The sequence below is a fragment of the Chlamydiota bacterium genome, from assembly GCA_012729785.1.
In the GTDB taxonomy this organism is placed as follows: domain Bacteria; phylum Auribacterota; class Tritonobacteria; order UBA1439; family UBA1439; genus UBA1439.
Genome location: JAAYCL010000004.1, coordinates 1 through 44,278, shown reverse-complemented (window position 1 = coordinate 44,278; position 44,278 = coordinate 1). Strand labels below are relative to the sequence as shown.

At 66.3% G+C, this 44,278-nt stretch carries 28 protein-coding genes, 3 pseudogenes and 1 riboswitch; of the genes and pseudogenes, 18 read left to right on the top strand and 13 right to left on the bottom strand.

What is annotated here, in order from left to right; all coding sequences use genetic code 11:
* Positions 1 to 230: 230 nt before the first annotated feature.
* The 9 genes and pseudogenes from GXY35_00975 to GXY35_00935 form a co-directional block, all read right to left on the bottom strand.
* Positions 231 to 416, bottom strand: a pseudogene (locus GXY35_00975) (hypothetical protein).
* A 2,058-nt stretch (positions 417 to 2,474) separates the two neighbouring features.
* Positions 2,475 to 4,100, bottom strand: coding sequence for a VCBS repeat-containing protein (locus tag GXY35_00970; protein NLW93172.1), 1,626 nt, complete (start codon positions 4,098 to 4,100; stop codon positions 2,475 to 2,477).
* Positions 4,101 to 4,318: 218 nt separating this feature from the next.
* On the bottom strand, positions 4,319 to 6,067 hold the full coding sequence (locus GXY35_00965; GenBank protein ID NLW93171.1) for a hypothetical protein: 1,749 nt from the start codon (positions 6,065 to 6,067) through the stop codon (positions 4,319 to 4,321).
* Positions 6,068 to 6,361: 294 nt separating this feature from the next.
* Positions 6,362 to 6,589 carry a hypothetical protein gene (locus GXY35_00960; protein NLW93170.1) on the bottom strand — a complete coding sequence of 76 codons (228 nt, stop codon included), beginning with the start codon at positions 6,587 to 6,589 and terminating at the stop codon, positions 6,362 to 6,364.
* 239 nt (positions 6,590 to 6,828) lie between these two features.
* A pseudogene (locus GXY35_00955) lies at positions 6,829 to 7,102 on the bottom strand (hypothetical protein).
* Between the two features lie 468 nt (positions 7,103 to 7,570).
* Positions 7,571 to 7,900 (bottom strand): annotated as a pseudogene (locus GXY35_00950) (hypothetical protein).
* A 1,699-nt stretch (positions 7,901 to 9,599) separates the two neighbouring features.
* Entirely contained in the window at positions 9,600 to 12,350 is a 2,751-nt protein-coding gene (locus tag GXY35_00945) for a sigma 54-interacting transcriptional regulator (protein ID NLW93169.1), read from the bottom strand.
* Positions 12,351 to 12,352: 2 nt separating this feature from the next.
* The gene (locus GXY35_00940; protein NLW93168.1) at positions 12,353 to 13,222 is read right to left on the bottom strand and encodes a FecR domain-containing protein; all 870 of its coding nucleotides are present in this window, start codon (positions 13,220 to 13,222) and stop codon (positions 12,353 to 12,355) included.
* 73 nt (positions 13,223 to 13,295) lie between these two features.
* Entirely contained in the window at positions 13,296 to 14,831 is a 1,536-nt protein-coding gene (locus GXY35_00935) for a tetratricopeptide repeat protein (protein ID NLW93167.1), read from the bottom strand.
* Positions 14,832 to 15,573: 742 nt separating this feature from the next.
* Between GXY35_00935 and GXY35_00930 the strand changes: the two genes are divergently transcribed.
* The 3 genes from GXY35_00930 (at position 15,574) to GXY35_00920 (ending at position 18,203) form a co-directional block, all read left to right on the top strand.
* Positions 15,574 to 15,864: a hypothetical protein gene (locus GXY35_00930; protein NLW93166.1), complete on the top strand. Its 291-nt coding sequence runs from the start codon at positions 15,574 to 15,576 to the stop codon at positions 15,862 to 15,864.
* A gap of 165 nt (positions 15,865 to 16,029) precedes the next feature.
* Complete coding sequence (locus GXY35_00925) at positions 16,030 to 16,545, top strand: cob(I)yrinic acid a,c-diamide adenosyltransferase (GenBank protein ID NLW93165.1); 516 nt, start codon at positions 16,030 to 16,032, stop codon at positions 16,543 to 16,545.
* Between the two features lie 245 nt (positions 16,546 to 16,790).
* The gene (locus GXY35_00920) at positions 16,791 to 18,203 is read left to right on the top strand and encodes a hypothetical protein (protein NLW93164.1); all 1,413 of its coding nucleotides are present in this window, start codon (positions 16,791 to 16,793) and stop codon (positions 18,201 to 18,203) included.
* A 223-nt stretch (positions 18,204 to 18,426) separates the two neighbouring features.
* Here GXY35_00920 and GXY35_00915 read toward each other — a convergent pair whose 3' ends face one another.
* Entirely contained in the window at positions 18,427 to 20,310 is a 1,884-nt protein-coding gene (locus GXY35_00915) for a phosphoenolpyruvate carboxykinase (GTP) (protein ID NLW93163.1), read from the bottom strand.
* A gap of 1,218 nt (positions 20,311 to 21,528) precedes the next feature.
* Here GXY35_00915 and GXY35_00910 point away from each other — a divergent pair.
* The 15 genes from GXY35_00910 (at position 21,529) to GXY35_00840 (ending at position 40,466) form a co-directional block, all read left to right on the top strand.
* The gene (locus GXY35_00910; GenBank protein ID NLW93162.1) at positions 21,529 to 22,134 is read left to right on the top strand and encodes a PAS domain S-box protein; all 606 of its coding nucleotides are present in this window, start codon (positions 21,529 to 21,531) and stop codon (positions 22,132 to 22,134) included.
* Between the two features lie 42 nt (positions 22,135 to 22,176).
* On the top strand, positions 22,177 to 23,787 hold the full coding sequence (locus GXY35_00905; protein ID NLW93161.1) for a PAS domain S-box protein: 1,611 nt from the start codon (positions 22,177 to 22,179) through the stop codon (positions 23,785 to 23,787).
* Positions 23,774 to 24,763 (top strand): diguanylate cyclase, encoded by a 990-nt coding sequence (locus GXY35_00900; GenBank protein ID NLW93160.1) that lies wholly within the window; start codon positions 23,774 to 23,776, stop codon positions 24,761 to 24,763. Before GXY35_00905 ends, GXY35_00900 begins: the two co-directional genes overlap by 14 nt.
* Positions 24,736 to 26,487, top strand: a complete 1,752-nt coding sequence (locus tag GXY35_00895) for a sigma-54-dependent Fis family transcriptional regulator (protein NLW93159.1) — start codon at positions 24,736 to 24,738, stop codon at positions 26,485 to 26,487. Before GXY35_00900 ends, GXY35_00895 begins: the two co-directional genes overlap by 28 nt.
* 226 nt (positions 26,488 to 26,713) lie before the next feature.
* Positions 26,714 to 27,049 carry a PilZ domain-containing protein gene (locus tag GXY35_00890; GenBank protein NLW93158.1) on the top strand — a complete coding sequence of 112 codons (336 nt, stop codon included), beginning with the start codon at positions 26,714 to 26,716 and terminating at the stop codon, positions 27,047 to 27,049.
* A 417-nt stretch (positions 27,050 to 27,466) separates the two neighbouring features.
* On the top strand, positions 27,467 to 29,434 hold the full coding sequence (locus GXY35_00885; GenBank protein ID NLW93157.1) for a type II/IV secretion system protein: 1,968 nt from the start codon (positions 27,467 to 27,469) through the stop codon (positions 29,432 to 29,434).
* Between the two features lie 45 nt (positions 29,435 to 29,479).
* A complete protein-coding gene (locus GXY35_00880) occupies positions 29,480 to 31,612 on the top strand; it encodes a DUF11 domain-containing protein (protein NLW93156.1) in 2,133 nt (710 codons plus the stop codon).
* Between the two features lie 573 nt (positions 31,613 to 32,185).
* Positions 32,186 to 32,317: riboswitch (cyclic di-GMP riboswitch) on the top strand.
* Between the two features lie 15 nt (positions 32,318 to 32,332).
* A complete protein-coding gene (locus tag GXY35_00875) occupies positions 32,333 to 34,093 on the top strand; it encodes a S8 family serine peptidase (GenBank protein NLW93155.1) in 1,761 nt (586 codons plus the stop codon).
* Positions 34,094 to 34,222: 129 nt separating this feature from the next.
* Entirely contained in the window at positions 34,223 to 35,440 is a 1,218-nt protein-coding gene (locus GXY35_00870; protein ID NLW93154.1) for a 2,3-bisphosphoglycerate-independent phosphoglycerate mutase, read from the top strand.
* Positions 35,441 to 35,445: 5 nt separating this feature from the next.
* The gene (locus GXY35_00865; protein ID NLW93153.1) at positions 35,446 to 36,300 is read left to right on the top strand and encodes a ribonuclease HII; all 855 of its coding nucleotides are present in this window, start codon (positions 35,446 to 35,448) and stop codon (positions 36,298 to 36,300) included.
* 199 nt (positions 36,301 to 36,499) lie between these two features.
* Entirely contained in the window at positions 36,500 to 36,931 is a 432-nt protein-coding gene (locus GXY35_00860) for an archease (GenBank protein ID NLW93152.1), read from the top strand.
* A gap of 122 nt (positions 36,932 to 37,053) precedes the next feature.
* Positions 37,054 to 37,500 carry a hypothetical protein gene (locus GXY35_00855; GenBank protein NLW93151.1) on the top strand — a complete coding sequence of 149 codons (447 nt, stop codon included), beginning with the start codon at positions 37,054 to 37,056 and terminating at the stop codon, positions 37,498 to 37,500.
* Positions 37,493 to 38,953: an RtcB family protein gene (locus GXY35_00850; GenBank protein ID NLW93150.1), complete on the top strand. Its 1,461-nt coding sequence runs from the start codon at positions 37,493 to 37,495 to the stop codon at positions 38,951 to 38,953. The genes GXY35_00855 and GXY35_00850 overlap by 8 nt, the downstream gene beginning before the upstream one ends.
* A gap of 57 nt (positions 38,954 to 39,010) precedes the next feature.
* Positions 39,011 to 40,024 (top strand): AmmeMemoRadiSam system radical SAM enzyme, encoded by a 1,014-nt coding sequence (amrS, locus tag GXY35_00845; GenBank protein NLW93149.1) that lies wholly within the window; start codon positions 39,011 to 39,013, stop codon positions 40,022 to 40,024.
* Positions 40,025 to 40,124: 100 nt separating this feature from the next.
* On the top strand, positions 40,125 to 40,466 hold the full coding sequence (locus GXY35_00840; protein NLW93148.1) for a hypothetical protein: 342 nt from the start codon (positions 40,125 to 40,127) through the stop codon (positions 40,464 to 40,466).
* An 80-nt stretch (positions 40,467 to 40,546) separates the two neighbouring features.
* Here the strand turns inward: GXY35_00840 and GXY35_00835 are convergent, their stop codons facing one another.
* From GXY35_00835 to GXY35_00825, 3 genes are all read right to left on the bottom strand, one after another.
* The gene (locus GXY35_00835) at positions 40,547 to 41,068 is read right to left on the bottom strand and encodes a cysteine hydrolase (GenBank protein ID NLW93147.1); all 522 of its coding nucleotides are present in this window, start codon (positions 41,066 to 41,068) and stop codon (positions 40,547 to 40,549) included.
* Positions 41,069 to 41,275: 207 nt separating this feature from the next.
* Complete coding sequence (locus GXY35_00830; GenBank protein NLW93146.1) at positions 41,276 to 42,439, bottom strand: nicotinate phosphoribosyltransferase; 1,164 nt, start codon at positions 42,437 to 42,439, stop codon at positions 41,276 to 41,278.
* Positions 42,440 to 42,574: 135 nt separating this feature from the next.
* Complete coding sequence (locus GXY35_00825) at positions 42,575 to 44,137, bottom strand: PQQ-like beta-propeller repeat protein (protein ID NLW93145.1); 1,563 nt, start codon at positions 44,135 to 44,137, stop codon at positions 42,575 to 42,577.
* Positions 44,138 to 44,278: the final 141 nt, after the last annotated feature.

Below are 44,278 nucleotides of genomic sequence, written 5' to 3'. Positions count from 1 at the left end.
TGGATGGCGAAGTCCTCGGAGTCCCGCCCCACCCACACCCCCACCGCCTGCGCCGGCGTATAGCTGCCTCCGTCCGTGAAGCCATTGCCGTTGTCGTTCACGATGCCGAGGGGGTTCTCGTAGATGTCCTCCGCCAGCCCGAAGTAGAAGAACCACCCGCCGTCCATGCTCGACCTCGTCGTGGCGATCTCCATATCGCTGATGTCACCGACCATCAACGAGGTATTGCATGGCGTCTCCGTGGGCGTCGGGGTGATCGTGGGCGTCTCGGTGGGCGTCTCCATCGGCGTGGGGGTGATCGTCGGCGTCTCGGTAGGCGTCTCCGTGGGCGTCGGGGTGATCGTCGGCGTCTCGTTGGGCGTCTCCGTGGGCGTGGGGGTGATCGTCGGCGTCTCGGTGGGCGTCTCCGTGGGCGTCGACAAACCGTAGCGCGCAACATAGGCACTTTGCCCGCTAATTGCGAACGTCCCATCCGAAAAGATGCTGATGCTATTCCCCGTGAAAGCGGACATAGCTTGCGCCCATTCACACGTGCCGTTGGAAGTGTATTTTGCTATATAGCCGGGGCAGTAGACGACGAGCACACTGCTCCCGTCGTTGTGTACGCAGATGTCGGACCCAGTGTCATCCCCCGTATATCCAGAGCCCCTCGCCCATACCAAGGCACCGTCCGCGCCATATCTCGCAACGAAGCTCTCGTCACTGTCATAGTTCCCTGCCTTGACGAGCTCTGTCTCGTTCGGCTCACCCGCGCCGAATACGGCGGTGCCAGTGAACCACCCCGTCACCGAGATTGTCTTGTCGGGATGCTCGCATAGAGCGAGTCCCTGGTCGTTCCCCGCACCCCCCGCACTCTTCGCCCAAAGGAAGTCTCCGTTGTCCGCATACTTTGCCACGAATATATCGAGATCACCGTTACAGGACAGTATCTGCTGGTTGCCCGGCTCGCCGAACACCGCCGCGCCGGTAAAATACCCCGTCACCGCGACCCCCCCGTTCGAGGTTGCGCAAATGCCCTCCCCCCCATTAATGTATGTCGATCCAGCGCTCCTTGCCCAGAGAAAAGAGCCGCTTTTGTCATATTTGGCCACGAATATGTTATTGTTCCCTATGGACACGAGCGTCGTCTCGTTCGGCTCGCCCGCCCCGAATACAGCAGTGCCGCTGAAACACCCCGTCACCGCGACCCCTTCGTCAGGGAGCGCGCAAATACCCTTCCCCTCCAAACCCCCAAACGAAACGGACGCAACGCTCACGACCCACTCCAGGTCTCCCGTGGCGCTATACTCGGCTACAAATAGGGAGTTAGCTAACGAGGTCAACGTTTCCCCCGGGCCGAACTCTACCGTGTCGCCGAAGCAACCCGTCACCGCGAATCCGCCGCCCGGGAGCGCGCAGATATCATTTCCGACGTCCGCTTTCACACCTCCTACGCTTTTTGCCCAGAGTAGGGTTCCGTCTGTTGTATACCTCGCTAAAAAGATATCGGAACCACCTGCGGAGGTGAGCACCGGCCCTCCATTGAACGTCATCGTATTGTTGAAATACCCGGTTATTGTGCAGTCCCCGTTGTCGTGCGTGCAAATGCCCGTTGCCACTCCCCCGTGCTCGAATTTCTCCCACATCAGATCGTACTCATTCGCGAACACGATGGATGATATGAATCCGCCAATACACCACAGAACCAGCGCCTTCTTCATCTCCTTCTCCCCTTTCTTCCCGAACACCCTTCCGCTCCTGAAATTGGCTCCTGTCCCTCCCGTGAATCGGTTCTTCCGCGCGGCCTCCGAGCGCTTATGTGACGGTTCACGGAACGATTACATTATGGAAGCAACAAGGATGCCAACGCGCACGCCAGAGAACGATTGAACGGAATAGACGTATCACATTCGAGCGGTAGCGATTAGGAGCTATTACCCGGGGCTTTTCGACATCCGATGCGATGGGCGAGAAGCTATTGGGGAAGTTTTCCTCGGCGGATCGGGTCTAGATTCCCCCGCCGGAGACCATTCGGAGGTCGAAAATAGCCGCTATTTCCACAGATGCGCTTGGGCAAATGCCCTGTAGTAGTAATCACTTTCATTTATCTTCGCCCCTTGCCTGTCTCCTTCCTCCCTGAAGGGGAGGCATACGGTGGGGGGAGATCTGAAGGATCGCTTTGAGCATCTTCGGCCGGAGAGACATATGCGTCATTGCCGCAGGAGCGCATGTCTCCCCTCTCACACGAGGAACGGGAAAGGGCGGCGATTTCCAGATGTAATGGAAGAGAACCTTAGAAAAAGATCGGCCGGGCGCCTGAGCGCCGAGACGAGGGGACAATAACCAACGGACACCACCCGCCCCGATTTACGCTGCCAAGCAGGATCTCAACCCGGTGATCCCGCTCAACGCGCCAGAGATGAGCGCATACGGATCCCTATGCGTTCGGGGACGGCCAGAGGCGACCGCTCATCTTCCCGGTCGGTGGTTCTCTATCAGCGGGTTGAAGTCGCCCCCCCAGGCGTCGGCTTCGCGATGGGAGCGCCCTTCGGCGGCCGCACGAACATCGATTCCCGGCTCCACTCCGAGCTCCGGTACCCCCCGTCCACCGCCTGCACCGCCCAGTAGTACTGTTTCGGAGCGATATTCCCGGCTGGCACCTTGAGCTTGGCGAACGTTCCATTCTGTACATTGCCGAGGAGCGTGTTATTCGTCGGGTGCGACGAGTCGGCGTCCGCCGAAACCACGTCGCACGCCCCCGGGCTCGTCCCCACCCGCAGGTTGTACGTCATCGCCGCCGCGGGCGTCTCGTCCGTGGTCACCGGGTTCCACTGCAGCGTCACCGTCCCCGAGAACTGCGTTCCGTACTGCGTGGCGAGCGTAGGCGCGGCTGGCCGCTTGTTGAAGAACGCCGGTTGCATGGGATCGCCTATGTTTCGATAGAGCGTGTTGAACGCCCCCGGTCCCGCTTCCAGCCCGGAGTATGAGAGATCAAGCCGTCCGTCATTATCGTAATCCACCCAGCACAAAAATGGTTTGTCGTCAAACTCACACGGCTTCAACGGATACGGAAGCCCGGTAAAGATATCATGCCCTTGATTCTGATACACGATCGGCTGTCCGGGATTGTGGTAATTCCCGATTACTGCGATATCAAGCTTGCCGTCGTTGTTGTAATCCCCGAAAGCAAGCCAACCAAGAATATATTGCACGAGATTCGCGCCGATATCGGTGAATGTGCCGTTCTGGTTGTTCCGGAGAATACCTGTGTATGGATATTCGTCTACCGTTGCTCCAAGCATGGCGATGTCGAGGTATCCGTCACCATCGTAATCTCCCACCGATATGCTCGGTGTCCAGCCCAAGTCGGGCAACCCAGTGTTGTTCATTTGCGTGAATGTGCCGTTCGTATTATTCCTGTAGAGACGGGTGTGGCCTCCGGCGTGGGCATCCCATCCACTGACAACGAGATCAAGGTACCCGTCATTGTCCATGTCGAACCAGGCCGCGTCTCCATCCTCAATATCTATTGAAGGCGAGTTTAAAGCCGTCATGACACCGTTGCCGTCGTTTCTGAATATTCTGGTCGACCAGTTGTGGAGCGAGACCAGATAAGAAACGACCGCGTCGGGATCGCCGTCGTTATCGTAATCTCCCCATGAGATGAAACTGATTAAGGTGGGGAAGGCGTTGCTGCTTTTGGTAAATACACCGTTGCCGTTGTTCAGATATGTATACTTGCGCGCTACGATGTCCAGGTTCCCGTCCCTGTTGTCATCCACCCACAGATTATCCGTCGCGTATGGAAAGTTAACCGAAAAGGCGGAGGTACCGCCCACGGGAAATGGAACTTCGAGGAAATGTTCATTACCCTCATTACGGTACAGAGTTTGGTAATGCTGCCATGGACCCAAAGGAGGCACAAGACTCCCATGTTCAAGGATATCCAAGAGGCCGTCATTGTCGAAATCACCCCAGGCTTGGTACACCCAGGAATTTGGATTTAAGCCGGTGCCTTGCGCCTGAATGAAGTCAGCCGAGCAATATGAGGCGGAGAAGAAGATCGCGCCCGCCATCCAAATTAACGCAGAGGTCTTCATGCTCGTCCCCGCTGTTTCCATCTTTTCCTCCTTCTGTCGCCGCCCCCGCGCCGTGTGTAGCCGCAAATTCCATCCATCAGCGGGTTGAAGTCGCCCCCCCAGGCGTCGGCTTCGCGATGGGAGCGCCCTTCGGCGGCCGCACGAACATCGATTCCCGGCCCCACTCCGAGCTCCGGCCGCTACTCCCCGCGTATCGTGTCGATCTTTAGAGAGAGGCCCCTGCCTCAATCCCGCACCCTTTAGCGGAGACCGACTTTGCCCTTTGCCTGCGTAGGAGTCGGCGTCTTGTAGGGGGGAGAAGTCGGCCTTGGCGTTGGCGTTCTCGTCTGCGTGGGAGTCGGGGACGGGGTCGGCGTCGAGGTCCGCTTCGATCCAACCGTCCCCACGGCAACCGTCGGCCAGGGGGTGCGCGTCGGCGTCGGGGTCGGCGTCGGGGTCCGCTTCGATGCAACCGTCCCCACGACAACCGCCGGCCAGGGAGTGGGCGTCGACGGCCCTCCGTACTTCGCAACAAATATATCATCGTAACCAGCCGAGATGAGCGTCGTCTCGTTCGGCTCGCCGGAGCCGAATACGGCGGTACCTTCGATATATCCCGTCACAACGCTTGTACCGTCGGGAAAGGAACTGATGTCCCAGCCATGATCCCACTTCGTCCCACCGGCGCGCGTCGCCCAGGCAAGCGTCCCATCGGCGTTGTACTTAACGATGAAGATGTCCATCGAACCAGCCGAAACGAGCGTCGTCTCGTTCAGCTCCCCCGCGCCGAATATGACGAGGCCCCTGAAAGGCCCCGTCACAACGCTTGTCCCATCGAAAAAGGCACTAATGCTCCAGCCCTGATCCCAACCCTTCCCTCCGGCGCGTTTCGCCCAAGCAAGCGTCCCGTCAGAGTTGTACTTCGCGATGAAGATGTCACTCTTAATCGCGACGAGCGTCGTCTCGTTCGGCTCACCCGCGCCAAATACGGCAGTGTCCCTGAAATCCCCCGTCACGACGCTTGTACCGTCGGCAAAGGTACTGATGCCTCTGCCGAGATCATGGTACGCCCCACCAACGCGCGTCGCCCAGTCAAGCGTCCCATCAGTGTTGTACCTCGCGACAAATATGTCGCCCGCTCCTGCCGAAACGAGCGTCGTCTCATTCAGCTCCCCCGCGCCGAATACAACAGTATCAGCGAACCACCCCGTCACGACGCTTGTCCCGTCGGGAAAGGAACTGATGCCAAGGCCTTCCTCTTGCGTCCCGCTGGCGCGCGTCGCCCAATCAAGCGTCCCGTCAGAGTTGTATCTCGCGATCAATATGTCGTAGTCGTAATAACCAGCCGCGACAAGCGTCGTTTCATTCGGCTCACCCACACCGAACACGGCGGTGCCTTTGAACCTCCCCGTTACGACGCTTGTCCCGTTAGGAAAGGCACTGATGCCGTAGCCTTGATCGGTATCCGTCCCGCCGGCGCGCGTCGCCCAGGCAAGCGTCCCATTCGCGTTGTATCTCGCAACAAATATGTCGCAAGAACCAGCCGAGACGAGCGTCGTCTCGTCCGGCTCACCCGCGCCGAATACGGCGGTGCCGTTGAAATACCCTGTCACGACGCTTGAACCATCTGATAAGGTACTGATGCCGGTGCCGTAATCTTGACCCGTCCCGCCGGCGCGCTTCGCCCAGTCAAGCGTCCCATTCGCGTTGTATCTCGCACTAAATATGTCGATAGAACCAGCCGAGATGAGCGTCGTCTCGTTTGCCTCACCCGCCCCGAATACAGCGGTGCCAATGATAGATCCCGTCACGACGCTTGAACCGTCTGAAAAAGAACTGATGCCATAGCATCGATCCCCACTCGTCCCGCCGGCGCGCTTTGCCCAAACCAACTCACCGTCAGCGGCGGATGCGTTTCCAGTGGACAGTATGAGCAGCGCAATGATCGCTATGCCCCCGAGCAGGTGCGCGAAACAGCTCCGCGTTCTCCGTCCTGATCCGGTTGTCATCGTGCCGGCCTCCCTTTCATGCATCACTGTCCGTTGCCACCTCTCGGAGCACGCGGCTCCGCCCCCATGAAACACAGAAACACTCATGCCTTGTGAGCCCACTACGCTCCTCGCGTATCGTGTCGATCTTTCGCGAGAGGCTCCTGCCTCAATCCCGCATCCTTCGGCGAAGACCAGCGTCCGTCTCCTCTCGCACCGCCGCGGATGCGGGAGGAGGGCGCCTCTACATTCCCTCGCCCGCCGACCATTGTCTTTGAGCTTCTTTCGGCCGACGCTGATCTCCCCCGTCCTGACCTACTTCAGCGAAGCGCCTATTGCACGCACGACCGCTCTCTTCGCGGCCGGAGTGGGCGTCACCGAGAAATGGACGCGATGGACCACCGCGAGGGGCTTGCCGACATGGTCCTTGCCCGGCCAGGGATCGCCGCTCACGCATACCAGGTCGAGATAGTACGACTTTTTGTTGCCGGGCCGGAAGCGTACGTACACGGACCCCGGCGTGCTCGGAAGCGTCCCGGCCACCTTTATGAATCCGCTGAGGCACGACCCGGTAACCGGCGATCCGGGGAACGCGGTCCACGGTCCGCTGGAGGAAGGCGAATATTCGACGATGAATTTGCAGGCCGCCGTATCGTACGGCAATGCCTTCGCGAACAGTCGGAACGTAATGGAACTCCCCGAGGCAACCGGGTCGGTGATCAGGATGGCCCCTTTTTCGAGGAGGACGCTGCATGAGCCGTCGGACGCGTACGCATGGGTCAAGACACAGTGGGACTCCGCCCATCCCGACGGCGGGAAGCCCGTTTCGAAGCTTTCGCACGTGCACAAAACCGGCGTGGGGGTCGGCGTCGGCGTCCGGGTGGGTGTCGGGGTTATCGTGGGCGTTTGAGTCGGCGTTTCCGTGGGCGTCGGGGTTATCGTGGGCGTTTCTGTAGGTGTCTCCGTAGGCGTCGGGGTTATCGTGGGCGTTTGAGTCGGCGTTTCCGTGGGTGTGGGCGTGATGGTGGGCGTTTGAGTCGGCGTCTCCGTGGGCGTCGCGGTGGAGGAACTGCTCGCGCTGTTGTTCGGATACGGAACGATCTGCGTGAAGTCGTTTAGATTGTCGTCCGTATCCACGCCGTCCGTCGTCCGCGCCCATGCCTTGCCGCTCCCGAGGGTGCCGAGGATTGTCCCCTCGTAGAGTGACGCGGACGCCCATCCCACCGTGTCCATCGTCGTCCCGGATGCGTCCAGAAGCTGTACGTAGCTGGACGCGCCGTTGTCGGTGATATTGATGCCGCAGAGGGCGTCCGGGGTAACACCGGCGACAGGATCGCTATCGGCTATCAGGAAGTACCCTTGCGCCTGGATCACGTCGGAAACGCCGAACGTATAATCGTTCGTATACACGTTAAGCGTCCAGCCGTCGAGGTTCACCGCCGTGCCCCCGTTGTTGTAGAGTTCCACGTACTCGCCCTGCGAGGAGAACGGACATACCTGATTGATGACCACCCCCGCGCCTCCCGGAGCGGGTGTTCCGGTGGGCGTCGGCGTGATCGTCGGCGTCGGCGTGATCGTCGGCGTGAGGGTGATGGTGGGCGTGGACGTGAATGCCTGGACACAGGTCACCATCAGATCGTCCAGGTAGTATGTTTTGCTGTCGGCCCGGGAAAATTTGACGAAGCAGTCGGGATAGCCGGAGAGGTTGAACGTCTCCTGCGCGAAGGCGCCGAAATAATTGGTCGTCGTCGGGGAACCGGGCAGCGGGATCCACGACCCGGACAATCCGGTCTTGGAGTACTCCACATTGAAGTTGGTGAGCCCGGCAGCCGAGCGGATCCAGTAGACCAGCATGCCCGGATCGTCGAGATACGGGGTGATCAGGAACTCGGTGTTCCCGTTGATCAGGACGCTGCGCGAACCGCTATGGGAGATGGAGGAGCTCAACGTGGTATTTCCCGCCTGCCATCCTCCGCTGGGCGGCCAGGCGCCTTCGAACTGCTCCTCGGCCAGCACCGTGCAGGGCGCCGGCGAGGGTGTGGGAGTGGGAACCGGGGGGCAGCCGCCGAAGTCGTCGTCCACGGGATAGGGGCCGTCCTGTACCTGGAATGTATTGGGCCCCTCGTTCGTGAACAGATACGAGCAGCCCGGATTAGACACCGTGATCTTGAGGCTGCCCTGCAGCGTCGGATCCGTGTCGTGCCCGGCGCCCACGACAGTGACGTTCGAGGCGGTCCCGGCGCCCGGATCGCCATCCTCGAGGGCGTAGATCTTCGTCATCGGGGCGTACGGGGGCCAGAAGACCCCCAGCCCGCTGTTCGTCAGTCCGTTCAGACGATTGATCGCGTACTGGTGGGGGTGCCCGTATTTGTTGTTGTTCCCGCAGGAGATCACCCCGAATTCGGGAAGGATCCGCGCCAGGAAGTCGTGGCTGGAACAGGTGTTGGCACCGTGGTGACTCACGTGCAGGATATCTATCCCCCATCCCTGGGCGGCGAGATACTCGCCGAGCAGATCCTCCCATTCGGAAGGCAGATCCCCCAGCGAGAGGTAGTCGAATCCCCCGTAGCTGATCAGCACACCGATGGATCTTGCGTTCGCGTCAGTGCCGGGATCCAGGTAATCGCCGCCCTCGATCTGGCCGTCGACGGTCACGAAACGCATCGTGCATCCACCGCCCAGGTTTATGAACGACCCCGCGGCAGGGGTACTCCTCAACGCGCCGAATACGTTGTCGTACGTCGTTCCGCCGCCGCTGTCTCCCAGATCGTACACCGCGATGGTCGGCATGTACTGATTCGAGTTGTGCGTGGCGATGTTGTCGAGCCCCTGAGAGTGATCCATGTCCCAGTGCGTGGCGACCATGTAGTCCAGACCGCCCAGGCTGATCCGATTGAACAAGGCGAGCACCGAGTCCGATCCCCCGCTCCCCCCCAGTCCTCCGTCGATGAGGACGCGTTTCCCGGCCGGCGATATCACCAGCGTCGAATCCCCCTGGTGCCAGGTACCGCTGACGTCGAGGCCCACTGCGACGCAGTAGATCTCGAGATTTTGGGCCTCGGAGATTCCGAAGGACATCGCGGCGCATACCGCGCACGCCGCCACGACGACAGAGATCCGTATCCGACCCATCGACTCCTCCCTTGCGGCTGCATGCGCCACGACGATCCTTTTCGGCATCCGCCAAAAGAGCGCCGTCCATGCCGCGTTCGCTTCTTCAGCCCGTCCGTTCAGATCGTGCTGCGGTCTCGTGAAAGAGGGATTCTCTTTTCGGGCCACGGGTAGACACATGCAATTCGGATGCCATAAGGAACAGTCTCCGCAAAGAAAAGGAAATACTCGCCTTACACATTCAAGTGCAGCAGGTTGCGCTGACCGCCTTGAGTGACTTCCAGCGACACGCAGATGACAAAATGGCGCCGGCGGGTAATTTTTCCCGGAAAGGGCGGGGAATATCTCCGCACAAAGACTGGGACGGGATACCCGGAGACGGGACGAGCAGACAACGATAGGGGACGAAAACGCCGGAAGGACCCGGCGCGGAGAGAAGGCGCTACAGGCCGAGCCGCTCGATCATGGCGTTGAGCGTCTTGCGGTCCATTCCGAGCTCCTCGGCGGCCTTCGTCTTGTTGCCGCCGTGCTTCTTCAAGGCGTGCGCGATCCACTCCCGCTGCACCGCGGCGACCGCCTGGTCGAAGCGCATCTGCTCCGGCGAGAACGCCGGCGCGGCGCCCGCGGGGCGCGCGGCGGAGAACTTCTCGGAGAGCGCGTCCGTGTCGATCATCCCCCCCTCGGGGATGAGAAGCACGCCCTTCTCGATCTCGTTCTCGAGCTCCCGCACGTTGCCGGGGAACGGGTACGCCGCGAGCCGCTCCATCGCCTCCCGGCTTATCCCGGCGACCTTCTTGCCGAGCCGCGCGGTCGCCTGCGCGATGAAGTGCGCCACGAGGGCGGGGATGTCGTCCGCGCGCTCCCGCAGCGGGGGGGCGTGGATGGTGAAGGCGTTGAGGCGGTAGTAGAGGTCCTCGCGGAACCGGCCCTCCTTAACCTCCGCGGCGAGGTCCTTGTTCGTTGCGGAGACGACCCGCAGGTCGACCCGTCTCTCCCCCACCCCCCCGACCGGCCGGATGACCCCCTCCTGGAGCACCCGCAGGAGCTTGACCTGCAGCTCCGCGGGCATGTCGCCCACCTCGTCGAGGAAGATTGTCCCCCCGTCGGCGGCCTCGAAGAGCCCCTTCTTGTCCCGCACGGCGCCGGTGAACGCGCCCTTGACGTGGCCGAAGAGCTCGCTCTCGAGGAGCGACGCGGGGAGCGCGCCGCAGTTCTGCGCGACGAAGATCGCGTCCTTGCGCGCGCCGGTGAAGTGGATCGCGCGCGCGATCAGCTCCTTGCCGGTCCCGGTCTCCCCCTGGATGAGGACCGAGATGGACGACTCGGCGGCCTTGTGGATCAGCGCGTAGACCCGGCGTATCGAGGCGCTGTTGCCGATCATATAGGCCGGGCGCGGCGCGGCCTCGATCTCCTTCCTGAGGTACAGGTTCTCACGCCGCAGCGTCTCCTCCTCCTCCCGAAGCCGCGCGTACAGGGCGGCATTCTCCAGCGCGATGGCGGCCTGATTGGCGAAGGTGGCGAGCACGCCCGCGTCGAACCCGAACGGCGGCGGCGACGAAACGCCGTCGAGGTACACCGCGCCGCGCGGGCTCCCCTTGCCCGCGAGCGGCACGCAGACGCTCCAGCGGACACCGCCGCGGGGGCTCGTCTCGATCGAAATCGGCCCGTCCCGGAGGGCCCGCGCGATCGCCTTCCGCGCCTCCCCGAACCCGTCCCCCTCCCAGATCCGGCGATCGATCCCCCGCGCGGCCTCCACGGCGTGCCCGTCCCCCGACGGCGCCGCGAGCAGCCCCCGGGACGCCCCCGTGATCTCGACGAACGCCGCCACGATCTTGTCCGGGAGTCCCCGTGGGTCTCCCATCCGGTTCAACACCTCGCTCAGGTCCAGGGCCGTCCTCCTCTGGAGCTCGTGCCACCGCTCCCTCGCGCGGGACAGGTAGCGCCCCGCCGCGAGCGAAGCGGAGAGGATCGAGGCGAGGGGGTAGAAGGTGGAGAGGTTTCGATGGAGACGGACGAAGCAGAGGTAGTCGCACGCGAGGTAGGCGCCCAGCAGCAACGACGCCGCGCAGGCCTCCTGCCACGGTTTCCGCGCGAACGGCACCGCGATGCCCGCGAGGAGGGTGAAGGCCACGAGGACCGCCGCGGTGAGCGACGGGCCGAATATCCTCTGGCCGATGAAACGCCCCGTCAGGGCGTTGTCCACGATCGTGGCCTGGATGTCGATGCTCGCGGTGACCGGGTTGAACGGGCTCACCCTGAGCTCGAAGCTCCCGGGGGCGGTTCCGCCCACGAGGGCGATCTTCCCCTCGAGCTCCTCCGGCTCGAACTCCCCTGCCAGGATCCTCCAGGCGGGGATCACGGGAAAACCTTTCCGCGCGGTGTAGTAGTTCACGAGGTAGAGCCCCTGCTCGTCGCAGGGGATGCGGACCGGCCCCACCTTGAGCTCGCGCACGGCGGGACCGTCCATGACGAGCTGCGTGACCCCCTCCCCGACGGCCGCCTTGAGGACGGCGACCGCGAAGCTCTGGTAGTAGTCGCCCTGCGCGCGGATCACGAGCGGGATCTGCCGGATGGAGCCGTCGGCGTGCGCGAGCGCGTTGTAGAACCCGCTCCTCCCCGCGGCCGCCTGGAATTCCGGCCCGCTTGCCTCCGCCCCGTAGGCCTGCAGGACGAACGACTGGTCCGTCGGGATTCCCGTCTGCAGGACGCTTTCGATCCTCCCGCTCCGAATCGTCTCCAGCACCGATTCGAAGTCGCGCTGCGGCTGGAACCCCCCCTCCTCGCGGGACAAGGCGAAGTGCGTGGAGAGCACCACCCCGCCCGGCCGCCCGAGCGCGTCGACGAGCTCCCGATCCTCCGACGGGTCGCGCGGGCTGCCGCCCGGCGGGTTCCCCGCGAAGATGATGTCGAGCCCGACCGCCCGCGGGGTACAGCGAAAGATCTCCCGGACGAGGCGCGCGAGAACCGTGCGGGGCCAGGGCCACCTCCCGACCCTCGCGAGGCTCTCGCTGTCGACGACCACGAGCACGACGCCGCCGCCGGAGGGCGACGTGCCGCGGAGGCGGAACTTGATGTCGAGAAGGCGCAGATTGAGCTGTTCGAGGAAGGGGGTCCGCACCGCGAGGAGCGCGATGAACACGGCGGAGACGGCGAGGGCGATCGTGACGCAGCGGAACGCAAGCGCCCGTCTCATCGCTAGAACGGGAGCCCTTCCGGCCGTTCCGGCGGCACGGACGGCCCCGGCGGCCCCGGCGGAGCGGGCGGGCGCGGAACGGGGGGCGCCTGGCCCGGCACGGCGGGCACCGAAAGATTCTTCGGATTGATCGGCTGGTTCCCGACGACGTTCACCTGCGGGTTCTGCGCGATTCCCGCGGGCGGCGCCGCCAAGGAGCCGGGCGCCGCCGACGCCGCAAGGGCCTTCGCGCGGGCGCCCCCGGAGAGCGCCCCGCTCCGCGGCGCCTCGCGCAGCGTCACCTGCTTCTGGGCCTGCAGGCCCGGGGAAATCGGTTTCGCCGTGATCGCGCCGCCGGCCCCCTCCACGCGCCCCATCTCGCCCGCCGAAAGGATGCGCCGGTCGCCGGAGGAGCAGACGAGCTCGACCTCGCCCTCGAAGACGTAGCAGGCGCTGAACGTCCCCTCCTCGGCCTCGACGGAGAAATCGGTCCCCTTCACGCCGGCGATGGTGTTCCAGGTGGCGATCTGGAACGACGACTCGGGTCCGAGTCCCGGCCCGATCTGCGTACGGATGATCCCCCTCACGAGCCGGATGAGCGTCTCGAGCACCCCCTTCTCATCCGCGAAGTAGTATCTCGAGAGCTCCATCCTCGTGCCCCCGCCGATGCTCAGCAGCGCCCGGTCGAAGACGAGCTTCACCGCCGCGCCGGGTCCCGTCTCGACGACCGTCCCCTCCTGTACGGTGTCGCCGATCCTAAGGAACGTCCCGGGCGGCGTCGCCAGAACCTCCCCGCTGATCGCCACCACCGTGCCGCACCCGCCCTCGGCGGCATGCGCCCGCGCGGCGCAGGCCACCGCCAGGATGCACACCACCCTCGCCATCGTGCGCATACGGGTCTTCTCCGGGCTATCGGTACCGTCTCTCCGCATTGTACCACAGGCGGCCCCCGCGCGACGCGCGGGATCAGAACCGCGTCTCCAATATCAGCGAGTAGATGTTCCGGCTGAACTGGTACAGCGACACGTTCGACATGTTCCGGATAAAGGCGTAGCTGAAGACAAGATCGGTGTCCCCGAAAAGGTTCTTCCGGAGGTCGGCGTTCAGATCGAGCCGCTGGTCGGCCCGGTTGTCCGCGTTCCGCGTGTAGTCGTACACGAGGTACCCGGCCTCGAGATCCGCCGCGAAGCCGCGCCCGAGCGGGACGTAGAGCTCCCCGGCGAGCGCCCCGCCGTGGTAGTAGAAGTTGTCGCCGCGGGCGTTGTTGTGGTCGTAGCGGAGCGCCGTCCGCCAGAACGCCTTCCGCTCCCTCCCCAGGAAAAGGTACTGCTCGAGGGAGACGGCGTTGGCCGGCTCGGTGTCCCAGTCGTCCTCGGAGGGGCCGTACGGGAGCATGTAGTCGTCAAGACTGCAGGTGTACGTCAGGCGGTAGAAGGCGCGCGAGGCAACGGGGATGTCGAGTCCCCCGAACAGGCGGTTGCCGCGGAGATAGCTCTGCCTGCAGTCGTCGAGGAGGTAGTAGGCGTACTCGTAGCCCAGGAACGGCGTGGCCCGGGACCCGCGGTACCTGACCCACGCGTCCCCGACGTGGCCATGGAGGTTGAAGTCGCCGAGCCGGTTGTGCACCGACTGGACGAACGCGTAACGGGTGTCGAGCTCGAACGGACCCCGGGCGAGCGCGGGGGCGTCGAGTTCGAACGTCGTCAGGAAGCGCCAGTCGCCGCTCCCCGAGACGCCGAGGAGCTGCTCGTTGTCGGGGGCGAGCATCACGTTGTCGTCGTACTCGTAGCGCGCGGTGACCTTGCCGCCCCACTGTTTCTCATCCGGCGGACGGGCGAGAAGGTCCGCGTCCCTCCCCGCCATTCTCCCGATCGCCGCCGTGGGCGCGCGTTCGCCGAGCATCGCCAGTTCGCGTCGCGCCGCATCCCGGTCGCCAGAGCGCGCGAGGTACACGCCGCGGTAGTAGCGGGCGCGGGACGCGGCCGCCGCATCCGAGGCCGCCGCGTCCGCGAGGAGCGTCAGCGCCTCGGCGTGGTTTCCCCGTTCGCCGGCGAGCACCCCCCGGAGGAAGGAGATTTCCGCCCGGCGCGCGCCGTCGCCGGCCCGCGCGTCGAGGCCGCGCAGGAGATCCTCCGTCTCGCCGAAATCTCCGGCGAGGGCGAGGGCGAGGCACAGCTCGGCCCCCGTCTCGAAATCGTCCGGCCGCTCGCGGTGAAGCTCCCGGAGAAGGCGCACGCCCTCCCCGAAATCCCCCGCGCCCGAGAGGGAGAGGGCGAGGGCGCGGCGCGACTCCGCGTCGGTTGGGGCGGAGCTGAGAATCTCGCGAAACGCCCGCGCCGCCTCGTCGTAGCGGCCCGCATCGTACGCGGCGATGCCCCGGGCGAAGAGGATGTCCCTGACGGTATCCCCCGGGCGGGCGGAGGCGGGAACGCAGAGGAGCGTTGTCGCGCAAACGGATACGAGCGCGCGTATGCAGCAGGTCGGGGAATCCGGGGCTTTCATCGGCATCTCGCGCGCGGCGGCGGCTTGATCCCATCCGAAAACGTGTCTACCATAGCACAGGCCGGGGAAGGGGGGAAGCGCGTTGTCCCGCGCGCGCGGTCGTCCCCGACCTCTCCCCGTTCCGCAACCCGTTGTCCACGCCGCAATTTCTCGAACTCAATCTCTTCGATGAGATCTCGCTGCTCGCCGTCGTCGATCAGAGCGGGTTCGCCGCTTCCGGCGGGGTCGTCTGATCCGGACGGATACCGAAATCCGAGGACGGCTCCGCGACGCTCGCCGTCGTCGGCGGAACGATGGTCGGTCACGTCCGGGCATCAAACGAGATCTACTGCATCATCGAGACGCGGCGATTTCGGCCGGTTTGAGGCAAAACCTCAAACCTACCCCTCGCGGTGAGAGGCGTTTGCGGCGAGATTCGCGTGCGGATATACCTTAACAATCTTCAGCGCAATGCGATGGGAATTGCGCAGGCGGCGATTTCCCCGGCCGGCCGTATCAGGTCGAGTGGCCCAAAGGGCCCTAAAAATCTCCCCCCGCAGGTGATTGACAGGGATACGGCACAAGGGGCAGACTTCAAGATGTGCATGCATATGCGCAGCGCGGTTAGCGCGAGTATTCTCGATTCCGCGAGGGCCATCCGTCGAAGCCCGCGCACAGCCCCTCGCGGGGATCGGTGCCGCCTGCATTCCCTCCGGGTGGAATGCGGGCCGGACGGTGCGCGCGCAAAAGGAAGAGCATAGGGATGAGACGCATCCTGTGCATCGTGATCGCGGCGTCGTGGGCGCACGGCCAGCTCGCCGACACCCCGTGGCCGATGTGCATGGGCAACGTGCGCCACACGGGGCGGCTCCTCGACATGCCCGCCATCCCCTCGGGCGCTGCGGGGACGTACCAGGTCATCGTCGGCCTCGTCCCCGCGGGAATCAGGCCCTTGGGCGCCGGGGACGCGATCCCCGGGTACGTGGACTCGGAGAACGTGACAGTCAGATACCCCACGCAGACGTACTGGGCAACCTGCTCTGGCGCAAAATGATGTATTCCAAATATTCCGGCAAGGGTCCGCCCCGCAACGCCGGGCAATTTCTTGCCAAAATTTTGGGATATATCTTATTGAACGCCAAGATGATATCTATTGCGTCTGGGCTATCTCTGGACTATGGGGCGAATGTGTTACACTGCTCCCGCTGAGGAATGCCGCATGAGAGGGTACATCCAGCTCTACACGGGGAACGGCAAGGGGAAGACCACCGCCGCCCTCGGCCTCGCCCTGCGCGCGGCTGGCGCGGGGATGCGCGTCTTCATCGCCTGCTTCATGAAGGGGCGCGCGTACTCCGAGGACCGGGCACTCGCCCTTCTCCGCCCCGCGGTCACCGTGAAGAAGTTCGGGCGGGCGTGCTTCGTGCGGGGGAAGCCGTCCCTGGCGGACGTCGCCGCCGCGCATCGCGGGCTGAAGGCAGCCGAGAAGGCGATCGCCTCCGGCACATACGACCTCGTCGTGCTCGACGAGGCGGCGGTCGCGGCGCGGATCGGTCTCTTTCCCGTCTCGGCGCTTCTCCGCCTCGCCGACCTCAAGCCGACCCGCGTCGAGCTCGTCATCACGGGCCGCGGTGCGCACCCGTCATTAAAGAAGCGGGCGGATCTCGTCACCGAGATGCGCGAGGTAAAGCACTACTACCGGAAAGGGGTGAAGGCGCGGAAGGGGATAGAGCAGTAGCGCCGCCCGCGCCGGCACGTCTTCGTGCGATTTCGAAACGCCATTTCGTTGTCTTCGTGCCCCGTTGACGGCGGAAGCGACCGTAGGAGCGCGAGGCCGGGCTCGGGATCCACGACGGACGCGGCGCGACTCGGGAGATCGGGAAGGGCCGCCCGCGTTTTCCGGGCGGAGCGGAACGTACCTGCGCGCGAAAGGCAGGTGCCGGGGAGGGAGCGGTTCGCCCCGGCCAACCACGGGAGGCACCCATGAGCACGCGTCTCTTCCTCGTCGCCCTGGCCGTCGCGTTTGCCGCCGCCCTCGCGGCACCCGCCGCCGCCCAGCGGTGGGACTACGGACCCGACACGTCGTTCGCCTTCAAGCGGTTCGACGGGATCTATTTCCCCGACACGGGCCTCGTCTATTTCCTGGGCGGGCGCCTCGCCGACGCTTCGACCGACGGTTCCGTCTGGAGTTTTGACCCCGACACCGGCGTTTACGCGGACACCGGCGCCAATCTCCCCTTCCCCGTCTCGAACTACACGCTCAACATCCTCGAGGACTCGACCGGCAAGGGGATCTACCTCGTCGGCGGCCGGCTCGGCGACGCTTCCTACACGCACGCGGTGCAGGTATACTACCCCGCGACCAACACCGCCGTGAGTCTCCCAGCTGACGATTGGCCCGCCGTGCAGCGCATTCCCGGGGGGGTGGTCGCGCACGGGAACAAGCTCTACGTCTTCGGCGGGACGCGCTCCACCGACCAGTCGGAGTTCTCGTCGACCTACGTCTTCGACCCCTCGCTCGCGCCCGGTAACCGCTGGTCGGAGCCAGGCGTGAACCTCTCCCAGGCGCGGGGGTTCATACAAACCGCCGTGGTGAACGGCTATGCGTACGCGATCGGAGGGGCGCGCTACACAGGCGTGCCGAAGGTCCTGACGGCGTCATCGAGATGCGAACGCCTCAACCTATCGAACGTTGCCGCGGGCTGGGACGACGCGTCGGTGCGCGATCTCCCGACCGCCGTATGCGAGGGGCGCGCGTTCGGCTTCTCTCCGGACGCCGTGCACCCGCTCGCCGGGCGGATCGTCGTCGCGGGGGGCGGGCAGTTCCCTTCGGAGTGGGCGAACTGCTTCGTCTACCGGATCACCGACAACAGCTGGTCCACCTTCCCGTCCCTCGTCGAGGCGCGGCGCGATCACGCGGCCGCGTTCGTGCCGGCGACCGACGGCGGGGAGATGTGGGTCTTCGGGGGGCGGCGGTGGAATGACAACAACGCCCTCACCACCTCCGAGCGCTACGTCGTCGCCCCGCCCGTCCCGCAGGGCCTCGTCGTGACGCTCAGCGGCACCTCGCTCGCGGCCGGGGACGTCTTCACTGTGGACGTGGAGGTGCAGCCGCTCGCGCAGGCATTCGACGCGTGGGGCTGCATCTTCGGCCCCGGCGCCTCGGCGTGGTCGTTCACCTTCGGCAACCCGACGGCGCTCAGGGAGGGCACCGAGCCGCTCGTCCAGGACATCCCGGGCCTCCCCGCCGTGTACACGGGGCCACTGCTGAACCTGACGATCCCGCCCGGCATCGCGGGGGAGTACACGATAGTCGTCGAGCTCTGCCCGGCGAACCTCGACCCGCTCATGCCGATCGAGGGGTACGCGAGCGTGCAGAACGTGATCGTGCAGTAGGGCGGAAGGGAAGGGAGCCGCAGCACGCAGAAAAGGCACCGATTCGGTTGCCGAGATCCACGCGGCGAAACAGCGTGGGGTCAGTGGGGTCAGGTCCTTATTTATTAGTTTAGAAACAGCATGGGGTCAGGCCCTTATTTATTAGTTTAGCGCAGCTAAACTAATAAATAAGGGCCTGACCCCACCCGCTGACCCCACCTGCTGCTGACCCCACCCCCACGCGCTACCGCCACGCCTCGGGGCTGATGTAGTCGCCGAAACGCTCCTGCGCCTCGAGCAGACGCTCCCGCTGCCCCGCGAGGACGCGGTACACCTCCGGCGGCGTGTCCGCGACGTGCTCCCGGTAGAACCTCTCGACCCGGTCCATCTTGGCGAGGTTCTCCGGCACACGCAGGGTGAACTGCGCCCGGTACGCTTCGGCGGTGTACTCTTGGCCGGTCACGGAGGGGAACAGCCGCTGGAGGTCCGAGAGGCAGGGGATCCACCCGGTGGGCGTGCGCAGCGCGTCCGCCTCCCCGTGCACCCGCAGTTCCATCCACTTCACCCAGACGCGCTTGTCGCGAACCCCGTTGGTGAACCGCCCCTCCCGGTCGCGCAGGAAGTAGTTCACGCCGAAGACGGCGGGCGGCCGCGTCAGCTTCTTCCCGAACTCGAGGTTGTTGCGCACGTACCGGCCGAGCGGTATGGATACGAAGTCCTGGATGCTCATCAGGTTGATCTCGGAGATACCCTCCTGCCCGATGATGGCGAACGTCGTCTCGGTCTCAAGCGCCGCTCCGTATGCGACGATACCGTGCTCCCAGTCGAATCCCTGCTGGACCGGGACGTACGATTTCGCGTCGCGCCCCCCGTACATGATTCCGCGCAGTTCGACGCCCGCCGGGTCGTCGAGGGCGGCATCGCAGTTCGAGAGCGCCCTGAGCGCCACGGCGTAGCGGGCGTTCTTGTGGGCGGGGGGGATCTCCGCGCCGGCGGCGTCCCGCGTCCCCCTGCGCCAGGGGCCGGAATAATTGACGCCCTCATTCGGGATCTCCCGACCCATCCCGAGCCAGTACGGCGTGCCGCCGTTGACGAGGACATTGGAGAAGATGACCTCCCCGGGCTTCGTGAGCACCTCCCAGATCGCCGGATCGTCCTTCGCGGTGACGTTCTGGATGATGCCGAAGATGCCCGATTCGGCGTTGACCGCCCGACACACACCCCTGATCGCGCGGAAGTACGCGATGTCGTCCCCCAGGATCGTCTCCCCGGGGAGCATCGCCGTCGAGGTCTTCCCGCAGGCGCTGGGAAACGCCCCCGCCAGGTACGTCTTCCTCCCCCCGGGCCCGCGGACGCCCATCAGCAGCATATGCTCGGCGAGCCACCCCTCGCGATCCGCCCGGCGGACGGCGAGCCGGAGGGCGAGCTTCTTGAGGCCGACGGTGTTCCCGGCATATTGCGTGTTGACGCTGTAGACGGTGTCGGTCGAGTAGTCGATGTAGATGCGCTTCTTCGCCGGCTCCGCGCTGACCATCCTCTCATCCAATCTCCCCGCGGAGTGGAGCGTCGCGAAGAACTCCGCCTTCGCGCCGAGCCGCTTGAACTGCTCGTACCCCTGGCGGTAGAGCAGGTCAAGCGAGTGGGAGACATACCATGAGTCGGTGATCTCGACGCATGGGATGCCGAACGCCGAGCCGGAGGGCCCGAGCGAGAGGAACCGGACGATCATCGCGCGCCCGCGCATCGCCCCGCGGAGGAGATCATTCACCTCCGCGAGCCCCTCCTCGCGCCCGATCTGTTTGAGGGAGGGCGAGAGGACATCGCCCGGGGGCACGAGGTACCTCGTGGCCTCCCGGTCGCGCCCCTGATCCTGCATCCCGTCGAAATGCACGGTGTGCCCGTCAACCGCGAGCGGGGTCTCCTCGCCCGCCTCGACCGCCCTGCGCCTCGTCTGCGCGAGGCTGGCGGAGGAGTCGTCCGGCACGACGACGGTTTCCGGATCGCACAGGGCTATCGCATCCGCCACGAAGCGATGGAGGCGGGTGTTGGAAATCGCCGCGAGCCGGTTGTAGTCGGCGGCCCCGAGCTTCGCCCGAAGCGTCGAATCGATCTTCCTGTCGAACGACATGAGAAGCTCCCCTTTCAATCGGGGGGGGCACACGCCCCGCGGTCGCCGGTAAAGAAGCGGATTTTAGTAAAGCGCGCACGCGCCGGCAAGCACAAACGTCGCCGTTGTAATAGCAAAGCTAAAATGTCCTATTTCTAGCAAAGTTAAAATGTCCGGTTTTGAGATTCACTCCGTGGAGAGTGCATCTTCCCTTGGCCCCCTAGGGGGCCGAACCGAAAAACTTGTCGGTCCGCTCCGTTCTTCGCTCGTCTCTGCCCGGCCGTATTGTCCCGGGATGCGCCATCCCGGCGCGATGAGGCCACACGCCAGCCGCCGGGCAGCATATGTCCGCGCCATGGATGATCCGCGGGAGGAACGTGCGCCTGCGCCGGCTTCGACGATCCGGCCGCAGGTTGTCTCGTCCGTTCCGGCCTTGCGGCAATCTCCCTGAACCTCAGCGCCCGCCTCCTGTGCGTGATCGCCATCGAGCCGTCGAGCCGCTCCTCGACTGTACGCGTCCTGGCGCGCACGCGATCCTGTATCTGATACAGCTTCCGGTCGTGGGCGATGGTGAAGTCGTTGCGGAGCGCGCGGACCGTCTTCACCGACAGGACGCTCCAAAGATCGACATCCGCGGGGACGGGCTTGTGAAGGTCCGCCGCCTCTTGCGGAGCGACGCTGAACCTCTTGTTGTACCGGGGCAGATACCAGTCGAGGAACCTGTTCGCCTCCTCGATCGTCCGAGACGCCGCGCAGCCTCATCTCCTTCACCAGCCGGTCCTGGAACATCCTGAACGCCCGTTCGATGCGACCCTGTTCCACGTCGTGCCGTTCATCGCCTGCTTCCGCGTCATCCCCCCACCTCCCTCGCGCTGCAGGACGCCCCCCCCGCCGTCCGCGCCCCGTACCGCTTTCCATCCCGCGCATCCCCCCTGTGGGAATGAGTCAATAACTGGTGGAATGCCCCAATGGCGGTTCCCCCGGAGGCATGAATAATTTGCTTTTAGGAGGCATGACTATTTGCTTTAATTGAGAGTGAGAAGCATTTTGCTGTCGAGTGCTCTTCTATAGGTTTTTCGTGAAGGGCGACCGGTGCACCCGGGGCCAGGAACCGGAGAGGCGAAGGGATCGTTCGTGCCCTCGACGGGACGTATCGGACTGGGCTTGCAGAGGGATGCTCCAATGCCGCTCCGCCGATTGGTCGGGGCAATTGAAGGTCACGGATGCGCTCCCGCAGAGGTGTCGGCGGAGGGTGATCGCGGCCGGGAGCGGGAGTCTCGGGCCCTCCATCGGCTCTGCGCCCAGACGCGTGGCTGCGCGTCTGTCATCGATCCCCACTCGGGCAGGTTCCTGGATGTCAACGAAACCACCTGCCTCGTCTCCGGCTATACCCGGCGGGAGTTTCTCCGCCTCTCCGTCGCCGACATAGACCCGACCGTCTCCGCCTCCTGGAGCTACGCCCGCGAGATCAATGCCCGCAGGGACACCGAAACGCTTCTGCGGGAGGGGGTGATCCGCAGGAAGGACGGGGGATTGGTCCGCGTATCCGTCAGCTCCACCATCGTGCAGCTCCACCTCGAGAACTACATGCTCGCATGCGCGAAGCAGTTCCCGGACAAGAAGCCGTCCGGGGACGAATCATCCGTTTTCGACACGATGGACTCGGGGGTCCTCGTCACCGCGCTTGACGGCACGATCCGCGACCTGAATGCATCGGCCGAGCGCCTGTTCGGCCTCACGCGGGCCCTCATCATCGGGAAGAACGTGGCGACACTGCCTGCCCTGCGGGGGGAGCGCCCCATCCCCCCGTCGGCGTCACGCACGCTCGAGAGAGGGAAGCAGTGATGGGGACGGATCACCCTCTCCGCCCCGCCGCGCAAACCGCGGGTGCTCAGCGTCATCGGCACCCGACTCCTGGACTTCTCCGGGAACTGGATCGGGAGCGTCTGGATCGGCCGGGACATCACCGCGCAGAAGCGGTTCGAGGAGGCGTTGAAGGGAAGAGAGCAGCGATTCAGGGTCGTCTTCGAACGCGTGAAAGACGCCATTTTCATCGAGTCCGCGGAGGGGGAAATCCTGGAGGCCAATCACACCGCCTCCGCCCTCCTCGGCTACAGCCGGGAAGAGCTCCTATCGATGCGGGTGCGCGACCTCGTGCCGAGGGAGGAGGCCGCGCGGCCGCCGGCCCGGTCCCGGACCGAGACCGCATGCCGTGAAACGGAGATGCTCCGCAAGGACGGGCGGAGAATCTTCGTGGATGCGCGCAGGTCCCCCGCGGAGGTGGGGGGGCTCAAGTGCGTCATTGCGATCGTCAGGGACATCTCGGAGCGAAAGCGGATAGAGGAGGAGACGAGGTCCGCCGCGCGGCGGTTCGAGCGGCTCGCAGAGCTCACAAGCGAATGGGTGTGGGAAACTGACGCCGCACGGCGCCTCACCTACTCCAACGCCGTCAGCAAGAGGCTGGTGGGGTATGCGCCCGAAGAATTTCTGGGCACAATGCACATTCACGACCTGCTCTCCCCCGGGGATGCGGAGGCGCGGAACGCCTTCGCGGCCGGGAAGCGCCTCCAAGAATCCCGGATGGTCTTCGTCCGCAAGGATCGCCGCGAGACGGTTCTCTCGATCAACGCCTTCCCCATCCTCGACGAGAGCGGGAACTTCGAGGGGTACCGAGGTTCCGGCGTCGAACTTTCCGCGATCGAGCGGGAGCGGGACGAGCTGCGCCGCATGACGGAGAGCCTGCGGGCCTCAAATCGCGACCTCGATCAGTTCGCGGGCATCGCCTCGCACGACCTCCTGTCTCCGCTGAACACCCTCTCCGGCTACCTGAACCTCTTGAAGGAGAACCTGAGCGCGTCGGCAGCCCCCTCCCTCGCGAACTTCCTCACCCCCTGCATGGGGGCGATCGACAGGATGCATGCGCTCATCTGCGATCTCCTCACCTACTCGCGGATCGGGACGCGGAGGAAACCCGCCGGCCCGGTCGATTGCGGCAAGATCGTGCAGGCCACGCTCGCGAACCTCCGGGGAGCGGTCAGCGCGCTCGACGCGCAGGTGACGGTGGAGAAATTGCCGACGGTGATCGCCGTCCCCTCCCAGATAGTCCAGGTCTTTCAGAATCTCGTGTCGAACGCCCTGAACAACCACGGGTCGAAGCCGCTGCGGATCCGGATATCCTCCCGGAGAGGGAAGCGAGAGTGGATCTTTTCCGTCCGCGACAACGGAATCGGCGTTTCGGCGGCGGACCTCGAACGGATCTTCGCCCCCATGGAGCGGCCGCGAGCCGGCGGGAACCGGCACGGGACGGGGCTGGGGCTCGCCATCGTAAAGAAGATCGTCGAGTCGCACGGCGGCCGTGTCTGGGTCGAGTCGGCGGAGGGAAGGGGCGCATCGTTCCGCTTCACGATACCCGACAGGAAGGCGGGCGATGCCGTTGCGGAGCCGCCCGCCGGGAACGGCGCGGGAGCCGCGCACGGGGGTTCTGATGAAGGACGATAGGGATACCCGAATTCGGCTTCTTCTCGTCGAGGACGACGAGGCCCAGGCAGCCCTCATCGCGAAGCTTTTCTCCGACGAAGAGAGCGGGCCGGAGGACTACGCCAACGACCTGCGATACCGTGTGGAGTGCACGCCGCTCCTCGCGGAAGCCCTGGCGCGCCTCGACGAGGGGGGGATCGACCTCGTGATACTCGACCTGATGCTTCCAGACTCGAGTGGACTCGATACGTACCGCGCGATGCGGGCCCGCCACCCCGACCTTCCGATGGTGATTCTCACGAACTGCGCCGAGGAGGAGAACGCGACGAAAGCGCTGCACGAGGGCGCCCAGGATTACATCTCGAAAGCCGACATGAACCGCCATATCCTCCGGCGCTCTGTCCATTATTCGATAGAGCGGCATAAGCTTCAGCAGAGAGTGCAGTCGCTCTCCATACGGGACGACCTGACCGGCCTCTACAACCGGAGGGGGTTTTCGGCGCTCGCGATGCAGCAGGTGCGGATGGAGCGGCGGCTTAAACAGGGGCTCTCCATGATCTTCGCGGACGTCGACAATCTGAAACGGATCAACGACGGCTTCGGGCACGCGGCGGGGGACCGCGCGCTCATCGAAATCGCGCGGATCCTCAAGTCGACCTTCCGTGAATCGGACATCATTGCGCGGATCGGCGGGGACGAGTTCACGGTCCTCGCGATGGGCACCGCCGCGGCGCCTCCCGACGACCTGATCGAGCGCCTGCACGACAGGATCAGCGCCCGCAACGAGCGGCAGAAACGCGGGTTACGCCTGACGATGAGCGTCGGGGCGATGCACTGCGAGCCCGGGAAACCGTGCTCGCTGGAGGAGATGCTCAGGCGCGCGGACGCGGCGATGTACGCCGTCAAGATGGGGGCCAACGGCCTTTCGGGCGCGCGCCGGAAGACGGGGGGGCGATCGAAAGGGGCTGCATGTCGGAAGCGACCACGGTCCTCCTGATCGAGGACAACCGGGCGGAGGCGGACCTGATCGAGGGGATGTGCTTCGACACGGACGGCCCCCCGTTCGAGGTCGTGCGCGCGGCCTGTCTCTCGGAAGGGCTCGCGCGCATCGGCGAGGGGGGGGTCGGGCTCGTCCTCCTCGACCTGAGTCTCCCGGACAACCGCCGCCTCGAGAGATTCAGCGAGCTCAAGGGCCGCGCGGGGGGCGTGCCGATCGTGGTCCTGACCTGTATGGACGACGAGCTTCTCGCGGTGGAGGCGGTCAAGGCGGGGGCCCAGGATTACCTCGTCAAGGACCAGGTGGACGGGAGGACGCTCCGCCGCTGCATGCGCTACGCGCTGGAGCGGGGACAGGCGGAGGCGAAACTGAGCGACGCGCTCGCCCAGATCGAGAAGAGCCACGGCAACGTCATCGCGGTTCTGGACCAGTTCCGCATGCCGATCGCCATGACCGACGGCGGCGGCCGGATCGTCTTCCTGAGCCACGCCGGCGAGGAGTATTTCCGCGTGAGCCGGGACAACGCGCTGGGGCGGCATTGGGAGCGGCTGTTCCGATTCTCCAAGAGCGAGGCGGAGGAGCTCAAGGCCATGTGCGCGCGGCCGCCCGGGGAGCGCTCGCGGGTGTCGGTCCGGACGGCGGCGCCCGGCAGCCGGCATTACTGGTTCGAGGTCGAGGTGTGCGATGATCCCCGCGACGGCAAACGCAAGATCTTCTACTTCTACGATGTGACCGAGGCCCGGCAGCTCCGCAGCGAACTCGGCAAGCAGGATCGGTTCCATGACCTGGTCGGCCGCAGCGACGCCATGCGAAGGATCTACCGCCAGATAGAGGAGATGGCCAAGGTCGACTGGACCGTCCTCATCGAAGGGGAGACGGGCACGGGGAAGGACCTGGTCGCACGGGCGCTCCACTCCGCGAGCCCCCGCCGGGAGAAGCCGTTCATCGCCGTGAACTGCGCCGGACTGGTGGAGCCCCTCCTCGCCAGCCAGCTCTTCGGCCACCGTCACGGGGCGTTCACGGGGGCCATCGAAGACCACCAGGGTTTCTTCGAGGCCGCGGCGGGCGGAACGCTCTTCCTCGACGAAATCGGCGACATCCCGCCCGCGCTCCAGTCGAACCTGCTGCGCGCAATCGAGTTGAAGGAAATCGTGCGCCTCGGGGAATCGAAACCGCGAAGGGTCGACGTCCGGCTCATCGCCGCGACAAACCGCGACCTGACCCGCATGGAGAAGGAGGGCGCCTTTCGCTCCGATCTCCTCTACCGGATACGCGTTGCCAGGATCAGCCTCCCCCCCCTGCGCGAGCACCGCGGCGATATCCCCCTCCTCGTGGGTGGATTCTTGAGCGCGTGCTGCGTCGCGAGCGGCAAGAACGTGCGGGAGGTGAGCGAGGACGCCATGCGCCTTATCTTCGACTACGGCTGGCCCGGAAACGTCCGCGAGCTGAAAAGCGCCATGGAGTACGCCGTCATCAGGTCACGAAACGCCGCGATCCAGCCCTCCGATCTCCCCCCGGAGATCGTGGGCAGGCGCGGTCGCGCTTCGGGCGGAAGCCGGGATATCCTGGACACGCTTCAGATGGTGGAAGGAAACCGCATCCGGGCTGCCCAGCTCCTCGGCATCAGTCGCGCGACGCTGTACCGCCGCCTCGCCCGCATGGATGTCGGCCCAAAAAAGAAGAGCGGTGTAAGCCGCCGTCCGCCGGCTCTTCCGTCCCGCTGAATCCGCCCCCCCCTCCCTCGCCGTCCCCATCCGTCCGATGAGACCGTATGATACACAAACTGTCTCACCGCGCTGACGCCGCACCGATCGGGGGGCGATCTTTCCACCACGGTATTCATTGGGCGGCAGAATATTACAGCACGAATTGAGTTTTGGCACATGGCTTGCTGTACCCGAGGTCTAAGGAGCGTTCGCGATGCCACCGGATACGGGAAGGGCAGCGGGGATGGATACGAACCCCGGGGGAGAGGAGCGGCGCAGGTTCGAGCGCCACAACATCTACCTCCCGGTCGTCGCCAGCGGCAAGGATCGTAGGGGCGAGCGCGTGACCGAATCAACGTTCACCGTGAACGTGTCCCCTGGGGGCGCGCTCCTCATCTGCCAAAACGCGTACACCCCGGGGAATGTGTTGGACATCTACTTCCGGCAGTGGACGAGTGTGGAGACGATTCACCATATCCGTGCTCGGGTGGTGCGTGAGACCACGATCACCCTCCGGCACGCGGATGATATCAGCAAGGGGGTCGGCGTCGCGTTCAAGCGCACCGCCGCGTTCTTGTGATGCCGAGGCCCCGCCGGCCCCGCCGCGTATGCCGAGGCCTCGCCACTGTTTCCTTTTCCCGCGAAGAGCAGGGCCGCGGAGAGATCTCGAAGGTCGCGGAGACCCGGCTCAGCGTCATGGACCGCCCTCCTCCGCCTTCCCCGTGAACGCCGCCGCATGCCCCACCTTGAAAAGGGTATCCGGATATCGCGTTGTCGCCGTGTCCGGTCATCGACGCCGTGAAACACCTGGTGAGACAACTTGTGTCTCAATGCCGTACCGCAACACGGCGGTATCGCCGAAGGTTTAATCCGCTACTTTTTCCCCCGGTAGGAGTTGCGTCCATCATGAGTCTGATCGCCATTCTGGCACAGCGTATGCGATTCCAGACATGCAGGTCGTGGCACGGCTTCGGTGCCACGCAGAGGGGGCGCGTCCATGGACATGCGCAGGGAATTACAGCCCCGGGGAACCTCACGTGTCGCATCGTTCATCGCTCCCAGACTGCCCGGGCCAACTATCGCCTGCCAGTACCGATACCCGTATCTCCCCCTCTCCCGGATCGAGGTCAATGTCGCGCTTCTCAGCGTCATACCGGAATCGTTTGCGCGGCAACACCGCGTGATGCCGATCGATCGGCACGGCTCGGTCGTGACGGTGGCAAGCGACTGCGATCTGGACGATGCCGTCCTTGCCGTTATGCAGAGGCTTGCGGGAGGCACGATCCTCTGTTTCTACTCCGCCCCGGATGAGCTGGATGCTGCGCTCGCCGCGAACTACGGCGCGGCGCGAGCGTGGACACAGACAGCGCACAACCCCGCCGCGGGAAGCGGGGAGCTCCCCCCTCCCGCCGATTGCGCGAGCCGTATCGGCATCCCCCCGCTCGATCTCAACCGCTTCACGCCTGTCCCCGACGTTGTGCCCCTTATCCCGCGGCACATCGCGATGCGCTATCAGGTGCTGGCGATCGCGGCGATGCGCCGGCGGCTCACCCTGGCGATGGTGGACCCGTTCAACATCCTGGCGGCCGACGACATACACGAGATCACCGGCCTCGATATCGCCCCGGTGCTCTGCACCCATGACGACTTCTGCCAGAGGTTCGAGGCGTTCTACTCGTTCAAGGTGGCAATCGAGGAAATCGCCGGGGAGGCGCTCGATCCGGTGCCGGGCATCTCCTTTGCCGCGCGCCAGCCGCAGGAGATCGACCTCAACGAGGTTCTGGCGGCATCGGGGAGCTCCTCCGTCATCCGGACGGTCAACTGCATGCTGCGACACGCGGTGATGGTGCGGGCGAGCGACATCCATATCGAGCCCCAGAGCAAAACGACCAGCCTCCGGTTCCGCGTCGACGGCGTGCTCCAGGAGGAGTCGCCGCCGCCGTTTCAGATGCACAACGCGATCGTCTCGCGGATCAAGGTGATGTCCGAGATGGATATCGCCGAGCGTCGGCGCCCGCAGGACGGAAGGTTCCGGGCCCAGGTGGAGGGGCGGGAGATCGACTTCAGGGTATCGTGCCTCCCGACGGGCTACGGCGAAAAGATCGTCATCCGCGTGCTCGACACCCTGGCGCTCAAGGGGTTCTCTCTTGATACGCTCGGCTTCCATGCGCGCGGGCTCGAGGAGTTCCGCCGCGCGGCCAGCGCGCCGCACGGGATGATCATCATGACCGGGCCCACCGGAAGCGGGAAATCGACATCCCTCTATATGGCGCTCCGGGAGATCAACAAGCCGGGGATCAACATCGTGACGGTGGTGGACCCGATCGAGTACGAGATCGAGGGAATCAACCAGGTCGCGGCCCGCCCGGAAATAGGGCTCACCTTCGCCGCGGGGCTCCGGTCGATCCTCCGACAGGACCCCAACGTCATCATGATCGGGGAGATCAGGGATTACGAGACCGCGGAGATCGCCGTCAAGGCGGCCCTTACCGGCCACCTCGTCTTCTCCACGCTGCACACGAACGACGCCGCGGGCGCGATCACGCGGCTCATCGATATGGGGGTGGAGCCGTACCTGCTCTCCTCGTCCCTGCGCTTCGTGGCGGCGCAGCGGCTCGCGCGGAGGATCTGCGCCAAGTGCGGCCGGGAGGCGCACGTATCCGAGGATGAGCTTGGCGGCATGGTCGGTCCCCGCTCAAACGTCGCGGGGACGCCCTCCCTGCGCGAGGGGGCCGGCTGCCCCGCCTGCATGCACACCGGCTTCAGCGGAAGGTTCGCGCTCATCGAGGCGCTGACGGTGGATGACGCCATCAGCGCCCTCATCTCCGCCCGGGTGCCGGCGAACGAAATCAAGCGCGCCGCCGTGCGCGACGGGATGAAGACGCTCCGCATGGTCGGCCTGGAAAAGGCGTTCGAGGGACTGACGACGATCGGGGAAATACTGCGGGTCACGCCGGAGGATTAAGGCGCGCGCCGCGATTGAAGCCAACGACGGGGGAAGCGCATGAAAATGAAACGATTTGCCCGAGATGCAAGGCGGCTGGATATCCGCCTCGCCTTGGCCGCGGCGACGGTCCTGCTGCTCGCCCCGCCGCCGCTGCAACCGCAGGAGAACGGCGGTTCCTCGGCGATTTTGGTGAACTCGTACGGGGATCTGAACGGGAACGGCGTGCGCGACGAGGAGGAGCCGCCCCTCGAGCTCGGCGTCTTCTCCCTGCACGGGCTGCAATCGGGCGCCTGGGAACAGGTGGGCGCGGCGACCACCGGCCCGGATGGGACCCTGGTGTTCCCCGCGCTTCAGGGCGGAGATTACATGATTGTGCAGGAGTACTCCGGCACCCCGGAGTTCGGGGAGGCGGCCCCCGCCGAGCAGGAGGTGATACTCGGCGCGCAGGCCGACGAGGCGGTCGACTACGCCAACCTGGCGCTCTCGATCGATGCCAACGTCTCCTACGCCCTCAACTTCAGCGCGGCCGAACCGGAGGATTACATGAAGCTCCTCCCCTCGGAGATCGTCTGCCCGGCGCCCTCCGGCTCGCAGGGGACGGCGGAGGACCCGATCGACCCGCCCCCGGGGCAAGGGGTCGATGAGGCGACGTTCGGCTACCCGAAACAGTCGATCGAGTCGCTCGCTCCGGCCACGCTCGGCCTCGGCCAGATCGTTCCGTTCGAGATCCTGATCCGCGTGTCGGGAGACACCGCGGCGGACGGAGGGGCTATATCATTCGTCGCGGGGTGGAATACGGAGATGACATCGGGCGCCCCGTTCGGCTACGACGCGGCGTACGGGGTCCTGTGCGCGTTCGTGGACACGAGCGACGGGGCGAATCTGAACCTCGACGGGGACGAGAAGGTGGACTCGTACTCGTGGCTCACCACCGCGGACGAGATCCAGGGGACGTTCGGTATCAGCGGGCTCGACGACGGCGACGAGGTCGTGGTCGAGATATGGCTCGTCCTCGCGAACCCCATGCCGTTCCCCCCGAAGGTTTCCGGCAACGTCCCATCGCGCCTGATCAGCGCCGTTTCGGGCAGCGGAGCGGCCATCAGCACGGGGAGCCAGACGGTCCCGGTCCAAAGGGTGCAGGAGTTCATTACCTCCAACGCGGACCTCTCGATCGTCAAGAGCGACGACCGCGACCCGGTCTACTGCGGGGATCGATTCACCTATACCGTGGAGGTCACCAACAATTCCGCGGACACCGTCGCGAACCAGGTCACGGTCACCGACACGCTGGATCCCGACACTTCGTTCGTCAGTGCGGTCCCCTCCCCGGTCGACCAGGTCGGGCAGACACTCACCTTCGATCTGGGCTTCATGCTTCCCGGCGAGACCGCGGCCATATCCATCACCGTCGATGTGCTTCCCTCGGCTTCGACAACCGGTGCAGGCGGAACAGGCCCGTGCGACGGGACCGAAGACCTGTGCAATAATGCGAGCGTCTCCGCCCTTACGGCTGACCCCGACCCGAGCAACAACAGCGCCTCCGAGCCGACCGGAGTGCTCTGTCCGACCAGTACGCCGACCGTCACGCCCACCGAGACGCCGACGATCACGCCCACGCCCACGGAGACGCCCACCGAGACGCCGACGATCACGCCCACGCCCACGGAGACGCCCACCGAGACGCCGACACAAACGCCGACCAACACGCCCACGAACACGCCGACCAACACGCCCACACAGACGCCGACACTGACCCCCACACCGACACCCTGGCCTACGACCACGCCGTTCGTGGTCATTACACCCACGCCAACGCCACGGATCTGCGTGTGCGACAGGATGACAATGAACCTGTCAACCTATGAGGCGCATCCGGGGGATACGATCACCGTCTCCGCCTGCCTGCCGCTCAAGGCAATGGTCCAGGACAACCCGTTCGACCTGTACCTGCTGGTCAGGGCTCCGGGCGGGACGATCTACTCCGTGCTGTACGGCAATATCATCCTGAAGGGGTTCGTTCCGTACTACAGCGGGATATTCATCCAGGACTACTGGTGCGGCGTCCTCTTCACGCACACCGCGTGCACCGCGTTCGGCAACTACGCAGTGGCGCTCAGGATCATGCCGGCGGGCGTCCCGCCCGACGAAAAGGACGTTCTGGGCTTCGACATAACGACCGTGCGTCTGGTACCCTAGACGGACGGCGTGATGGCACGGCAACGGGGAGATCGCGGCAACGGAATGCCCTGCATTCCAGAGCGTCTCCCCGCTGACCGTGCAGAGAAGTTCCCGCCTCCCTCTCCCCGCCGCTTCCACCCCGCGCCCGTGTAAGCGCGCAGCCTCCCGGCGCGGATCCTCGCTGCGCGTGCCCGTGCGGCTTCACCGGACAGGCGGAAGCTTCGCGCCGGGACCCGTCTGTCCACGTTGCGCGACGAGGCCGCGGGAGGGCGCGAAGAGACGCGAAATCCGGCGTTCGTGCCGCCGCAGGCATGCCGCGAGACGCCGTCCCGGTTCTTCTTCCGCGCCCTCCCGCGGCCCGTGCGCCATTTCCACCCGCACGCCCCCCAATCCTCCGCCCCGAATCATGCTTCGTCGCCCTCTGATTCCGAAGGTTCCGAAAATCCCCGGTGCCCTTGACGGACCGTCACATTGCAGGTAACTTTCAAGTGGATTGAACGGGAGGGATACGAGCGGCACGCTCGAAACCGATCGATACAACATAACGGTCTTTGGCTCGGGGGGCGCTCCTGACGTGCGATCGGGCTCGTCCCCTGAAAAAGGCAACCCATCCGAAAGGGTGGGACGGGGTAACACCCCGACCGGCCTTGAAGCACGGGCCGGACGCAAAGCTTCAGAGCCTACGTTCGGGCTAATTCCCGAATACGGCAGTCAGCTGCCAGGGGTAAGAGTGCGATCATGGTTGCGCCTACGCTCGTCCACGCCGTACCCTGCCGGAAGAGAATTGCCCGGCATTTCGACACCGTCATCCGGTTGTTTGCGGGGGCCTTCGCCGGCTGCATCTGCCTCCTCCCCTCCCCCGCCCTACCCCGGACAAGCGCCGGGATGTCCGCAGCCGACCGCTGCCCCCGCGTTGCGGGGGAGATCCTCGTGAAGATGCGCGCCGCCGCGTCCCCCGCCGCGCTCCCCGCGCGCTCGGCAGCCGTCCGGAAGAGTTCCGCCGCCCGCGTCTCGAGAGGCGGCCTCTGGCGCATGCCGATTCCCGCCGGCCTGACCGAGGAGGAGGCCGCCGCGGAGCTCCGCGCGGAGGCGCCCGACCTCGTGGAGTACGCCGAGCCCAACTACATCATCCATGCCGAGAAGATCCCCGACGACCCGCTCTTCGGGGAACTCTACGCCCTCGCGGAGGCTGACGGGCGCGGCGACATAGACGCCCGGGCCGCGTGGGAGATCCTCACCGGCGGGGAGGTCCCCGTGGCGGTCGTCGATTCCGGCATCGACTACGAGCACGAGGACCTCGCCGCCAACATCTGGACGAACCCCGGCGAGGTCCCCGGAAACGGGATCGACGACGACGGCAACGGTTTCGTCGACGACGTGCGGGGATGGGACTTCTTCTCCGGCGACAACGCCCCCGGGGACGCATACGGCCACGGAACCCACGTCGCGGGGATCATCGGGGCGGCGGGCGACAACGGCCGCGGGGTGACGGGCGTCGGCTGGAAGGCGCGCCTCATTCCGCTCCGCTTCATGGGACCGGACGGCGCCGGGTCGCTGGGAGGAGCGGTGCAGGCGATCGACTACGCGGCGAAGGCCGGGGCGCGGGTGATCTCCTGCTCGTGGGGACTGAATGTGTATTCGCAGGCGCTCGAGGATGCGATACGCGCGGCGGATGCGGCGGGGGCGATCGTCGTGGCGGCCGCCGGGAACTCCTCGAGCGACAACGACGCCGCCCCCATCTACCCGTCGAGCTCCCCGTCCCCGAACGTGATCTCCGTCGCCGCCACGGACCGGAACGGAAACCTCGCCTGGTTCTCGTGCTGGGGCCCGCAGTCGGTGGACATCGCCGCCCCCGGCGACGAGATACTTTCCACCGTGCCGGGAGGGGGATACAGGCTGATGAGCGGCACCTCCATGGCGGCCCCGCACGTCTCCGGCGCGGCGGCCCTGGCCTGGGCCCGCACCCCCGGCGCGAGCAACACGGAGATCATATCGGAGATACTCGACGGCGCGGAAACGCTCGCTCCACTCCGGGGAATGGTCCGTACCTCCGGCAGGCTGAACCTGTACAGGACGCTCTCCCCCGGAACCGTGGAGCCGCCCCCCGTGACGGACCCGGATCTTCACTCCGTCTCCCTCGTGCTGAACGGGAACGCGTTTTCCCCCGGCGGGCGGCTGGAACTCTCCGCGATCGTCGGGGCCGGCGCGCAATCCGCGCATACCGTCTGCGACGGCTACGTCGCCGCGCTCCTCCCCGGCGGCCGGCTCTTCTTTCTCGCGCCGGGGGGGCGATGGTCGCCGTCCCCCGTTCCCATCGCGACGGGTCTCGGCGTGACGGACGACATGGACGCGCAGGTCGGCGCATTTCCAGTGACCGAGTCCCTCCCCTCCGGCCCGTACGCCTGGTACGCCGTGCTCACCGCCCCCGGCGCCGGCCCGCTGGACGGCGCCTCGCGCACGAGCAACCTCGCGCACACCCCGTTCGCCGTCGTTCCGTGACGCCGGGGGCGCGGCCCGCGCGCGCGCGCCTCCCCCCGTAAAAACCCCGGGCACCCGGCTCCTCCTCCCCGTGTACCTCGCCCCGGTCGTGTGCTAGACTATGGACCGGACGGCACAGGGGGGGGATCGATGAACGGGGACTACGCGGGACTGATCGGGGGCCTGGTCGAGAAGACGGGGAGCAGGATCGTGCTCGTCGTCGCGGACGGGCTCGGGGGACTTCCGGCGAAACACGTGGGCCTCACGGAACTCGAGGAGGCGGGCACGCCCAACCTCGACCTCCTCGCCCCCGTCTCCTCCCTCGGCCTCCTCGAACCGGTGGGGCCCGGCGTCACCCCCGGCAGCGGCCCCGCGCACCTCGCCCTCTTCGGCTACGACCCGGTGCGGTACAACATCGGCCGCGGCGTCCTCGAGGGGCTCGGCATCGACTTCCCGCTCACCGGGCGCGACGTCGCGGCGCGGTTCAACTTCGCCACCGTCGACGGCGGCGGGAACCTCGTCGACCGGCGCGCCGGACGCCCCAGCACCGAGGAGAACCGGCGGCTCGTGGGGCTGCTGCGCGCCGGCCTCAAGGCCCCCGAGGGCTGCGAGCTTTTCATCGAGACGGTGAAGGAGCATCGGGGGCTGCTCGTCCTCAGGGGGGACGGGCTCTCCGGCGAGATCCACGACACCGATCCGCAGGAGCTCGGCGTCCCCCCCCTCCCCGCGCGCGCCTGCGCGCCCGCGGCGGAGAAAACCGCATCGATCGTGAACGAGCTCGTCGCGCGCGCCGCGCAACTCCTCGCGGGGGAGAAGAACGGGAACATGCTCCTCCTCCGCGGGTTCGCGAAGCACGAGCCGCTCCCGACGATGGCCGACCGGTACGGGCTCGACGCGTTCGCGGTCGCGCAGTACCCGATGTATCGCGGCCTCGCCCGGCTCGTCGGGATGACGGTGGGGCCGCACACCGCGAGCGCGGCCGAGGATCTCGACGCGCTCGCCGGGAACTTCGACGCCCACACCTTCTTCTACCTGCACTTCAAGAAGACCGACAGCCGCGGGGAGGACGGCGACTTCCGGGCGAAGGTGGCGGCGGTCGAGGAGCTCGACGCGATGCTCCCCGCGATTCTGGCCCTGAAGCCGGACGTGCTCGCCGTCACGGCGGACCACTCGACGCCCGCACGCCTCGCGATGCATTCGTGGCACCCGGTGCCGCTGCTCATCCACTCGCCGTTCTCCCGGCCCGCCGGGGCGGCGCGGTTCACGGAACGCCACTGCGCGGCGGGGGCGCTGGGGCTCCGGCCGTCGGTCGCCCTGATGCCGATCCTGCTCGCACACGCGCGCAAACTGGCCAAGTTCGGGGCGTAACGGGCATGCGGCGGACGCGGCCGACGCGGCGCCCGCACCAAGGGTCCGCCCGGCAGCGGGAGGGGATCGTGTCCGAGATCGCGAAGCTCTCGATCCGCGACCTGGAGACGAGGTTCCTCCGCGGCGGAGAGTCCCCCTCCGCGGAGACGCTCCTCCTCCTCGACCGCGACCCGCGCGCGGGGGTCCGCCGAATCGCCGCGGCGATACGGAACCGCGCCGCCGCGCGGGAGAACGAGACCCGGCGCATCGAGGCGATGCTCGAACGCGAAAAGACCCTCTGGGCCCGCGGAGTCTCCTACGTCGCCGGGGTGGACGAGGTCGGCGTGGGGCCGTTCGCGGGCCCCGTCGTCGCCGCCGCCGTGGTCTTCCCTCCCGGCGTGCGCATCGAGGGCGTCAGGGACTCCAAGCGCCTCGACCACGCGCGCCGCGTCGCGCTCGACACGCGCATCAGGGGCGCCGCGCTCGCCGTCGGCATCGGCTCCGTCGACGTCGAGGAGATCGACCGTTTGAACATCCGCCGGGCGTCGATCAAGGCGATGCGCCTGGCCATCCTCGGCCTCTCCCTCCGCGTCCAGCACGTCCTCGTGGATGCGCGCGTCATCTCCGGCATCGGCATCCCCCAGGAGGCGATCGTCGGAGGCGATGCGACCGTCTTCTCCATCGCGGCGGCCTCCATCGTCGCGAAGGTCTACCGCGACGCCCTGATGTGCGCCCTCGATGCCGACTATCCGGCGTACGGCTTCAGACGCCACAAAGGCTACGGCACCGATGAGCATCTGCGGGCGCTCAGGGAACACGGCCCCTGCCCGCTGCACCGGAGGTCGTTTGACTGGCGGGACGCGGTGCCGACGCATCGCTGAGATCGCGTTGTCGCCGCGGAGCTGGCGCGCCTGTCCGCCGGCGGGGACGAACGCGGACAGATGGTCGGCACGGATCGACACGGGCGGAGGCGGATCTGCGCGGATCGAGGAAGGATTGTGTATCCGTGGAGATTCGCGAGGGTCGGCGACACCCCGCCGCACGATGCCTCGTTGTCGCAGCCGCCTGGAGGCGGGACCTATGCCCTACCGGTACCTCGAGCACGTCGGCGACGCGGCGATCGAGGGGAGCGGGAAGACCCTCGAGGAGGCGTTCGCCGGAGCGGCGGCGGCGATGCTCGGCCTGATGGTGCGCGGAGCCGAAACGCCGGCGCCGGGGCGGCGCGTCAGGATCGAGGCGCGGGCGCAGTCCCTCGAGGAGCTTCTCGTCGAGTTCCTCAACGAGTTGCTCTCGCGCCAGGGGCTCCTCGGCCTGCTCTTCACGCGTTGCGAGGTGGCGCACATCGGCCGCGCGGGGGGGGCGGGATTCATGCTGGAGGCGGAGGCGGAGGGGGCGCCGCCGGAGGCGCTCGCGGGCAGGCTCGGCACGGAGGTGAAGGGCGCCTCGTACCTCGGCCTCCGGGTGGAGAGGCGAAACGGCGGGTACCTCGCCCGCGTCGTCCTCGACCTGTGACCGAGCCGTCGCGAAGTATCCGCCGCCGGGCACCGGCACGGCGCCGCGGCGCACGTCGTCTCGATCCGCGCACCCACGCGGAAGGCAATCGTCCGGGAACAGGGTGACGAGAGGAGGCCGCGATGGTCGTCCATTACCGGAAGACGGAGGCGTGCAGCGTCATCGTGGGCGCCGCGGGGGCGGGCATCATCGTCCTCGGCAACCTGATGTGGGCGTACGGGGGCGGCTGGGGGCCGGCGGCGGTGATCGTCCTGCTCGCGGCGGTCCTGGCCCTCTTCTCCACGCTCACGGTCGAGATCGCGGAGGACGCGCTGAAGGCGCGGTTCGGTTTCGGCTGGCCGAAGAAGACGATCCCGCTCAGGTCGATCCGGTACGTCAGGCCGATGGAGGTGCCCTGGTACTTCGGCTGGGGCGTCCGGTGGATCCCCCGCGGCTGGATGTTCCGCGGGACGGGGACCGCCGTGGTCGAGATCGAGCTCGACACGGGGCGCAGGTTCTGCGTCGGCTCGCCCGAGCCGGAGGCGCTGGCGGAGGCGATCGACCGGGCGAGGGGGCGCGACCATGCCTGAGCGCGTCGAACTGAGGCGGATCGAAGAGTTCGTCTGGGAGATCCCCAAAACCGGAAGGATGCGCGTCCCGGGGAGGATCTACGGCACCCGCGCGATCATCGACCACCTCCTCGCCGACCAGCCGAAGGCGCGCGAGTGGAACGCCCTCCTCCAGGTGCGAAACGTCGCCTGCCTGCCGGGCATCTTGAACCACTCCCTCGCGATGGCCGACGTCCACCCCGGCTACGGGTTCCCGATCGGCGGCGTCGCCGCCTTCGACATAGAGGAGGGCGTCGTCTCAGTGGCGGGGGTCGGATTCGACTGCAACTGCGGCGTCCGGGCGCTCGCGGCGCCGATCGACCGGGAACAGGTCGAGAGGAAGAAGGCGGAACTCGCGGAGGAGCTGTACCGTGGGGTCCCGGCGGGCCTCGGCTCGGAGGGGGAGTTCCGCCTGAACCGCCGCGAGATCGACGACGTGCTGCGGAGCGGCGCGGAGTTCCCCGTGCGCCGCGGCTACGGGACGGAGGCGGATCTGGAGTATATCGAGGAGCGGGGCTGCGTCGCGGGCGCCAACCCCGCGCGGGTGAGCGACCGGGCGAAGGAGCGGCAGTTCCGCCAGGTCGGCACGCTCGGCTCCGGGAACCATTACCTGGAGGTGCAGTACGTGGACGAGGTGTACGACGAAGGCGCCGCGGGTGCGTTCGGCATCGGGCCCGGCACGGTCCTCGTCGCCATCCACACGGGCAGCCGGGCGCTCGGGCACCAGATCGGGACCGATTACCTGCCGAAGCTCAGGGCCGCGAGCCGGCACTACGACCTCCCCGTGCCCGAGCAGGAGCTCGTCTGCGCCCCCATCGACAGCCCCGAGGGTCGCGACTACCTCTCCGCGGTCTTCTGCGGCATCAACTGCGCCTTCGCCAACCGGCAGGCGATCTCCCACCTAACGCGCCTCGCCTTCGCCCGGGTCTTCGGCCTCGACCCCGCGTCGATCCGCGTGCTCTACGACGTCGGGCACAACACCGCCAAGCTCGAGCGCCACCGCGTGGGGGGGGCGGAGAAGATGGTCCTCGTCCACCGGAAAGGGGCCACGAGGGCGTTCCCGGCCGGAAACCCAGGGCTGCCCGCGGCGTACCGGGGCGTCGGGCAGCCGGTGCTCGTCGGGGGCACGATGGGGACCTGCTCCTACATCCTCGTGGGCACCGAGAAGGGGATGGCGGAGACGTTCGGGAGCGCGGTCCACGGCGCGGGGCGGCTGAAGTCGCGCACCCAGGCGACGCGCGACTACCGCGGGGGGCGGGTCGTCGGGGAGTTGGGCGCGCGGGGGATCGTCGTGAAGGCGCACAATCTCGCCGGCGTCGCCGAGGAGGCGCCCGGGGCCTACAAGGATGTGCGGGAGGTCGTGGACGCGATGGAGGGGGCCGGGGTGAACCGGAAGGTCGCCCGCCTGAAGCCGATGATCTGCGTGAAGGGGTGAGGTTTTTGCCGCGGATGTTCGCGGATTGTGTCGAACACCATCATAAGGGATCGCGTCATGAAAGAGGCGATGCTGTGGCGGAAGGCGGAGGGGGGAGCGGTGGACTGCTTCCTCTGCGAGTTCAGGTGCCGTATCGCCGACGGGAAGCGGGGGCTGTGCTGCGTGCGCGAGAACCGGGGCGGGACCCTCTTCACCCTCGTCTACGAGCGGGCGGTCTCCGCGGCCGTGGATCCGATCGAGAAGAAGCCGTTCTTCCATTTCCTCCCCGGGAGCAGCGCATTCTCCGTCGCCACGGTCGGCTGCAACTTCCGCTGCCTGCACTGCCAGAACTGGCAGATCGCCCAGCTCCCGCGCGACCGCGACGGCGAGATCGAGGGGGAGGCGCTCCCCTGCCGGGAGATCGTCGCCCTCGCCGCGCGTCACGGCTGCGCGAGCATCTCCTACACCTACACGGAACCGACCGTCTTCATCGAGTACGCCCTCGACACGGCGGCGCTGGCGAAGCGGGGCGGAATACGGAACAGCTTCGTCACGAACGGCTATATGACGCCCGAGGCGATCGAGCTGCTCGCCCCCGTCCTCGACGCAGCCAACGTGGATTTGAAGGGGTTCGACAAGGAGCGGACCCGCCGCCGTACGGGCGCGGGGATCGAGCCGGTGAAGCGGAACATCCGCCTGATGCGCGAGAAGGGGATCTGGGTCGAGGTGACGACGCTCGTCATCCCGACGGAGAACGACTCGGACGAGGAGCTGACCGCGATCGCCCGTTTCCTCGCCTCCGTGGACCCGGGGATCCCGTGGCACGTGAGCGCCTTTTACCCTACCTACCGGATGGCGAACCTCCCGCCCACGCCGGTCGACTCCATCCGGCGCGCCTGCCGCATCGGGAGGGAGGCGGGACTTCGTTACGTGTACGGCGGAAACGTGCCGGGCGACGAGAGCGGAAACACCTCCTGCCACGCCTGCGGCGCCGCGCTCATCGCGCGACGGGGGTTCCAGGTGCGCGAGAACCGCCTCAGGAACGGCGCCTGCCCCGACTGCGGCGCGAGGATCGACGGGGTGTTCGCGTAGCGGTTTTTGGCCGCGGATTCGCACGGGTGGGCACCGATCCGCACGCCTCGAAATGGATCTCCCTGTCCGTGCCGATCCGCGCAAACCCGTGGCGAAAACAATGAGGATCGACAGGTACCGGTTCGGGGAGATCGTGATCGGCGGCGAGGCCTACGCCCGCGACGTCATCGTCTTCCGCGACCGCGTCGTTTCGGGGTGGCGGCGCAGGAACGGGCACTCGCTCCTGCCCGAGGATCTTCGCGACGTCGCCGCTGCCTCCCCCTCCACCCTCGTCCTCGGGCGCGGCGCGCTCGGGATGCTGCGCGTGCCGGCCGAGACCGGGCGTTACCTCGCGAAACGGGGGATCCGCCTCGTCGCCCTGCGGACGGCCGCCGCGGTCGAGGAGTACAACAGGCGCGCCGACGACCCGGGGGCTGTCGGCGCCTTCCACCTGACGTGCTGATTCCATCTGTACGCTGCAAGCTCGGAATACACGGATGGCGTATTTGCGTAGCGCGTATAGCTTATAGCGTACGGCGCATGCTACCCCTGGCAGGGCTTGAGGACCTTGGCGATCTGGCGGAGGGCGAAGCGGTGGTCGCCCTCGGAGAGGCCGGCGACGCACTCCTCGGGGACCTCGACCTGGAAACCGCGCATATACGCGTCCGCCGCGGTGTAGAGCACGCCGACCTCCGTGCATACGCCGGTGATGACGAGCTTCCTGGTCCCGAGCTTCTTCAAGAGCTTCTCGAGCTTCGTGCGGAAGAACGCCGAGTAGGTGATCTTGTCGACGATATAGTCCCGGCTCCGGGGCTTGAGTTCCGCGACCACCTCCGAGCCCGGGGACCCGTTCACGGCGTGCCGCGGCCAGACGCCGAACTCCGGGTCGTCCTTGCGGTGCCTGTCGCAGACGTAGATGATGGGAACCCGGTCGCGCGAGGCGCGGGCGAGCCGCTTTTTCAGATGCCCGATGATCCCCCTCGCGCGCGGCACCTCGAGCGGCGCCCCCTTGAGGACGAAGTCGTTGATCATGTCCACCACGAGGACCGCGGTGGTGCTCTTCATTCTCGCCGGCATGCTCGACCCCCGGTTCCAGGTAACGTGATAGCAAGAACCCCCGGCCGCGGGCAAGCGAAAAGCCACACAGTGTAGTCGTTGTATCCGACCGTAGCCGTGCAGACTGTCATGCGTCTGATCGTCTCGACAACGCCGACGGGACGATTAAAGGCATAACCTGCTGAACCATAGCACGTTGCATATAACGTCTACTGTCTATAGCTCGACCCCCTTCAGCTCGCGCAGCGTCCTCTCCCTGATCTTACCCGCCGTCGGCAGCCGCACGGCGAGCCGTCCATCGCGAATGAAACGCTTCTGCAGGTCCGCCATCCCCCCGCCGCACGCGCAGCGCGGCGCGGGATTGCGGAGCAGGACGTTACGGCGCGCGAGGCAGCGCCCGCAGCGGACGAGGCGCTTCGCCCCGGCCTGCTTCCCCCGTTTCGCAACCGGCTTCCCGTCGATCTCGACGATGTCGAGGGCGAAATCCACCACCGGGGCGGAGGCGATGCCTGTCCCCACGCCGTAGCCGTCCGCCCACGGGTTGAGCGCGAGTATCTTCCCCTCGTCAAGCCCGCCGCTCACGAGGATCTTCACGTGCCGGTAGCCGTTCAGGTCGAGCTCCCACCGGGTCTCACGGCATATCGCGGCCATGTCCCCGCGGCGCGAGGAGGGCGTGTCGAGCCGGACCGCGTGGAGCCGCTTGCCGAGCGCGCGCGCCACGCGGAGCGTCTCGAACTTCTCGTCGCCGAACGTGTCGACTAGCGCCGTGCAGCGCACCCCCTCCCCGATCACCTCCCGGAACGCCTTCGCGGCCTCGACCGTGTCGCCGAGGCACAGGATGAGCGCGTGCGGCATCGTCCCCTCCGGCTCTATGCCGAGCGCGGCCGCGGAACCGACCGTCGAGACGCCATCCGCCCCGCCGATCCAGGCGCTACGGTCGATCATCGGCGCAAGGCATGGGTGCATCCGCCTGGCGCCGAAACTCAATAGCGTCCGGTCGCCGGCGGCCTTCCGGCATCGCGCCGTCGCGGTGGCGATCCCCGACGCCTGGCAGAGGAGGCCGAGGAGCGGCGTTTCGTGGGCGCAGATCGCGCGGTACGGCCCCGAGACCGAGAAGACGGCGTCGCCGGGGCCGAAGATCGTCCCCTCCTCGATGCTCCGCACCTCGAGCGGGGCGTTCAGCCGCTCGAGCATCAGGAGGGCTTCCTCGAGGCCAGCGAAGATGGCCCACGCGCTTCCGTTGGGAAGCTCCTTCGCACGGACCTCCATCGTCACGCGCGGGTCGATGCCGCGCGCCCGCAGGATCTTGAGCGTCCGCTCGAAATAGACGTCCGTCGTCCGCCCCGCCACGACGTCCGCCTCGGATGCGATGTTGAATATACGTTTCTCTGTCATACCCCCCCACAGACGTTGTATACAATATCCTGTGCTGCAACTAATTATAGCGATATTCTCACCAGGCGAGAATATCGCTGCAATCCATTGTGCGCGAAGATGTTGGGCACAACGTCTGCACTAACGGACCGTTAGCGGCTCGCGGTCGATCCCGCCGAAGTACACCAGGTTCTCCGCCGACGTCGTCCGCACGGCGTCCACCGCCCCGCCCTCCAGCACGTATGCCCCCGCCGGGATCCCGGAGAAGCTCTCCGCCAGCACCGCGTACCCCAGGATCGGATCCACAAGCGTCGTCGTCCCCGCCTCGAACCCGAGGTACGGCGTCGGATCCGTCGTGAACCCCACGCCCGCCACGTAGTACTGCGTCGTCCCGTCCGCCATGCCGATCCGCACGAACGGGTAGCACGGAACGGGGAGCGGCCGCACGTCCGCCCACACCTCGATCCGGTCCGTCGTCGAGAACTCCACCTTCTGCGCCGTCAGGTCGATCGGCGGGGTCGCCGTCGGAACCGACGTGGGCGTCCGCGTCGGCGTCCCCGTGGACGTCGGCGTCCGCGTCGGCGCCGGGGTGAACGCGGCCTCGATGCAATAGATCACGCAATCGTCGGAACCGACCACCAGCCGGCCGTCCCCCGTGATGGCGGGCGACGACTGGCACGGGAGGTCGGTCACATAGCTCCAACTCAACGCCCCCGCCGGACCGAGAGCGTACAGCCGGTTATCGTCCGAGCCGAAGTAGATCCCGCCCCCGCTCCCGATGGCGGGCGAGGATTCGATCGGCTTGCCTGTCGCATAGCTCCATGCAAGCGTCCCGGTCGTCGTCAATGCGTAGAAACGGTTGTCACGGGAGCCGACATACACACGGCCGTCAGTGCCGAGGGAGGGGGATGACATCACGACGTCCCCCGTCGCATACGACCACACGAAGGCGCCCCACACATTCAGCGCGAAGACCCTGTGCATATTGTTGCCCGCGTAAACCCTCCCCCCGGGCGTGATGAGGGGGGAAGAAAGGATGTAGCCCGCCGCGTTATAACTCCAGGACAATCCGCCGGAGCTGTCGATGGCGTAGATCATGCCATCGAGCGAACCCGCGCATGCGCTGCCGTCGGCCGCGACGGCGGGGGACGTCTGGACGTCGCCTCCCGTGACATGCTTCCACAGCAGCGCCCCCGACGAGTCGATGCAGTACAGGGCGTTGTCGGTGGAACCGATGTAGACGGACCCGTCGCCGTCCATCCCAGGGGAGCTAAGCACCGTGTCGCCCGCCAGATAGCTCCAGGAGAGCGACCCTGCGGAATTCACCGAGCAGACCCGGTTGTCGTACGTGCCGAAATAGATCCTGCCCTCCGTGTCGACCAGGGGAGAGCACTCGATGTCCATCCCGCTAAGAGACCAGCGCAGGCTCCCCGCGGAGGTGCACGCGTAGAGGCGGTTGCCGTAACTGGCGATGTAGATCGTGCCGTCGCTCCCGATGCACGGGGAGAAGGACCCCATATTCGAGACCGTGCGGTAGCTCCACGAGAGCCGGCACGAGGGGGGCCCTGCGTAGGCGCTTCGCCCCGAGTGGAGCGCGTCGTGCCGGAACATTGGCCACGGGGAGTCGGCGGGCTGGGCGGGCGAGGGACCGGTGGGGAGCAGTACGAGCGAGAGCGCAATTGGGAGGGAGAGGATACGTTGCATGGCGGCCTCCGTGTTAGTAGACGTTGTATCCAACCAGTTGCCGGACAGTAAGTTATGGATTTAGTCGTCCCTCGCCGCTCGCCGGGACGACTAAATCCTCAACCACCTGCGCCCGTTGGAATTGCATACAACGTCTACAAG

Excerpts from the sequence above, each read along its gene's own strand:
- GXY35_00835 (NLW93147.1), bottom strand. The coding sequence starts at position 41,068 with ATGAAGAGCACCACCGCGGTCCTCGTGGTGGACATGATCAACGACTTC.
- GXY35_00930 (NLW93166.1), top strand. The coding sequence starts at position 15,574 with ATGAGACGCATCCTGTGCATCGTGATCGCGGCGTCGTGGGCGCACGGC.
- GXY35_00850 (NLW93150.1), top strand. The coding sequence starts at position 37,493 with ATGCCTGAGCGCGTCGAACTGAGGCGGATCGAAGAGTTCGTCTGGGAG.
- GXY35_00945 (NLW93169.1), bottom strand. The coding sequence starts at position 12,350 with ATGAGACGGGCGCTTGCGTTCCGCTGCGTCACGATCGCCCTCGCCGTC.
- GXY35_00900 (NLW93160.1), top strand. The coding sequence starts at position 23,774 with ATGAAGGACGATAGGGATACCCGAATTCGGCTTCTTCTCGTCGAGGAC.
- GXY35_00860 (NLW93152.1), top strand. The coding sequence starts at position 36,500 with ATGCCCTACCGGTACCTCGAGCACGTCGGCGACGCGGCGATCGAGGGG.
- GXY35_00965 (NLW93171.1), bottom strand. The coding sequence starts at position 6,067 with ATGACAACCGGATCAGGACGGAGAACGCGGAGCTGTTTCGCGCACCTG.
- amrS (NLW93149.1), top strand. The coding sequence starts at position 39,011 with ATGAAAGAGGCGATGCTGTGGCGGAAGGCGGAGGGGGGAGCGGTGGAC.
- GXY35_00920 (NLW93164.1), top strand. The coding sequence starts at position 16,791 with ATGAGCACGCGTCTCTTCCTCGTCGCCCTGGCCGTCGCGTTTGCCGCC.
- GXY35_00865 (NLW93153.1), top strand. The coding sequence starts at position 35,446 with ATGCGGCGGACGCGGCCGACGCGGCGCCCGCACCAAGGGTCCGCCCGG.
- GXY35_00880 (NLW93156.1), top strand. The coding sequence starts at position 29,480 with ATGAAACGATTTGCCCGAGATGCAAGGCGGCTGGATATCCGCCTCGCC.
- GXY35_00970 (NLW93172.1), bottom strand. The coding sequence starts at position 4,100 with ATGGAAACAGCGGGGACGAGCATGAAGACCTCTGCGTTAATTTGGATG.
- GXY35_00870 (NLW93154.1), top strand. The coding sequence starts at position 34,223 with ATGAACGGGGACTACGCGGGACTGATCGGGGGCCTGGTCGAGAAGACG.
- GXY35_00940 (NLW93168.1), bottom strand. The coding sequence starts at position 13,222 with ATGCGCACGATGGCGAGGGTGGTGTGCATCCTGGCGGTGGCCTGCGCC.
- GXY35_00915 (NLW93163.1), bottom strand. The coding sequence starts at position 20,310 with ATGTCGTTCGACAGGAAGATCGATTCGACGCTTCGGGCGAAGCTCGGG.
- GXY35_00825 (NLW93145.1), bottom strand. The coding sequence starts at position 44,137 with ATGCAACGTATCCTCTCCCTCCCAATTGCGCTCTCGCTCGTACTGCTC.
- GXY35_00885 (NLW93157.1), top strand. The coding sequence starts at position 27,467 with ATGGACATGCGCAGGGAATTACAGCCCCGGGGAACCTCACGTGTCGCA.
- GXY35_00890 (NLW93158.1), top strand. The coding sequence starts at position 26,714 with ATGGATACGAACCCCGGGGGAGAGGAGCGGCGCAGGTTCGAGCGCCAC.
- GXY35_00855 (NLW93151.1), top strand. The coding sequence starts at position 37,054 with ATGGTCGTCCATTACCGGAAGACGGAGGCGTGCAGCGTCATCGTGGGC.
- GXY35_00895 (NLW93159.1), top strand. The coding sequence starts at position 24,736 with ATGTCGGAAGCGACCACGGTCCTCCTGATCGAGGACAACCGGGCGGAG.
- GXY35_00925 (NLW93165.1), top strand. The coding sequence starts at position 16,030 with ATGAGAGGGTACATCCAGCTCTACACGGGGAACGGCAAGGGGAAGACC.
- GXY35_00935 (NLW93167.1), bottom strand. The coding sequence starts at position 14,831 with ATGAAAGCCCCGGATTCCCCGACCTGCTGCATACGCGCGCTCGTATCC.
- GXY35_00840 (NLW93148.1), top strand. The coding sequence starts at position 40,125 with ATGAGGATCGACAGGTACCGGTTCGGGGAGATCGTGATCGGCGGCGAG.
- GXY35_00875 (NLW93155.1), top strand. The coding sequence starts at position 32,333 with ATGGTTGCGCCTACGCTCGTCCACGCCGTACCCTGCCGGAAGAGAATT.